Source organism: Methylophilus methylotrophus DSM 46235 = ATCC 53528 (assembly GCF_000378225.1).
GTDB classification, from domain to species: Bacteria; Pseudomonadota; Gammaproteobacteria; order Burkholderiales; family Methylophilaceae; genus Methylophilus; species Methylophilus methylotrophus.
This window is the reverse complement of the sequence record NZ_KB905141.1, coordinates 449,326-506,996: the sequence shown is the minus strand read 5'-3', so window position 1 is coordinate 506,996 and position 57,671 is coordinate 449,326. Positions and strand designations below refer to the sequence as shown.

General features: G+C 50.0%; 55 protein-coding genes and 1 other RNA gene (1 of these 56 running past the window's edge). 43 read left to right on the top strand and 13 right to left on the bottom strand.

What is annotated here, in order from left to right:
- Together rlmN and ndk are read right to left on the bottom strand one after the other, a co-directional pair.
- Positions 1–490 carry the beginning of a dual-specificity RNA methyltransferase RlmN gene (gene rlmN / locus F463_RS0102385; RefSeq protein ID WP_018985447.1) on the bottom strand. 629 nt of this gene lie to the left of the window's left edge, so 490 of the gene's 1,119 nt are visible here — the first part of the coding sequence; it begins with the start codon at positions 488–490; the stop codon falls past the left edge of the window.
- A gap of 53 nt (positions 491–543) precedes the next feature.
- A complete protein-coding gene (gene ndk / locus F463_RS0102380) occupies positions 544–948 on the bottom strand; it encodes a nucleoside-diphosphate kinase (protein WP_018985446.1) in 405 nt (134 codons plus the stop codon).
- Between the two features lie 231 nt (positions 949–1,179).
- On the opposite strand from ndk, the gene F463_RS0102375 reads away from it, so the two are divergent.
- The 5 genes from F463_RS0102375 (at position 1,180) to trhO (ending at position 6,669) form a co-directional block, all read left to right on the top strand.
- A complete protein-coding gene (locus F463_RS0102375) occupies positions 1,180–2,388 on the top strand; it encodes a molybdopterin-binding domain-containing protein (protein WP_026295234.1) in 1,209 nt (402 codons plus the stop codon).
- On the top strand, positions 2,385–4,049 hold the full coding sequence (locus F463_RS0102370) for a formylmethanofuran dehydrogenase subunit A (RefSeq protein WP_018985444.1): 1,665 nt from the start codon (positions 2,385–2,387) through the stop codon (positions 4,047–4,049). The genes F463_RS0102375 and F463_RS0102370 overlap by 4 nt, the downstream gene beginning before the upstream one ends.
- Positions 4,050–4,051: 2 nt before the next feature.
- Complete coding sequence (gene fhcD, locus F463_RS0102365) at positions 4,052–4,978, top strand: formylmethanofuran--tetrahydromethanopterin N-formyltransferase (protein ID WP_018985443.1); 927 nt, start codon at positions 4,052–4,054, stop codon at positions 4,976–4,978.
- A complete protein-coding gene (locus F463_RS0102360) occupies positions 4,975–5,646 on the top strand; it encodes a GltB/FmdC/FwdC-like GXGXG domain-containing protein (RefSeq protein ID WP_018985442.1) in 672 nt (223 codons plus the stop codon). Before fhcD ends, F463_RS0102360 begins: the two co-directional genes overlap by 4 nt.
- A gap of 108 nt (positions 5,647–5,754) precedes the next feature.
- Positions 5,755–6,669 (top strand): oxygen-dependent tRNA uridine(34) hydroxylase TrhO, encoded by a 915-nt coding sequence (trhO, locus tag F463_RS0102355; protein ID WP_018985441.1) that lies wholly within the window; start codon positions 5,755–5,757, stop codon positions 6,667–6,669.
- Positions 6,670–6,781: 112 nt separating this feature from the next.
- Here trhO and F463_RS0102350 read toward each other — a convergent pair whose 3' ends face one another.
- Positions 6,782–7,765 (bottom strand): integron integrase, encoded by a 984-nt coding sequence (locus tag F463_RS0102350; RefSeq protein WP_018985440.1) that lies wholly within the window; start codon positions 7,763–7,765, stop codon positions 6,782–6,784.
- 273 nt (positions 7,766–8,038) lie between these two features.
- Between F463_RS0102350 and F463_RS0102345 the strand changes: the two genes are divergently transcribed.
- The 8 genes from F463_RS0102345 to F463_RS14010 all read left to right on the top strand — a co-directional run bounded on the left by F463_RS0102345 (position 8,039) and on the right by F463_RS14010 (position 13,071).
- Positions 8,039–8,425 carry a VOC family protein gene (locus tag F463_RS0102345; protein ID WP_018985439.1) on the top strand — a complete coding sequence of 129 codons (387 nt, stop codon included), beginning with the start codon at positions 8,039–8,041 and terminating at the stop codon, positions 8,423–8,425.
- Positions 8,426–8,470: 45 nt separating this feature from the next.
- Positions 8,471–8,839 (top strand): VOC family protein, encoded by a 369-nt coding sequence (locus tag F463_RS0102340; RefSeq protein ID WP_018985438.1) that lies wholly within the window; start codon positions 8,471–8,473, stop codon positions 8,837–8,839.
- Positions 8,840–8,910: 71 nt separating this feature from the next.
- Positions 8,911–9,303 carry a DUF2306 domain-containing protein gene (locus F463_RS0102335; RefSeq protein WP_026295232.1) on the top strand — a complete coding sequence of 131 codons (393 nt, stop codon included), beginning with the start codon at positions 8,911–8,913 and terminating at the stop codon, positions 9,301–9,303.
- A 105-nt stretch (positions 9,304–9,408) separates the two neighbouring features.
- Positions 9,409–9,837 carry an EamA family transporter gene (locus F463_RS0102330; RefSeq protein WP_026295231.1) on the top strand — a complete coding sequence of 143 codons (429 nt, stop codon included), beginning with the start codon at positions 9,409–9,411 and terminating at the stop codon, positions 9,835–9,837.
- Between the two features lie 182 nt (positions 9,838–10,019).
- On the top strand, positions 10,020–10,673 hold the full coding sequence (locus F463_RS0102325; RefSeq protein WP_018985435.1) for a hypothetical protein: 654 nt from the start codon (positions 10,020–10,022) through the stop codon (positions 10,671–10,673).
- Positions 10,674–10,999: 326 nt separating this feature from the next.
- On the top strand, positions 11,000–11,233 hold the full coding sequence (locus F463_RS0102320) for a hypothetical protein (protein WP_018985434.1): 234 nt from the start codon (positions 11,000–11,002) through the stop codon (positions 11,231–11,233).
- A gap of 196 nt (positions 11,234–11,429) precedes the next feature.
- A complete protein-coding gene (locus F463_RS0102315) occupies positions 11,430–12,623 on the top strand; it encodes a PQQ-dependent sugar dehydrogenase (protein WP_018985433.1) in 1,194 nt (397 codons plus the stop codon).
- A gap of 82 nt (positions 12,624–12,705) precedes the next feature.
- Complete coding sequence (locus F463_RS14010) at positions 12,706–13,071, top strand: hypothetical protein (RefSeq protein WP_245545106.1); 366 nt, start codon at positions 12,706–12,708, stop codon at positions 13,069–13,071.
- 81 nt (positions 13,072–13,152) lie between these two features.
- On the opposite strand, the gene F463_RS0102305 is transcribed toward F463_RS14010, so the two are convergent.
- Positions 13,153–13,986, bottom strand: a complete 834-nt coding sequence (locus F463_RS0102305; protein ID WP_018985431.1) for an outer membrane protein assembly factor BamD — start codon at positions 13,984–13,986, stop codon at positions 13,153–13,155.
- 47 nt (positions 13,987–14,033) lie between these two features.
- Here F463_RS0102305 and rluD point away from each other — a divergent pair, with 47 nt between their 5' ends.
- From rluD to rimO, 5 genes are all read left to right on the top strand, one after another.
- Positions 14,034–15,140: a 23S rRNA pseudouridine(1911/1915/1917) synthase RluD gene (gene rluD / locus F463_RS0102300; RefSeq protein WP_018985430.1), complete on the top strand. Its 1,107-nt coding sequence runs from the start codon at positions 14,034–14,036 to the stop codon at positions 15,138–15,140.
- 2 nt (positions 15,141–15,142) lie between these two features.
- Positions 15,143–15,871: a peptidoglycan editing factor PgeF gene (pgeF, locus tag F463_RS0102295; RefSeq protein WP_033413112.1), complete on the top strand. Its 729-nt coding sequence runs from the start codon at positions 15,143–15,145 to the stop codon at positions 15,869–15,871.
- 114 nt (positions 15,872–15,985) lie between these two features.
- Complete coding sequence (locus tag F463_RS0102290; protein WP_018985428.1) at positions 15,986–16,633, top strand: HAD family hydrolase; 648 nt, start codon at positions 15,986–15,988, stop codon at positions 16,631–16,633.
- A gap of 228 nt (positions 16,634–16,861) precedes the next feature.
- A complete protein-coding gene (locus F463_RS0102285; protein WP_018985427.1) occupies positions 16,862–17,782 on the top strand; it encodes a ZIP family metal transporter in 921 nt (306 codons plus the stop codon).
- 12 nt (positions 17,783–17,794) lie between these two features.
- A complete protein-coding gene (rimO, locus tag F463_RS0102280) occupies positions 17,795–19,129 on the top strand; it encodes a 30S ribosomal protein S12 methylthiotransferase RimO (RefSeq protein WP_018985426.1) in 1,335 nt (444 codons plus the stop codon).
- A gap of 62 nt (positions 19,130–19,191) precedes the next feature.
- Here rimO and F463_RS14005 read toward each other — a convergent pair whose 3' ends face one another.
- On the bottom strand, positions 19,192–19,530 hold the full coding sequence (locus F463_RS14005) for a hypothetical protein (protein WP_018985425.1): 339 nt from the start codon (positions 19,528–19,530) through the stop codon (positions 19,192–19,194).
- 116 nt (positions 19,531–19,646) lie between these two features.
- Here F463_RS14005 and gltX point away from each other — a divergent pair, with 116 nt between their 5' ends.
- The 16 genes from gltX (at position 19,647) to F463_RS0102195 (ending at position 34,922) form a co-directional block, all read left to right on the top strand.
- Positions 19,647–21,053 (top strand): glutamate--tRNA ligase, encoded by a 1,407-nt coding sequence (gene gltX / locus F463_RS0102270; protein ID WP_018985424.1) that lies wholly within the window; start codon positions 19,647–19,649, stop codon positions 21,051–21,053.
- A gap of 110 nt (positions 21,054–21,163) precedes the next feature.
- Entirely contained in the window at positions 21,164–21,406 is a 243-nt protein-coding gene (gene hfq / locus F463_RS0102265; protein ID WP_018985423.1) for an RNA chaperone Hfq, read from the top strand.
- 3 nt (positions 21,407–21,409) lie between these two features.
- A complete protein-coding gene (gene hflX / locus F463_RS0102260) occupies positions 21,410–22,537 on the top strand; it encodes a GTPase HflX (protein ID WP_018985422.1) in 1,128 nt (375 codons plus the stop codon).
- 48 nt (positions 22,538–22,585) lie between these two features.
- A complete protein-coding gene (gene hflK, locus F463_RS0102255) occupies positions 22,586–23,779 on the top strand; it encodes an FtsH protease activity modulator HflK (RefSeq protein ID WP_018985421.1) in 1,194 nt (397 codons plus the stop codon).
- 21 nt (positions 23,780–23,800) lie between these two features.
- Entirely contained in the window at positions 23,801–24,670 is an 870-nt protein-coding gene (gene hflC, locus F463_RS0102250) for a protease modulator HflC (RefSeq protein WP_018985420.1), read from the top strand.
- Between the two features lie 25 nt (positions 24,671–24,695).
- Positions 24,696–24,875 carry a DUF2065 domain-containing protein gene (locus F463_RS0102245; protein ID WP_018985419.1) on the top strand — a complete coding sequence of 60 codons (180 nt, stop codon included), beginning with the start codon at positions 24,696–24,698 and terminating at the stop codon, positions 24,873–24,875.
- A 124-nt stretch (positions 24,876–24,999) separates the two neighbouring features.
- Positions 25,000–26,154 carry an ATP phosphoribosyltransferase regulatory subunit gene (locus tag F463_RS0102240; RefSeq protein ID WP_018985418.1) on the top strand — a complete coding sequence of 385 codons (1,155 nt, stop codon included), beginning with the start codon at positions 25,000–25,002 and terminating at the stop codon, positions 26,152–26,154.
- Positions 26,155–26,195: 41 nt separating this feature from the next.
- A complete protein-coding gene (locus F463_RS0102235; RefSeq protein ID WP_018985417.1) occupies positions 26,196–27,530 on the top strand; it encodes an adenylosuccinate synthase in 1,335 nt (444 codons plus the stop codon).
- A gap of 12 nt (positions 27,531–27,542) precedes the next feature.
- The gene (locus F463_RS0102230; RefSeq protein WP_018985416.1) at positions 27,543–28,130 is read left to right on the top strand and encodes a flavoprotein; all 588 of its coding nucleotides are present in this window, start codon (positions 27,543–27,545) and stop codon (positions 28,128–28,130) included.
- Positions 28,131–28,134: 4 nt separating this feature from the next.
- The gene (locus tag F463_RS0102225; protein WP_018985415.1) at positions 28,135–29,577 is read left to right on the top strand and encodes a DUF6513 domain-containing protein; all 1,443 of its coding nucleotides are present in this window, start codon (positions 28,135–28,137) and stop codon (positions 29,575–29,577) included.
- 5 nt (positions 29,578–29,582) lie between these two features.
- Entirely contained in the window at positions 29,583–30,158 is a 576-nt protein-coding gene (locus F463_RS0102220; RefSeq protein ID WP_018985414.1) for a DUF447 domain-containing protein, read from the top strand.
- Positions 30,155–30,880 (top strand): (5-formylfuran-3-yl)methyl phosphate synthase, encoded by a 726-nt coding sequence (locus F463_RS0102215; protein WP_018985413.1) that lies wholly within the window; start codon positions 30,155–30,157, stop codon positions 30,878–30,880. The genes F463_RS0102220 and F463_RS0102215 overlap by 4 nt, the downstream gene beginning before the upstream one ends.
- A gap of 134 nt (positions 30,881–31,014) precedes the next feature.
- Positions 31,015–32,112 carry an OmpA family protein gene (locus F463_RS0102210; RefSeq protein WP_018985412.1) on the top strand — a complete coding sequence of 366 codons (1,098 nt, stop codon included), beginning with the start codon at positions 31,015–31,017 and terminating at the stop codon, positions 32,110–32,112.
- A 102-nt stretch (positions 32,113–32,214) separates the two neighbouring features.
- Entirely contained in the window at positions 32,215–33,540 is a 1,326-nt protein-coding gene (locus tag F463_RS0102205; protein ID WP_018985411.1) for a TRZ/ATZ family hydrolase, read from the top strand.
- Positions 33,541–33,567: 27 nt separating this feature from the next.
- The gene (gene ubiG, locus F463_RS0102200; RefSeq protein ID WP_018985410.1) at positions 33,568–34,266 is read left to right on the top strand and encodes a bifunctional 2-polyprenyl-6-hydroxyphenol methylase/3-demethylubiquinol 3-O-methyltransferase UbiG; all 699 of its coding nucleotides are present in this window, start codon (positions 33,568–33,570) and stop codon (positions 34,264–34,266) included.
- Positions 34,267–34,277: 11 nt separating this feature from the next.
- Positions 34,278–34,922 (top strand): HAD family hydrolase, encoded by a 645-nt coding sequence (locus tag F463_RS0102195; RefSeq protein WP_018985409.1) that lies wholly within the window; start codon positions 34,278–34,280, stop codon positions 34,920–34,922.
- Between the two features lie 27 nt (positions 34,923–34,949).
- On the opposite strand, the gene F463_RS0102190 is transcribed toward F463_RS0102195, so the two are convergent.
- The 5 genes from F463_RS0102190 to ffs all read right to left on the bottom strand — a co-directional run bounded on the left by F463_RS0102190 (position 34,950) and on the right by ffs (position 40,551).
- The gene (locus tag F463_RS0102190) at positions 34,950–37,331 is read right to left on the bottom strand and encodes an EAL domain-containing protein (RefSeq protein ID WP_018985408.1); all 2,382 of its coding nucleotides are present in this window, start codon (positions 37,329–37,331) and stop codon (positions 34,950–34,952) included.
- Positions 37,332–37,597: 266 nt separating this feature from the next.
- Positions 37,598–38,197: a recombination mediator RecR gene (gene recR, locus F463_RS0102185; protein WP_018985407.1), complete on the bottom strand. Its 600-nt coding sequence runs from the start codon at positions 38,195–38,197 to the stop codon at positions 37,598–37,600.
- Between the two features lie 14 nt (positions 38,198–38,211).
- On the bottom strand, positions 38,212–38,520 hold the full coding sequence (locus tag F463_RS0102180; RefSeq protein ID WP_018985406.1) for a YbaB/EbfC family nucleoid-associated protein: 309 nt from the start codon (positions 38,518–38,520) through the stop codon (positions 38,212–38,214).
- Between the two features lie 26 nt (positions 38,521–38,546).
- Entirely contained in the window at positions 38,547–40,322 is a 1,776-nt protein-coding gene (gene dnaX, locus F463_RS0102175; RefSeq protein ID WP_018985405.1) for a DNA polymerase III subunit gamma/tau, read from the bottom strand.
- A gap of 132 nt (positions 40,323–40,454) precedes the next feature.
- An RNA gene (ffs, locus tag F463_RS14685) (signal recognition particle sRNA small type) lies at positions 40,455–40,551 on the bottom strand.
- Between the two features lie 178 nt (positions 40,552–40,729).
- Between ffs and F463_RS0102170 the strand changes: the two genes are divergently transcribed.
- From F463_RS0102170 to F463_RS0102160, 3 genes are all read left to right on the top strand, one after another.
- Complete coding sequence (locus F463_RS0102170; RefSeq protein ID WP_245545104.1) at positions 40,730–42,541, top strand: GGDEF domain-containing protein; 1,812 nt, start codon at positions 40,730–40,732, stop codon at positions 42,539–42,541.
- 113 nt (positions 42,542–42,654) lie between these two features.
- Entirely contained in the window at positions 42,655–43,803 is a 1,149-nt protein-coding gene (locus F463_RS0102165) for a PAS domain-containing sensor histidine kinase (protein ID WP_018985403.1), read from the top strand.
- A gap of 71 nt (positions 43,804–43,874) precedes the next feature.
- Entirely contained in the window at positions 43,875–44,513 is a 639-nt protein-coding gene (locus F463_RS0102160; RefSeq protein ID WP_018985402.1) for a response regulator, read from the top strand.
- A 57-nt stretch (positions 44,514–44,570) separates the two neighbouring features.
- Here the strand turns inward: F463_RS0102160 and pgi are convergent, their stop codons facing one another.
- On the bottom strand, positions 44,571–46,223 hold the full coding sequence (gene pgi, locus F463_RS0102155; protein ID WP_018985401.1) for a glucose-6-phosphate isomerase: 1,653 nt from the start codon (positions 46,221–46,223) through the stop codon (positions 44,571–44,573).
- Between the two features lie 125 nt (positions 46,224–46,348).
- Complete coding sequence (gene glgB / locus F463_RS0102150; protein WP_018985400.1) at positions 46,349–48,568, bottom strand: 1,4-alpha-glucan branching protein GlgB; 2,220 nt, start codon at positions 48,566–48,568, stop codon at positions 46,349–46,351.
- Positions 48,569–48,783: 215 nt separating this feature from the next.
- Here glgB and glgC point away from each other — a divergent pair, with 215 nt between their 5' ends.
- The 4 genes from glgC to F463_RS0102130 are packed head-to-tail and all read left to right on the top strand — an operon-like array spanning position 48,784 to position 54,260.
- A complete protein-coding gene (glgC, locus tag F463_RS0102145) occupies positions 48,784–50,106 on the top strand; it encodes a glucose-1-phosphate adenylyltransferase (RefSeq protein WP_018985399.1) in 1,323 nt (440 codons plus the stop codon).
- Positions 50,107–50,145: 39 nt separating this feature from the next.
- Positions 50,146–51,852 carry a glycoside hydrolase family 57 protein gene (locus F463_RS0102140; RefSeq protein ID WP_018985398.1) on the top strand — a complete coding sequence of 569 codons (1,707 nt, stop codon included), beginning with the start codon at positions 50,146–50,148 and terminating at the stop codon, positions 51,850–51,852.
- A gap of 31 nt (positions 51,853–51,883) precedes the next feature.
- Positions 51,884–53,338 carry a 4-alpha-glucanotransferase gene (gene malQ, locus F463_RS0102135; RefSeq protein WP_018985397.1) on the top strand — a complete coding sequence of 485 codons (1,455 nt, stop codon included), beginning with the start codon at positions 51,884–51,886 and terminating at the stop codon, positions 53,336–53,338.
- Positions 53,331–54,260, top strand: coding sequence for an ROK family protein (locus F463_RS0102130; protein WP_018985396.1), 930 nt, complete (start codon positions 53,331–53,333; stop codon positions 54,258–54,260). Before malQ ends, F463_RS0102130 begins: the two co-directional genes overlap by 8 nt.
- Here the strand turns inward: F463_RS0102130 and queG are convergent.
- On the bottom strand, positions 54,257–55,357 hold the full coding sequence (queG, locus tag F463_RS0102125; RefSeq protein WP_018985395.1) for a tRNA epoxyqueuosine(34) reductase QueG: 1,101 nt from the start codon (positions 55,355–55,357) through the stop codon (positions 54,257–54,259). The two genes, F463_RS0102130 and queG, sit on opposite strands and share 4 nt — an antisense overlap.
- On the opposite strand from queG, the gene tsaE reads away from it, so the two are divergent.
- Both tsaE and F463_RS0102115 read left to right on the top strand, forming a co-directional pair.
- On the top strand, positions 55,356–55,814 hold the full coding sequence (tsaE, locus tag F463_RS0102120) for a tRNA (adenosine(37)-N6)-threonylcarbamoyltransferase complex ATPase subunit type 1 TsaE (protein ID WP_018985394.1): 459 nt from the start codon (positions 55,356–55,358) through the stop codon (positions 55,812–55,814). The two genes, queG and tsaE, sit on opposite strands and share 2 nt — an antisense overlap.
- Positions 55,805–57,127 carry an N-acetylmuramoyl-L-alanine amidase gene (locus F463_RS0102115; protein WP_018985393.1) on the top strand — a complete coding sequence of 441 codons (1,323 nt, stop codon included), beginning with the start codon at positions 55,805–55,807 and terminating at the stop codon, positions 57,125–57,127. The genes tsaE and F463_RS0102115 overlap by 10 nt, the downstream gene beginning before the upstream one ends.
- The last annotated feature ends 544 nt before the right edge of the window (positions 57,128–57,671 follow it).

Genomic DNA, 57,671 nt, shown 5'->3' with positions numbered 1-57,671 from the left:
TGCGCTCACCGGGTGGCAGCAAGTCGTAACCGGGGGCTTGGCGCAGAGAGTGGTTGGCAATCCACAATTGTCCGATAATTTCGGAAACGTTTAAGTTACGGTTAAACCCCTGGCGACCGGTGCTGCAAAACGTGCACTCCAAGGCGCAGCCCACTTGGCTGGAAATACACAGCGTACCGCGGTCATCTTCAGGAATAAAGACGGTTTCCACACTATTGGAGGTGCCGTCCTTTAAGTTGTTTGTGCCAATCAGCCACTTACGCGTGCCATCGTCAGACACTTGCTCCAGCTGCACCTCTGGCAAGGTAAATTCGGTTTCCTGGCGCAATTTTTCGCGCAAGGTTTTGGCAATATCAGTCATCTGCTCGAGGTCTAACACCCCGAAGTGATGCATCCAGCGCATCAATTGCTTGGCGCGAAAAGGCTTCTCGCCGAGACTGGAAAAGTACTCGGCGAGTTGCGGTTGGTTGAAATTCAGTAAGTTAACCAAGTAAATTCCTGATTCGGTATCAATTTAAGCGTCTTTAAAGTGACGAAGATTGATTAACCGAAGAAGTATTTGATTTCGATGGCTGCATTTTCCAGTGAGTCGGAACCGTGCACTGCGTTTGCATCAATGCTGTCAGCGAAGTCAGCGCGAATCGTGCCTGGTGCTGCGTCTTTAGGGTTGGTTGCACCCATCAGTTCACGGTTTTTCAACACTGCGTTTTCACCTTCCAGGGCCTGGATCATTACCGGACCGGAGATCATGAACTTCACCAGGTCATTGAAGAAAGGGCGCTCTTTGTGTACTGCGTAGAAGCCTTCAGCTTCAGCTTGGGACAGTTGAACCATTTTAGCGGCAACGATTTTCAAACCGGCATTTTCAAAACGGGTATAGATTTGACCAATCACGTTTTTTGCAACGGCGTCTGGTTTGATAATGCTGAGTGTACGCTCTAAAGCCATGAGAACTCCAAAATAAATGAATTAACAAGAAAAACAAACGACTATTCTACTATTTTTAACGTGATTGATAAACCTTGATAGTCGCTTGATGATGTGATTGGTTTAAATAACAGGCATTCATTGCTTTATTTTTTTTATCTAGAGAGGATAGTTGTTTTATGATGTGATGGTTTGCAACGATCACAAGCGCATACGTACTGAATATGGGTGATTAAAAACGAGAGACAAGCCATGACTAATCAAGAACACATCATGCATACTTGCCCGGCCTGCGGCTTGCTATGTGACGATATCACGGGGGAAGCCATTGCCAAGCAGCAATTTTCCTGTGGCAAAGCCGCAAAATTCTATGCGCGGACCACAAGCGGTGCCCAACCCCAAGTAGGTGGCAAGAATGTTCCGCTAGAGGATGCGGTAAAGGCAGCCGCCGGGTTGCTCAATCAAGCCGAAGCACCGCTGGTTGCAGGGAGTAGTACTGATGTGCACGGAGCACGTGCCCTCGTGAACCTGGCACAGCATACAGGGGCGGCGATGACACATCTGAATGCTAGCAGCACCTTACGCAACATGAAAGTGTTGCAACATCGCGGCTGGCAGACCACCACACTGACTGAGGTGCGGAACCGTGCGGATGTCATCCTCATGATAGGGACGGATGTCGTGACGCATAACGCACGTTTCTTTGAGCGTGTGGTATGGGTCAATGACGCCATGTTTACCGAGCCTGCTGCGCGTAAGGTGATTTATCTGGGCGGTGACAAACTCAATACCAAGCCTGGTGTTGCACCAGATGGACGTGCACCTGAAGTCATTGAATGTGCTTCTGAACATTTGCCAGAAGTGATGGCAACCTTGCGTGCCCTGGTGATGGGAAAACCAGTCACGGCGGACACCGTTGCTGGTGTCGCTGTGAGTCGCTTGAAAGCCGTGGCCGAGACGTTGAAAGCCGCCCAATATGCGACCTTGGTCTGGGTCTCTAAAGATTTGCATTACGACCATGCTGAACTCACCATTGAAAATATTACTGAAACCGTAGTCGCGCTAAACCAGAAAAGCCGTGCCATGGGCTTGTCGCTAGGCGGTAGTGACGGAGATACCAGTGTCAACTATGCGCATACCTGGCTTAATGGCGTGATTATCGACGCGCCAGAATGGGAAAGCCATGATGCGGTGGTGTGGGTCAATAGTTACAGCCCAGATGCCATGCCGCCTGCAGGTACTTCGCCCGTGATTATATTGGGTGCGCCTGATAGCAAGTTTGAAACCGCGCCCGCCGTGTTTATCCCGGTAGCCACGCCAGGGCTGGATGGCAATGGCCAGCAGTTCCGTGTCGATGGTTCGGTAACGCTACCGTTGATTGCCGCCAAACCTTCTGATTTACCTACGCTGACGCAAGTGGTGGCGATGATACAAGCTCAACTACAAGGAGATTTGGCATGATTACGCTACTCAAAAATGCCAAAGTGATAGACCCCGCCCATAACAAGGATGGCGTGGTGCAAGATATTTATATCCGTGATGGCCGCATTATTGCTAAACCTGCCGACAGTGAGAAAATCGGTCAGATATATGACCTCAATGGCAAAATCGTGATGGCCGGTGCGATTGATATGCATAGCCATATTGGTGGCGGTAAAGTGAATATTGCGCGTATGCTGTTGCCGGAATACCAGGCCATGCGCAAGTTGGAGGAGCCAGAAGCTCACATCTGCGGTGCCAATTGCAGCCATCATGCCACACCAAATACTACCGATACGGGTATGCGCTATATCGAGATGGGATATACCGCCGCCTTTGAACCGGCCATCCTTGCTGTCAATGCGCGTCAGGCCCATATGGAAATGGGTGACACGCCCATGATCGACAAAGGCGGCTATGCCATGTTGGGTAATGATGATTACCTGCTACGTTTGCTAAGCCAGAATGCCGACCAGAAAACCATTAATGACTATGTGGCCTGGACACTGCATGCCACGCAGACCATAGGTATCAAGGTAGTGAATCCAGGTGGCATTTCTGCGTTTAAATTCAACGAGCGTCGCCAGGATCTGGATCAACTGCACAGTTACTACAACATCACCCCACGCCGCATTTTGCAGGCATTGAGCCGGGCCGTGAATGAAATTGGGATTGCCAAACCGTTACATGTGCACTGCAACAATCTGGGTGTGGCTGGTAACTTCCAGACCACGCTGGATACCATGGGCGCCAGCGATGGCTTGCCCATGCATTTGACGCATATCCAGTTTCATAGCTACGGCACCGAGGGCGATAAGAAGTTTTCTTCTGCCGCGGCCAATATTGCCGAGGCCATCAACAACAACAAGCATATCACTGCCGATGTCGGCCAGATTCTGTTCGGCCAGACCGTGACAGCTTCGGGCGATAACATGATGCAGCATTTAAATGCCAAAGTCGCCAACCCGAAAAAGTCGGTGATTATGGACATTGAATGTGATGCCGGTTGTGGCGTGGTGCCTTTCAAATACCGCGATGAAAATTACGTCAACGCCTTGCAATGGGCGATTGGCCTGGAAGTGTTCTTGAGTGTAGACGATCCATGGCGCGTGTTCCTGACCACAGACCATCCCAATGGGGCACCATTTACCAGCTATCCGCACCTGATCCGTTTGCTGATGGACAAATCTTTCCGTAATGATGCATTTGATAAATTGAACCTGGATGCGCAGGCCATGAGTAACCTGAAGTCACTGGATCGCGAATACAGCCTGTATGAGATCGTCACCATGACTCGCTCAGCGCCAGCAAAATTGATTGGCTTGCAAGACCGTGGTCACTTAGGTGTAGGCGCAGCTGCAGATATCACCGTTTACACTGATCAGGCTGACAAAGAGGCGATGTTTGCCAAGCCAGACTTGGTGTTTAAAGATGGCGAACTGGTCGTTAAAGAAGGCAAGGTCGTGAAAGTGGTGTGGGGCGCAACCCATACGGCCAAACCTGCCTTTGATAACAGTGTGGAAAAAGACATCAAACAATATTTTGACCGCTACCACACCATGCAAATGCAAAACTTCAAAATCAGCAATGACCATATTGCGGAAGATGGCCGCAATCATGTGATTAATCATGCGCAGGGATAATTATGATTATTAATGGAGTAGAGATCGATGATACCTTTGCCGAAGCATTCAATATGCGCGGCACACGTATCCTGATTACCGCGCAAAACCTGCGCTGGGCGTATAACGCCGCCAATGCCATGACTGGCTTTGCCACCAGCGTAATTGGCTGTGGGGTAGAGGCTGGCATAGAACGTGAGTTGAGCGAGGACGAAACCCCCGATGGCCGTCCAGGCGTCAGTGTGCTGATGTTTGCCATGGGCAGCAAGGTGCTGATGCAGCAGCTTGAAACACGCATGGGCCAATGCATTTTGACGTGCCCCACCGCGGCTGCGTTTGCGGGTATCGAGTCTGAAGACATGATTAGCCTCGGCAAGCATTTGCGATTTTTTGGCGATGGCTACCAGGTGTCCAAGCAAATTCCGGATGCCAACGGCAAACTCAAACGCTACTGGCGTATCCCGGTGATGGATGGTGAATTTTTAACTGAAGAAACCACTGGGATGGTGCGCGCCATTGGTGGCGGTAACTTCCTGGTGCTGGGGGCCAGCCAGGCGCAAGTGCTCACCGCCTGTGAAGCGGCGATCGACGCCATGCGCAAATTGCCCAATGTGATTATGCCTTTCCCGGGCGGGGTGGTGCGTTCCGGCTCCAAGGTTGGCAGCAAGTACCCTAAAATGTTTGCCAGTACCAATGATGCGTTCTGCCCGACCCTAAAAGGGGTCGTGAAAAGCGAACTGGATCCACGCGTGGAAAGCGTGATGGAAATTGTCGTCAACGGACTGACGTTTGAAGATATTGCGGTTTCTATGAAGGCAGGCATCGAAGCGGCTTGTAGCCTGGGTAAAGACAATGGCATCCTGCGCATTTCTGCTGGTAACTACGGCGGCAAGCTGGGCCAGCATCATTTTAAATTACGCCCAATTTTAAGCGGGGAGGTGACCGCATGAGCCATATTGTTTTAACCGCCAAACCAGTCTCTCGCACAGTCGATTGCCGTGCCTTGTTGCCGCTGGCCTTACAGGGTAAGACTGTCGCCGAAATAGCAGCGATCAAATTGGCCGCTAACCTGAGTGTCTCGGATGCATTTGAGGTCAGTCTAGACTCAGCCACAGAGGCACTTAAGCTGACTTTTAAAAACACGACTTCTTCGCACCAATATATCGGTTTCGGCATGACGACTGGTCAGCTGGTGGTGGAAGGGGATGTGGGTGACTTTTTAGGTGCGCAACTGCAAAATGGCGTGCTGATCTGCAAGGGCAACGCCGGTGCGCGAGCGGGCGACCGTATGCGCAGAGGCATGCTACTGATTGAAGGCAATGCAGGTGATTATTGTGGCTCTGACATGATGGCGGGTACGCTGGGTGTGCTAGGCAGCACAGGTGCACACCTGGGTTATGGCATGAAGCGCGGGACGCTATTATTGGCCCAGACACCTGCGCCACAAGCGACCTGGATAGACTGCGGTTTCCACAAACTGCCTTTCCTCAATATTTTGTATAAATCCTTCAAGCTGCTCGATAGCCGCTTTGCGCAGATCAGCAGCCAGCGTGTGCAACGCTGGATGGGCGATATGGGCGGCCTGGGCAAAGCTGAAATCCTGGTCATCCAGTCTTAGCTGCCAGATTTAGCAAGTCGAGATCAACGGGCCTGGTGCCCGTTTTTCTTTTTGCATCAGTAGCTTACAGTGGTAAAATCGCACTTTTGAAATTAAAGCTGTCTTCACATGAGTCAATACCTCACCGCTGCCCTCTACAAATTCGTCACGCTGGATGACTATAAAGAATTGCAACAACCGATTTTAGAGACTTGCCAGAAACATCAGATTAAAGGCACGTTGCTGCTAGCCCATGAAGGCATTAATGGCACCATTGCCGGAAAACCGGAAGATATCCGCGCTGTGCTTGCCTATTTACGTCAGGACCCGCGCCTGGCTGATCTGGAACATAAGGAGTCTTGGGCAGACAGCCACCCGTTTTACCGCATGAAGGTCAAACTCAAAAAAGAGATCGTCACCATGGGTGTGCCTGAGGTCGATCCCAACCTGGTGGTGGGTACTTATGTGAAGCCTGAGGACTGGAACGCTATTATCTCAGACCCGGATGTGATTGTGCTGGATACACGCAATGATTACGAGGTGCATATCGGGACATTTAAAGGCGCGGTAGACCCTAAAACCACGACTTTCCGAGAGTTTCCTCAATATGTCGCGGAAAATCTGGATAAAACCAAACATAAAAAAGTCGCCATGTTCTGTACCGGTGGTATCCGCTGTGAAAAAGCCTCGTCTTACATGAAGCAACAGGGTTTTGAAGAGGTTTACCACCTGCAAGGCGGTATTCTCAAATATCTTGAAACCGTGCCCAAAGAGCAAAGTCTGTGGGAAGGCGATTGTTTTGTGTTTGACCAGCGTGTAGCGGTTAAACATGGCCTCGAAGTGGGGGATCACGACCAATGCTACGCCTGCCGTATGCCACTCACAAAACAGGAAATGCAGAGCGAACAATACGAAGCGGGCATTTCTTGCCCATATTGCTTTGACAAACTCTCAGCCGAGAAAAAAGAATCTCTGCGGGAGCGGCAAAAACAGGTAAAGTTAGCCAGAATGCGGGGTAAACAGCATATCGGTGAACAGAACTAATTCTGAATGTCTAACACGCCGTTACATCATTAAGATCAAAAGCCAATCTAAAAAGATTGGCTTTTTCTTTTCTATGTTCAGTTGATGTTTGACCACACTGAAAAATCCGGGATCAAATCACATCCAGCGGGCTAGCGACACCACGTCCGCCCGTGTTCACCACTTTTGTATACAGTCTGGTTGTACTTTCATTCGCGTGCCCCATTAACTGTTGAACGGTTTTAATCTCTTGCCCGCCTTCCAGTAAATGCGTGGCAAAACTGTCGCGGAAGGCATTCGGCGTCACCATTTTCTTAATACCGGCTTGTGTAACCACCTTTTTAACAGCACGTTGTATGGGTTTTTCGTCGGCATGATGCCTATGCACCAAGCCGGATTGCTGTTCCACCGACAACCTGCTGGATGGAAACACATACTGCCACTGCCAGTCTTTTCCTGCATCTGGATATTTTTTAGCCAGTTCTGGCGGCATCCATACTTTACCAAAGCCTTTGCTCAAATCTTCATTGTGCAAGGCCTGCACGTTTTGCAAATGCATTTTTAATGGTTCAACCAGACTGGCAGGGAGCAGAGTGATACGGTTTTTATGACCATTGGTATCCCGCACAAAAATCTCCAGCCTGGCAAAATCAATATCCACCACACGTAAACGCAAGCACTCCATCACCCTTAAACCGCTGCCATACAACAGGCTTACTATCAGCCATGCAGTGCCATCTAAACTGGAAAGAATTGCCTGCACCTCCTGTTTGCTCAGCACTACAGGTAACTTTTTTTGCACCTTAATTTTGGTCACGTTTTCTAAAGCAGGTAACGCTTGCTCAAGCACCACATCATACAAAAAGAATAACGCGCTCTTTGCCTGGTTCTGCGTGCTGGCCGAGACCTTTTTCTCTACAGCCAAATGGTTTAAAAATGCCTCTACTTCAGTTGCTCCCATTTCACGTGGATGCCGCTTGCTGTGAAATAAAATATAGCGTTTAATCCACTGTATATAAGCCTCTTCGGTACGTTTGCTGTAATGCTTCACCCGCAAACGCTCGACAATCAAAGGAAAAAGCTTTGGAGCAGGTTTTACTTGTGATGTGCTTTCCATAGACAATCCCTTTTTTAGGTGTAATATAAAAACACAAACTATTAATTTATTGATGATAAATCATTTTTACAAATTTATATACTTCATACTTAATAAAATTTTAGGTTCTTTTTTGAGGTCTAATTAATCTTAGGTATTAAGGTGAACTATGACTTTTGACGAAGAGCATGCACTATAAACCTACAAATCATTAATTGGGTTTGGCACTGAGACTTTGAAAGCCATGCAACTCTTAAACGGTGGAGCAATCGTTGCTCTGCTGGCTTATTGGGCGTGGATGATCTTGAACGGTCGTTACAGTTCTATCGTGATGGTTTGGACTTTGAAACCGATGGTATTGTGGGCCAGGCATTTGAACATGGTGCCGTGGTGTTTATCCAGCTCTCTTCTGCTTTAAAACTCGCCCTGTGGCCGCGTGCAAGCATTAGCCATGATACTGGTTTGACATTGGGGCCTGCGAGCGCGACGGAGTTTACCTTGGGGCACAATGTGTCTTCAGCAGCCGAGGTAGACCAGGTGATGTTGCAAGCCCAGTCTGCCGGGGGCAATATTGTAAAGCCAGCCCACGAGACTTTTTGGGGTGGTTATGCAGGCTATTTCCAGGATCCGGATGGACATTTGTGGGAGATGGTCTGGAACCCGGCCTGGGTGGCAGAATAGTGTTGCTCAGCGTGAGCGAAATCATCATTTTCAGGATATCAAACTATGTCTAACCTTAGCGTCACAGAAATCAAGGCCTTTGTGCCCTCCAAGAATTTTGAGGTGTCTAAACAGTTATACAAAGACATGGGTTTTACCATGGCCTCAGAAGGGGGCGGCGTGGCTTATTTCCACTTTGCGCATGTGAGTTTCTTGTTGCAGGATTTTTGTGCAGAAAACCTGGCGGAGAATTTTATGATGCATTTGCTGGTGCAGGATGTAGACGCCTGGTGGGCGCACATTGAGCAAAGTGATCTTGTTCGTCGATATAGCGTCAAAATCTGGCCGATCCAGCTGCAAAGCTGGGGCATGCGTGATTTCTGTATCACCGATCCCTCTGGCGTGTTGTGGCGGATTGGGCAAAATGTCGATTGATGGCAGATTAATCTGGACGAGCACGTTTTCCTGGACACCATGATGGTTTATTAAACTTAAGCGAGTAGAGGATGGCATACCAACAACTTGCATACCTCCATTTGGCCACAATCGTGCCAGCATTTCTAGTCGGAAGTGTGCTGCTTGCTAGCAGAAAAGGCACTTCTGACCATAGGATTCTAGGAAAAATCTATCTATTGCTCATGGTCTTCACCGGATTGATCACTCTTTTGATGCCAGCCCAAGTGGGCCCGCAGGTGTTGGGTCATTTCGGATTCATTCATGCTTTTAGCTTGCTCACGCTTTATTCTGCGCCCGCTGCTTATTTTGCTGCCCGCCATGGCAATATTAAGGCTCATCGTGGTTATATGATAGGCCTGTATATTGGCGGCATTTTAATCGCCGGGGCATTTGCTTTTGCACCGGGGCGAATGCTTCATCATCTGCTGCTCGGCATCGGCTAGAGTAGCAGTTGGCCTTTCGCTGCATCACGGATTGACCGTGTAATGAAAAACGTCCGTCGCCACGGAATGGCAGGTTTGAAAAAAACAAAAGTTAAGGGGAGGGTGATGGCGAATCAATGGTTTTTCTGGGCAATCCTTTCTGCCTGTTTTGCTGCGCTGACGGCTATTTTTGCCAAAGTGGGCGTGCAGGGCGTGGATTCTGATTTTGCCACCTTGATTCGGACAGTGCTTATTTCGCTGGTGCTGGCGCCGTTTGTCTGGCTGGCGGGTAAATGGAGCAATCCATTGAGTTTGCCGCCTCGTTCACTAACGTTTCTTGGCTTGTCTGCATTGGCAACAGGCGCTTCGTGGTTATGCTATTTTCGGGCATTGCAGATGGGGGAGGCCTCGAAAGTGGCGCCAGTGGATAAGTTCAGCCTGGTATTGGTGGCAGTATTTGCCTGGCTGTTTCTTGGCGAGCGTTTGGAGGCGCGCGAATGGTTTGGTTTTGCTTTGGTTGCCACAGGGGTGATGGTGTTGGCAATCAAGCGCTGAGGTAGTCATGTGCATGACTCAAACAGGCTATTGCCAAGCCAATAGTTTGCTTTAAAAATACCTCTGGGTATCTCAAGTAATCAGGCCCCGTCAGGGGCTTTTTTTATGACCTCGAATTTGTCGCATTTGGTGTGGTCGTTACTTAAGTCAAGCCATGACGGCTAAGGTCAGGAAAATTAAGGATGAATAACAGTCACTTTAGCAGGGTGTTTATCGTCGTGATGTCTGTTTGGTTGGCAGGGTGTTGTGGCATTGAGCCAACGACGATTACGCAACAGGTCACGCCACCTGCCACCCCAACCGCTGCGCAGGTCAAATCAGCTTCGGGAGCAGTGTTACATGTGATTGGCGTATACCAGGGTGCCTTGCCTGAAGTAGCCGACAAGCGGCCTTGGTGGGCACAATGCCAGGCTGCGAGGCAGTCAACTGGCAGCACAGAGCCTCTGTCGCCTGCTGAATGCCAGCCATTTATTAATGCGAGTAGGGAGCAACGTACGGTAACGGTGAATGTCAGTGATGATTCTTCACCCATTATTCTGGGCTTAATGGCTTATGAACCGGTGACCTGGCACATTAAAACCACACCAGGCGTCGTTATCCAGAAAGTGATTCTGACGGGATACCATCAGCAAGATATTGTGGGTACCGGTGAGGCACAGGTGGATGTGTATAGTTACAACAACAGTCCTTGTGATCGTTGTGTGCAAAAGGGGCGCTACTTTTACTCTTATGAACGTGTGCCCAGGGAGATGGAACTGGCCGCTGGCGTCCGGGCCAGTTCTTTTCAAGGCAACTATACCGGAGGCACTTACCAGGTTTTCAAGGGCATGCTTTAGGGCCTGTTAACGCTATTTTAGTTGCCGCTGCTGGAGAGCATTTATTCGTTTCGCAAGGCGGAAAGAGTCGCAGGAATAGATTTGGCGCAGCTGGCTACATAAGACAACGTAGCGAAGCGAATCAATGATTCCAGCCCGCAGGGTTACCTCTGTCATCAGCGCTCTCCGCGTTGTTCGGCGCTTGTTGGGAATCACCAAACTGCGCTTCTCTCGCCTTGATAGCACTGATGACAGAGGCAACATCGACAATTGAAATAGCGTTAACAGGCCCTAGCTAGATTAATGGTAAAGTGTGGCCTTGTTGACTATCAAGGTTGGGGCTAAGTGTGCTGCGTGGATTGATTTATGGCTTGAGTATTTTGCATATCGGGCCCGGTTTTTCTTTTGCCGTGGTTGCGTTCGGTTGTGATGGCAATGCGTCTTCGGCTGGATTGGAAAGCATTTGCCAGCAGGATACTTTTGCCGCTTTTATCAAGTTAACTCTGGCGGCATGGGGTGTGATGATCACGCTATTAATGCTGAAAATAATAATTACAAATTACATTAATAAAAATAAATAACCAATTAATTATAATCATATAATTAACAATTAAATTCTTAATTCTAAACTTTTCCCAAATGCGGGACTCGAAAAATAAAAAATAGCTAAGGGAGTTTAATTTGTCTTATCTGAACCAGCGACGTTCTGTCGCGTCGCTTGCCCGTTTTCTCATTCAATCCGTTTTTATCCTTTGTTGTAGTCATGGATTACACAGCGTGGCCTTAGCCGCCAGCGATGATACAACCCCCAGATTGTTGCTCTCTGGTAGTGACGCGGCAGAAGCGGAAAAAGAGGCTAAAAAAGAACCTGAGCCACCGCGAATCACCTCAGTATTCGGCACTCAACCACTTAAAGAATTCAAATTACCTTTTGAAGATCAATATCCGTCAGGTCCCTTCGAGCGTCTGGATAAAAAACTGTTTCTGTTTATTAGTAAATGCGGTGAGGTGTTTTTTGTCCGCCAGAATGAGAGCATGGAATTGGTCAAACCTGGTAAGGCGTTGGCCAAATTTATTCCTGGTGACGAGACCTCGTCTGATGAAAGCAGCAGCAAGCAATTGGTTTACTGCAAGGAATTATCCGGTGTCAAAGACTCGTTGCTGGTAGGTAAAACGCTCTATGTAGCTTATACCACCTGGGATGAAGCCAATAATGGAGTACGACTGGCAGTCAGTGAGTTTGCTGTGGATGTTGAAAATAGCGAAGTCAGTTTTGATCGCGAAATTTATATCAGTCGCCCGGCCATTAAAGAGCCAATCCTGGGACATCAGGTCGGTGGCAAACTGGCGTTGGGAGAGAATGAGCGCACCTTGTACCTGAGTTTGGGCGACTTTTCCAAACCTGACCGGGTGCAGGATAAAACTACCTCTTTAGGCAAGGTGGTACGTATTGATTTGCAGCGCTTAAATGCCGAAGTGTATGCCTCAGGCTTTCGTTCGCCTTCTGGTGGCTTGTTTTATGACCGCGAGAGCAATGAATTATGGCTCACCGACCATGGGCCGCGCGGAGGGGATGAGATTAACCTGATCAAACGTGGAAAAAACTACGGCTGGCCAAATGTCAGTTATGGCACGATTTACGAACGTGACGGCATAGGCGGCTATTATGGCAATAAATTCAATAGCCATGAAGGGTATGAAAAACCGCAAATGACCTTCTTGCCGTCGATAGGCATTGGCCCACTGGTAAAATATCCTTCTACTGGACGCAATGATTTCTGGGATAACGATTTATTTGTCGCTGGCATGGGCAATACCACGTTATACCGCATACGCAAAGAAGGCACCTCGCTTGTGTACGCCGAGCCGGTATTGAACGGATACCGTATCCGTGCCATCCAGATTGACCAGAATGGCACGTTCTATCTCAAAACGGACCATAACCAGTTACTGATTTCGGAACAGGAGTGAACAAAAATGTATTTGAAATGGTTAGCCGTCATCCATGGTGCTTAACTCTTTCTTAAACCACATCTTTCGATATGGTTGGGCGTTGCCCACAACTCTGCTTGGTTTGTTATTCGCGAGCCTGTTATTGCTGACGGGTGCAAGCGCACGGTGGGTTGATGGTGCGATAGAAGTTGCTGGGGGTTGGCTGGCACAAAAATTGGTGCAGACTAGTGGTTTTGCTGCGCTAACACTCGGGCATGTTGTATTGGGCTGCTCGGCTGAGTGCCTACAGCGTTTGCGTACCCATGAGCATGTTCATGTGCGCCAGGCAGAACGTTGGGGCTTGTTGTTTGTGCCTGCCTATTTGCTGGCGGGACTTTGGCAATGGCTGCGGGGGCGGCATGCTTATTATGACAATCCGTTTGAGCAGGAGGCTTTTGCAGCTGAATCGGTCGAATCTGTAAGTTAGCTTTAAAAGCAAGAGTAGCATTAAAAAAACGCCAGTATAAACAGGCGTTTTTGGTAGACATTGAGGCTTGTCTAAAGATGCTTAATACAAGCTTTCCCAGAATTTCCACCAGATTTTTTCATCTTCATTGATCTTGCCGGTGATCATCGGGTTTTCAGGATAATTGGTTTTCAAGATACGCAAAGTATCGTTTTTGAGGTCGGTCAGATCCATGGCGTCATAGGCACTCACCAGTGTGATCAGTGCGTCTTCCACCGAGCTTGAGTTCGGGTAGGTTTCCAGTACATAGCGTGCACGGTTCAGTGCAGCAACATAGGCTTTGCGCTGCATGTAATAACGTGCCACATGCATTTCGTGCATGGCCAGGGTATTCACCAGGTAAATCATGCGCTGGGTGGCGTCTTTGGCATAACGGCTGGTCGGGAAGCGTTCAACCAGTTCTTTAAACGCATTAAACGAGACGCGCAGGGTTTTTGGATCGCGGTCGTTAATTTCCTGCTTGGTGTATTTTTCGATGATGCCGCGCTCGTTAAAGGTTGCCAGGCCTTTGAGGTAGTAAGCGTAGTCGAGGTTGGGGTGATTAGGGTGCAACTTGATAAAACGGTCAATCGCAGATAAGCACAACACCGGTTCGGATTTTTTGTAATAGGCGTAGGCAACTTCGAGTTGTGCTTGAGTCGCATAAACGCCGTGCGGATAACGGGCTTCAAGCTTCTGGAAGTACTCGATCCCTTTATCGTAGTTTTTATCCGCCATCTTTTCCTGGCCCGCCGCGTACAGGCGCTGTTCGCTCCAGCCTTTGGTTTCGTCAAGCGGGTTGGGGTTACCAAAAATGGCACAGCCACTCAAGGCCAGCGCACCGATAAAAATAAAAGCACGCGTGAACAGGGTGTTAAGCGGTAAAATGCGAAGCATGTTGTTTAATGTTGTTTTATCTAAGGAAACTCAGGGCATTATAACTGATGCCGTTTGAAAATATGAAAGAAAGCACCTCCTTACATCTGGTCGTTCCTGGCAATCTCGGCGGGCAGCGTCTTGATCTGGCGTTGCAGCAAATGATGCCGGATCATTCCCGTAGCCGTTTGCAGGTCTGGATCAAAGAGGAACTGGTCTTGCTGGATGGCAATGCAACCACCGCCAAAACCAAGGTCTGGGGCGGTGAGAAACTGGATATCACACCACCTAGAAATGCGCAGGAAAACGCATTCGAACCCGAAGATATCCCTTTGGATGTCGTCTATGAAGATGATGCCCTGATTGTTATCAACAAGCCAGCCGGGCTGGTTGTGCATCCGGCCGCAGGTAACTGGAGCGGGACTTTGCTCAATGCGTTGCTATTTCACTGGCCGACCTTGAAAGATATCCCTCGCGCAGGCATTGTGCACCGGCTGGATAAAGATACCAGCGGCTTGCTGGTGGTGGCCAAAACGCTGGAAGCGCAGACCAGCCTGGTGCGGCAGTTACAAGCGCGCACGGTCAAGCGAGAGTACCGGGCGATTGTCTGGGGGCAATTGTGGCGTAATGGCAAGGTAGACCAACCCATAGGCCGCCATCCGCATCAGCGCGTCAAAATGGCGGTGGTACGCCGCGGCAAGCCAGCCGTGACGCATTATGAAATTCTGGAGCGCTTTGGCACGAATACTTATTTGCGCTGTAACCTGGAAACCGGTCGTACGCACCAGATTCGTGTGCATCTGCAACATCTAAAAGCGCCCATGGTGGGCGATCCGCTCTATGGCATCGGCAATATTATTCCACACAAAATGATGACGCCAGAACTGCGTGAAGTCATCGGTAACTTTAAACGCCAGGCATTGCATGCGATCAAGCTGGGGTTGATACACCCGGTCACCAATGAGCCCATGGAGTGGCAGATTGAACTGGCGGATGATATGCGTGAATTGTTGGAGGCGATGCGTGTTACCGAGCCTCCTGAAGAGGTGCCTCTGGTCGACTTTAATGTCGATGAAAATGGCCTGTTTATGGGTGACGATGATGAAGACTGGGGCGACGATGATGTTGAGGATGACACCGAACTTGACGATGAAGATTGGGAAGATGAGGCTTAATGATGGCTGAGTTGCCATTGATCACACCCGACTGGCCCGCGCCAGCCAATGTCAAAGCCTTGCAGACCACACGCCAAGGTGGCGTGAGCATGGGTGTCTATGCCAGTCTCAATTTGGGTGACCACGTCAAAGATAATCCGCCGCATGTGGCAGCCAACCGGCAATTGCTCAGCGCATACCTGCCCAGTGAGCCCGTATGGCTGAATCAGGTGCACGGTGTGCGTGTGATTGATGCCGCTTTATCCTCATGCCTTGAAAGTGCAGATGCCAGTGTTGCCACCCGTAAACAGGTCGTTTGCGTGACCATGACGGCAGATTGCTTGCCTGTTTTATTATGCGATCATGCTGGCACTGTTGTTGCTGCTGTGCATGCCGGTTGGCGCAGCCTGTGTGACGGCGTGATTGAAGCAACAGTGGCTGCCATGCCAGTGCCCGCAGGTCAGCTCATGGCATGGTTGGGGCCTGCGATTGGCCCGGAGGCATTTGAAGTGGGCAACGAAGTGCGGGCCCAGTTTATGGCCAAGGATGCACAAGCTGAATCCGCGTTCAAAGCCAAAGGCGATAAGTGGCTGGGCGATTTGTATACCATTGCCCGGCAGAGATTGCAGCGACTAGGCGTGACCCAGGTCTATGGGGGCGGGCACTGCACATTTAGTGAGTCTGAAACTTTTTTCAGCTTCCGTCGTGATGGCGATACGGGCCGCATGGGAAGTTTTATATGGCTGGAATAAACACCTGTTCATTTAAGCAATCACTTGGCTGCCGAAAAACGCAAAGCGAATCTTGCAATATGAACGGCGTACCCCTGCGTTTATCCGCGGTAAATAAAAACACACAAAGACGTTATGAAACAGCATTTGATTTTTGACCTGGATGGAACGCTGATTGATTCTGCGCCCAGTATCCTGCATTGCTTTGACCTGGCATTTACTTCAACCAATACGCCACTGATCGTACCGCTGACGCATGATGTGATTGGGCCACCCTTGCTGGAAACGCTGAAGCGGCTTTCTGGCAGTGAGGATGTGACATTGCTGAATAGCTTGGCAGCAGCTTTTAAGCAGCATTACGACACCACGGGTTACCAGCAGTCCGTGGTGTTTGAGGGTATCGCAACCATGTTGCAACAATTGCAGGAGCAAGGTTACAAGCTTTATATAGCGACCAATAAACGCTTTTATCCTACCGAGAAAATCATGACACATCTGGGATGGGACACATTTTTCCGCGGTGTCTATGCGCTTGATTACTTTCAGCCAGCGCTGAAGTCCAAGGCCGAGATGATAGGACAAGTGGTGGCTGAACATGGTCTGTCCGTTGCCGACTGCTTATATATCGGCGACCGTCTTGAAGACGGCCAGTCAGCCGATGCCAATCGGATGGACTTTGTCCTGGTGAGTTGGGGCTATGCTGGAGACGTCGCGCAGTGTAAATCGCAGTGGCATCGTTGCGCTCAGGTAGCGGCATTGCCAGGTCTGGTTGCAACGCTCTAGGACCACCTGATGACCCAAAAACTAAGCGTTCGCCGCCATTCGGCAAAATCAGAGCCTTGGTTAAATGCCACTGTCCCATGTCTGGGTATTGTCAACGGCTAACTTGTGGCGCAGTTGGTTTGATTACTTGTGTCTGGATATAGTCTGTTTTAAAGCATAACTGTTTGTTTATGCTTTGTTTTTTTGAGAACTCACGTATAATGCGCGCCTTTCCGCGATAAACATTGCATGACATCCTTGACCACTTTTTTTTCTGACATGACTCCCTTGACTGGCATGGTGCTGGCCTGCTTGCTCGGCGGTGTCTTAAGTGTGTGTGTGGCTGCCTTGTTTGCGCTGAATTCCCGTAAGCAATGGGTGCCGCTGCTGGTGAGCTATGCAATTGGGGCCTTGCTGGCGGCGGTGTTTCTCGAAATCTTGCCGCATGCCATTGAAACCAGCCCGAACGTTGAAGCCATGACTGCTACCATGCTGTTTGGCGTGTTACTGTTCTTTACATTGGAAAAACTGGTGTTGTGGCGTCATTGCCATGGTGAACACTGTGAAATGCATGCCATGCATGATGAAGCACATTGCCCGGAACTGCACCCAGAACAGCTGGTGACCAAAAAGCCACAGGGAATCATCAAGTTCAAGCTACCGCAAGCCGCACCGACACAGATGCTGGCTCACCATCATCATGCACATGCGCATGATGATGGGCGCAGCGGTCTGATGATTATGATAGGCGATACTTTTCACAATTTCGTCGACGGTATCCTGATTTGCGCTGCGTTTATGGTCGATATGCAAGTAGGGTTGGTGACTGCACTGGCCATCATTGCGCATGAGATTCCGCAAGAGGTTGGGGATTTCCTGATTTTGCTGCACTCTGGCTATAGCAAGCAAAAAGCATTTTTATTCAATATTGCCTCCAGCCTGGCGACATTGGCGGGTGGGTTGCTTGCTTACCTGGCGTTGAATCTGGTGCAGCAATGGGTGCCTTATATCTTGAGCCTGGCAGCGGCGAGTATGCTCTATGTGGCTGTGGCTGATTTGATTCCTGGGTTACATAAACGCACAGCGTTACGCGATACCCTGAGTCAGTTATTGTTAATTATATTGGGCGTCACGTCTGTCGCCCTGACCAAGTGGTTGGTAGAAGGTTAAGAGAGAATCAATATGCAAAGTTCGCCTAAAGTCGGTTTTGTCTCGCTGGGTTGCCCTAAGGCTGGGTCTGACTCCGAGCGTATTTTGACTCAATTGCGCGCTGAAGGCTATGAAATCAGCAATAGTTACGAGCAATCTGACCTGGTGGTGGTGAATACCTGTGGCTTTATTGATTCTGCCGTCCAGGAGTCACTGGATGCCATTGGTGAAGCGCTCAACAAAAATGGCAAGGTGATTGTAACGGGTTGTCTGGGTGCCAAAAAAGACGTCGTGACTGGCGCGCACCCTAGCGTGTTGGCGGTGACTGGTCCGCATGCGCTGGAAGAGGTAATGGGGCACGTGCATACCCATTTGCCCAAGCCACATGATCCTTATACTGATCTTGTTCCACCCCAAGGCATACGTCTGACGCCTAAGCATTATGCCTATCTCAAGATTTCAGAAGGCTGCAATCACCGTTGCAGTTTCTGTATTATCCCTAGCATGCGTGGAGACCTGGTTAGCCGACCGATTGGCGATGTCATGAATGAAGCAGAGAGCCTCGTGAATGCCGGGGTGTCCGAGATACTGGTGATTTCACAAGATACCTCTGCTTATGGCGTGGACATGAAGTTCCGTAAAGGCTTCTGGAACGGCCGCCCAATCAGAACGCATATGACAGAACTCAGTAAATCACTCGGTGAGCTGGGCGTGTGGGTGCGCTTGCATTATGTGTACCCATACCCGCATGTGGATGATGTGATTCCGCTGATGGCAGAAGGCGCGATTTTGCCTTACCTGGATGTGCCGTTGCAGCATGCCAGCCCGCGTATCCTTAAATCAATGAAGCGTCCGGCCAGCAGCGAAAACAATTTGGCGCGTATCAAGGCTTGGCGTGATATCTGCCCTGAAATCGCCATCCGCAGTACCTTTATTGTGGGCTTCCCTGGTGAAACTGAAGATGACTTTAAGATGCTGCTCGACTTTATGGAAGAGGCGCAACTGGATCGCGTGGGTTGCTTTGCCTACTCTGCCGTCGATGGGGCGGTGGCGAATGCACTGCCAGACCAGGTAGCCGAAGAAGTGAAGCAAGAGCGTTTAAGCCGCTTTATGGAAGTGCAAGAACGTATCAGCGCCGCCAAGGTCGCCGCAAAAATTGGCAGCCTGCAGACGGTACTGGTGGATGAACTGACCGAGGACGATGACGGCAACGTGATTGCAATCGCCCGTACTAAAGGCGATGCGCCTGAAATTGACGGGATTGTTTACCTGCAAGATGCTGATGGGTTGAATCCCGGTGATTTTGTGGATGTGCAGATTGTCGACTCACAAGGCCATGACCTGATTGGAGCGCCACCAGAGTTTTAGTGGCTTAGATTATTAAATCATCAGCATGCTATGAAAAAAATGCCGCATTTGCGGCATTTTTTTCAGGCAGCGACCTGTGGTCTTTCGCAGTCTGCACGGTCGGCAAAAATATCTAGCGTGTAAGGACAGCGTTTAAGTTTGCTTGTGGCGTTGTTTTTTCGTTTGGTCGTTTGTGCCAAATTGACATAAGGCGTCTGACTTAGTCGCACATAGCCTGATTGCAACAGCTTACTGGCAGTGGTTTCAAACTGGCTCAGTGGGTTATCCATGTTTTGCAAGGTAATACCGTGCTTGTGTACGGCAACCACATGATAAATCGCACTGGTCTGTCCAGGCGCCGCAGGTTTGCCATAAAGTTCGCCGACATGAATGTCGCTACTGGAAGAGGGGAGTTGCGTCATGAGCGAATCATAGCGCGTTTGCTTAAGCCCTTCAATCTTGGGTGGGCGATTCCGCAGTCAGGCAGGAGCGATGCTGCCATGTTAAAATAGATGGCTTGAGCATTTAGAGAGTCATCATGTCACAAGCTGTTAAAACCCGTTTTGCCCCAAGTCCTACCGGTTATCTACATATTGGCGGTGCGCGCACCGCGCTATTTTCATGGGCCTATGCCAAGCGCCATGGCGGAAAATTTATCTTGCGTATTGAAGATACCGATGTCGCACGTTCGACGCCTGAGGCTGTGCAGGCGATTCTGGATGGCATGGCCTGGTTGCAGCTGGATCATGATGAAGGCCCGTTTTACCAGATGCAGCGTATGGATACCTATAAGAAAATCATCCAGAAAATGCTGGATGAAGGACATGCCTATTATTGCTATTGCAGTAAAGAAGAGCTGGATGCCTTGCGTGAAAGCCAGATGCAACAGGGGATCAAACCGCGATACGATGGCCGCTGGCGTCCTGAGTCAGGCAAGGTGCTGCCTGAGCCACCTAAAAATGTGCCGCCAGTCGTACGCTTCAAGAACCCGACGGATGGCGTGGTGGCGTGGGATGATATGGTCAAAGGCCGTATCGAGATCGCCAACGCCGAGCTGGATGACCTGATTATTGCGCGTGCTGACGGCACGCCGACCTATAACTTCTGTGTCGTGGTCGATGACTGGGAGATGGGCGTGACACAGGTGATTCGTGGTGATGACCATGTCAATAACACGCCGCGCCAGATCAATATGCTCAAAGCCCTGGGGGCACAAGTGCCGCAGTATGCGCATTTGTCCATGATTCTGGGCGACGATGGCCAGAAATTATCCAAGCGCCACGGTGCGGTGAGCGTGATGCAGTATCACGAAGATGGTTATTTGCGAGAAGCGGTGCTCAATTACCTGGCACGTTTGGGCTGGTCGCATGGTGATGATGAGGTGTTCAGCATGGAACAATTCTGTGCGTGGTTCGACCTTGACCATATCACGCCTTCTGCCGCGCAATTTAATACCGAAAAACTCAACTGGCTTAATGCACACTATATTAAAAGCCTGTCGCTCGAACGCATTGCGGATGAAGTGAAACCTCGTCTGGCAGCGTTGGGAGTAGCTGATACACAGGCACCAGACTTGCTGGCAGTGCTAAATTTATATCGTGAGCGGGCCAACAATCTTAATCAGTTGGCCAGGGAAATCGCCTTCTTTTACCAGATGCCTGCGATCAATGAAGCAGATGCTGCCAAGCATATCCAGGAAGAAACCGCGGGTTATATCGAAAATTTCCTGCAAAAGACTCAAGATTCTGACTGGTCTGCCGATAATTTACACGATGCGCTGAATCAGGTCGTGACTGAGCAGCAGATTAAATTCCCCAAACTGGCCATGCCATTACGGGTTGCTTTAATCGGGATTGCGCAGTCGCCAAGTATTGATCAGGTGATGTCAATTCTAGGTAAGGAGGCCTGCTTGCAGCGCATTCGCGCTTTATTTCCAAAAAAATAAGTTGCGGGGATTGAAATTGGAACAAATTAGTACAATCATAGTCACTATGAGGGATTGGTGTTCAAGATAATAAAACTCCAATACGATTAAAACAAAACAAGGAGCAATTGATGAATAACAAAGGCCAGATGCTACAAGACCCTTTTCTGAACGCCCTGAGAAAAGAACATGTACAAGTGTCTATTTACCTCGTTAACGGTATTAAGCTGCAAGGGCAGGTCGATTCTTTTGACCAGTATGTCATTCTGTTAAAAAACACAGTGACGCAAATGGTATATAAACACGCTATTTCAACCATCGTTCCAGCGCGTCCAGTCAGTTTGGGGCCACACGAATCTACGCAAGAATCTTAATGCATGTTTGATAGACCAAGCGGCGGAGATGCCGTCATTCTGGTCAGTGTTAACTTTGGTGATACTGACTACGAAGAAAGTTTGCAAGAGCTCCGCCACCTCGCCGGCACTGCCGGACTGAATATCTCTGCGACGCTGGAAGGCAAGCGTCACGCTCCTGATCCCAAGTACTTTATCGGCTCTGGTAAGGCGGATGAGCTGAAGGCTTTAATGGCGGCCCACGAAAGCAAAGTGGCTGCCTTTAACCATGACTTGAGCCCGTCGCAACAACGTAACCTTGAAAAGCTTCTCGAGGCCCGAGTTGTGGACCGCACCGGCCTGATCCTGGATATTTTTGCCCAGCGTGCGCAATCACACGAAGGTAAATTGCAGGTTGAGCTGGCGCAGCTTGAGCATTTGTCTACGCGCCTGGTGCGAGGCTGGACACACTTGGAGCGTCAAAAAGGTGGTATCGGTGTCCGTGGTGGCCCTGGTGAAACGCAGCTTGAGCTGGACAGGCGTATGCTTCGTGTACGCGTCAAGCAGTTGCGCGAAAAGCTGGCCAAGCTCAAGCAGCAACGTGGCATGCAACGCCGTGCGCGCAAACGTTCAAACCTGATGACGGTGTCGCTGGTTGGATATACCAACGCGGGCAAGTCGACCTTGTTTAACAGGGTGACGCATTCCGGCGTGTATGCCGCCGATCAGCTGTTTGCTACCCTGGATACGACTTCGCGCAAGATGCATTTGCCAGAGGGATATCCTGTGGTGTTATCTGACACGGTTGGGTTTATCAAGCATTTGCCTACTACGCTGATTGAGGCATTCGGTGCCACGCTCGAAGAAGCTGCGCAGGCTGACTTGCTGCTGCATGTAGTTGATGTCGCCAGCCCGAACCGCGATGGACAAATTGAGCAGGTGAATATTGTGCTTAACGAGATTGGGGCTGCGCAAGTCCCGCAAATCCTGGTGCTTAACCAGATCGACCGCATGGGCATGGCGCCGGGAATCGACCGCGACGAGTATGGTAATATCCGTACTGTTCGCGTCTCAGCCAAAGATGGCATTGGTATGGACGACTTGCGCCAGGCACTGCTGGAGCATCAGCAATATTTGAAGAAACTGAGCACGGAAGAAAGTGCTTATGTCTAAGGCGGGCTGGATCATTGCCTGACAAATCAAAAAATACGGAGTACACGCATGAAGAAATTTCCAGGCTTTTGGAATAAAAACAATGAGGGTCCGCCCGATCTGGACGAGGTATTCAAGGATTTGAATCAAAAGCTGAATCGGTTATTTGGTAACAATAAGGGTGGTCAAGGTGGTCCCAGAGGTACCCCGCCTGTGCCACAATCGTTACCGGTGATGCCTATCCTGGGTCTCGTGGCATTGATTTGGCTGGGGTCCGGATTTTATATAGTTGACCAGGGTTCACGTGGTGTGGTGCTGCGTTTTGGCAAGCATGTGGAAACCACCATGCCTGGTCCACGCTGGCATTTGCCATTCCCGATTGAAACAGTCGAAAACGTCAACCTTGAACAGGTGCGCACCATAGAAATGGGTTATCGTTCATTTGATAGCGAATCCGGCCGTAGCAAAGAGCTGCGCGAATCGCTGATGCTGACCGATGATGAAAACATTATCGATCTGCAGGTGGCCGTGCAATATAACCTGAAGTCTGTTGAGGACTACCAGTTCAGCAACCGGTCTACAGAAGAAAGCGTGCGAGGCGTGGCTGAGACGGCCATTCGTGAAATCGTCGGTAAAAGCAAAATGGACTTTGTGCTCTATGAAGGTCGCGATGATGTGGCAGCCAAAGCCAAAAAACTCATGCAGGATATGATGGACCGGTATAAATCCGGTATCAATATTGTGAACGTCACCATGCAGAATGCCCAGCCGCCCGAGCAGGTGCAGGCTGCTTTTGACGATGCAGTAAAAGCCAAGCAGGATCTGGAACGGCAGAAAAACGAAGGCCAGGCATATGCCAATGATGTCATTCCTAAAGCGCGCGGTACTGCTGCCCGTTTGGCTGAAGAGGCGGCGGGTTACAAGTTGCGTGTTGAAAACGAGGCTAAGGGTAATGCCGATCGTTTCGAGCAGATTTTGGCACAATACAATAAGGCGCCTGAAGTGACGCGCCAGCGTTTGTATCTGGACGCGCAGGAGCATGTATTGTCGAATACCAGCAAGGTATTGGTGGACCAGAAAGGCGGTAACAGCCTGCTATACCTGCCACTGGATAAGCTGATGACCATGAGCGGGGCGGGTGGTAGTGCAGCTTCTGCACCTGCCACGGCAACTGACAAACCAGCGCAGGAGCCACAAGCAGACTCAAGTGTACTGGATCGTTCTCGCGATGCCATGAGAAACCGTGATCGCGAATATCGCTAGTCTGCCGAAGGAAAATACATTATGAGAAATATTGGAAGTCTGTTAATCGGGGTTTTTGTCCTGCTGGTGATCATTACCTCTTCGGCTTATACCGTAGACCAGCGTGAATACGCGCTGGTATTCCGCCTCGGTGAGATTGTGTCGGTCAAAAGCGAACCTGGCCTCTATTTCAAGATGCCTATGGTTGAAAATATCCGCTACTACGACAAGCGTATCCTGACGCTGAACTGGGAAGAGCCTGACCGCTTTATCACCAGCGAGAAGAAAAACGTGCTGGTGGATTCATTTGTGAAATGGCGCATTATTGATCCGTCTAAATACTATGTGTCCGTTCGTGGTGATGAAGTACAGGCCGAGCGTCGTTTGTCACAGATGGTCAATGACGGTTTGCGTGCCGAGTTTGGTAAGCGCACCATTCATGACGTGGTGTCGGGTGAGCGTTCCGAGATCATGGAAATCTTGCGCCAGCGCGCTGACAAGGAAAGCCGCCAGATGGGTATCCAGATTCTGGATGTCCGTCTGCGCCGTGTCGACTTGCCTAAAGAAGTCAGCGAGTCTGTCTATCAGCGTATGGAGGCCGAACGTAAGTCAGTGGCGAACGAGTTACGTTCACAAGGTGCAGCAGCGGCTGAAAAAATCCGCGCCGATGCTGACAGGCAGCGTGAAGTGATTATTGCTGAAGCTTACCGCGATGCGCAAAAGGTTAAAGGTGAGGGTGATGCCAAAGCGTCTGAAGTGTATGCGCAGGCTTTTGGCAAAAATCCTGAGTTCTATGCTTTCTACCGCAGCCAAGAAGCTTATAAAAACAGCTTCAAGAGCAAGTCTGATGTGATGGTGATAGACCAAAGCTCAGACTTCTTCAAATACATGCGTAGCAGCGGCAAGAAGTAGTTTTACGTTTTAAACGGGTGCCTGTATGAACTGGTGGTGGGTGATTGGTGGGGTGTTGCTCGTTGAGGGCCTAATGCCTTTGTTCTTCACCCCGGCCTGGCGCCAGACCTTTGAAAAGTTATTGCAGCTCCGGGATGGTCAAATCCGGTTTATCGGGTTTGCTTCTGCGTTGATTGGGTTGCTGCTGATGTGGCTTAACCGCTGAGTGCAACACGGGTATAAAAGGGCACAGCTTTGCGTGTGCTTTTTTATTTTTAGAGCCATGCCATCCAAGCATCACAATTGCTAAACCCGTGCCTTAGGTGGGGGTTTGCGGGTATAATGGCGGGATGCATAATTGGTTACTTCCAGAATATATTGAAGATGTATTGCCTGCAGAAGCGGCACGTCTTGAATCTTATCGCCGGCAATTACTGGACTTGTTTCGTGTCCATGGCTATCAATATATCGTTCCTCCCATGATGGAATATGTTGAATCCTTGTTGACAGGGACTGGACATGATCTTGATATTGCCACATTTAAGGTGGTCGATCAGCTGACTGGCCGTTTGATGGGCTTGCGTGCAGACACGACACCGCAAGCGGCACGTATTGATGCGCACATGCTGAACCATCAGGGGGTTTGCCGCCTGTGTTATGCCGGCACGGTGTTGCGTACCAAACCGGATGGGTTAGCACGTACACGAGAGCCTTTGCAGCTAGGGGCAGAGTTATACGGCCATGCAGGGATAGAAAGCGATATTGAAGTACAGCGCCTGATGGTGAAGGCTTTGCAGCTGCTGGGTATGCGTACCTTGTTCGTTGATTTAAGTCATGCGGCTATTTTTGCTAGCTTGTCCCATATGGCGCAGCTGGGTGTGCAGCAAGAACAGGAGCTTCAGGCGGCCCTGCAGGCAAAGGATATTACCCTGGTCGAAGAGCTGGTTGCGAACCTGCCCGAGAAGTCGCGTCGTCATTTTGTAGCCCTGACACAATTAAATGGTGGGATAGAAGTCTTGGAACAGGCGCGTGACTTATTGCCAGCTTCTGAGGCGATGGAGCAGGCACTGCTTGAACTGGAAACTGTGGCTAAGGCCTTGAGTAGTGCAGATGTCACCGTCACCATAGATTTAAGCGAGTTGCGCGGTTACCACTACCACAGTGGTATGGTGTTTGCTGCCTATGCCAAAGGGTATGCGGGTCCAATTGCCTTAGGCGGCCGTTATGACGAGGTCGGTGCTGCATTTGGCCGCGCTCGTCCTGCGACCGGCTTCAGCCTGGATTTACGCGGGGCTTTGCAAGCCTTGGGCCCTGCGGCACTACACAAAGGCATTCTGGCACCTGTGGCGACAGACGCAGAGTTGCTGTTACTGATTGATACCTTGCGTTCCCAGGGGCAAGTCGTGGTGGAAGCCTTGCCCGATATGCCGGTGAACTATTCTGAATTAGCTTGTGACCGTACCTTGCAAAAGGTAGATGGTCGCTGGCAGGTGGTGGCTGTTTAAGTCAGCGCCCCATTTTTGTTTTTACAAGATATTTATTGAACATGACACAATCCAAGCAAGCAAAAAACGTCGTTGTGATTGGTACCCAATGGGGCGACGAAGGTAAAGGTAAAATCGTAGACTGGCTCACAGACCATGCCCAAGGTGTGGTTCGCTTCCAGGGAGGCCACAATGCCGGGCATACACTGGTTGTCGGGCAGGGGACTGAACAAAAGGTGTACAAACTTAACCTGGTGCCTTCTGGTATTGTGCGCGAAGGTGTCAATTGCTACATCGGCAATGGCGTTGTGCTGGATACAACCCACTTGCTCAACGAAATTTCCACGCTGGAGCAAGGCGGTCTCGATGTCAAAAACCGTCTGAAAGTAAGCCCTGGCTGCCCTCTGATTTTGTCCCATCATGTAGCCGTTGACCTGGCCCGTGAAGCCAAGCGTAGCGCAGATAAGAAAATCGGCACAACTGGTAAAGGCATTGGTCCAGCTTATGAAGATAAAGTGGCGCGTCGTGCCTTGCGTGTGTATGACTTGTTCTATCCAGAGCGCTTTGCAGAAAAACTGCGCGAAGTGATGGATTATCACAATTTTGTGTTAACCAATTATCTCGGCGCTGCGGCCGTGGATTTCCAGCAGCAATATGATGCCAGCATGCAACATGCAGTGGTTCTGAAACCCATGGTGGCAGATATTTCAGCGGCCTTGTATGAGGCCAATGCCCGCGGTGAGCATTTGTTGTTTGAAGGCGCACAAGGCACGTTACTTGACGTAGACCATGGCACCTATCCTTATGTCACTTCCAGTAACTGTATCGCAGGTCAAGCTTCAGCCGGTACTGGTGTGGGTGCGAATATGCTGCACTATGTCCTGGGTATTACCAAGGCTTACACCACCCGTGTCGGTGGTGGCCCTTTCCCGAGTGAGCTGGATATTGAAACCGAAGGCGCTCCTGGTTACCAGATGTCTAATAAAGGCCAGGAAATTGGCACGGTGACCCGTCGCAAACGCCGTTGTGGCTGGTTTGATGCCGCAGCGTTGCGCCGCTCCGCACGTATCAATGGCTTGACGGGTTTATGTATTACCAAACTGGACGTGCTGGATGGTATTGAGTCACTGGATATCTGTACCGGTTATAAGCTGGATGGCAAAGTGGTTGATATGCTGCCTGTAGGCGCGGATGACGTGGCCCGTTGTGAGCCTATTTATGAAACCGTGCCAGGCTGGAGTGAAACCACTTTTGGCGTGAAAGCCTGGGATGCCTTGCCCAAGAATGCGCAGCATTACCTCAAACGCTTGGAAGCCGTCTGTGGCGTGCCGATCGCCATTGTGTCTACGGGCCCTGAGCGTGACGAAACGATTGTCCTGCAACATCCATTTGCCTAAGGTGTGCCTGAGATGCCTGCACAACGATTAGCTTGGGCAATTACTGGTTCCGGGCACTATTTGCGCGAATCACTGGCGATTCTGCAAACCTTGCATGAGGTGGACATTTACCTGAGCCGGGCTGCCGCAGAAATCATTCAGCAGTATGGTTTCCAGCCTGCATTGGAAGCCACTGGCCACAAGGTATACCAGGACAAAACTGCCAGTAGCGTGCCGGTTGAGCGTTTTTATGAAGGCGTTTACCACACCTTGGTGGTCTCCCCGGCCACTTCTAACACCATCGCGAAAATGGCGTATGGTTTTTCGGATAGCCTGGTGACCAACCTGTTTGCGCAGGCAGGGAAAACGCGTGTGCATAGTATTGTTTTTGCTTGTGATACGGCGCCAGAACTGGAGTCAGAGGCTCCCCGGGATAATGTGGTGAAAGTGTATCCACGCCAGATTGATCTCGATAACGTTGCTAAACTGAAGCTGTTTGCAGATACCAGTGTGGTCGAAGATATGGCTGCATTGCAAGACACCATCATGCAGCGGTTGGCGGCATTACATGATCTTAGCTTGCATGACGGCATACAGGTGCTAGATCAGCTAACTGAGTAACTCCATGAATCGACTGCTGTTTCTTACCGGAAAACTGGCAGAACACAGTCTGCATCAAATCTTGCAGTCTATTCAGGCTGACAGTAAACAGGCTCCGTTTGAATATGAAGTGAAACAAATCGGTGTTTCCGTCGCAGCCTTGATGACGCCACCGTTGATTGCACGACGTTTGCCTCAAGTCAACAATATAGATAAGGTGATTTTGCCCGGCTTGTGCCAGGGGGATTTAGCGCCACTTGAGGCGCAGTGGGGAGTGCCGGTGGAGCGTGGGCCAAAAGACCTGAAGGATTTGCCGCAATACTTCGGACAGCGGGGCAAAGCGCCCGACCTGACACAGCATAGTGTCACCATATTTGCTGAAATAGTGGATGCTCCTGACCTTAGCGTTGAACAAATCATTGCCAAAGCTAACCGTTTCAGGCAGCAGGGCGCAGATGTGATTGACCTCGGTTGTCTGCCTGGTAAAGCCTTTACGCACATGATCGCGGCTGTGCAGGCGCTCAAGGCTGAAGGTTTCCAGGTCAGTGTAGACTCCATGCGGGAGGAGGATTTACTGGCAGCTGGCAAGGCCGGTGCAGACTATTTATTGAGTTTGCACGAAAAAAGCCTGTGGATTGCAGAAGAAGTCTCCTCCACCCCCATCCTGATTCCCGCCAAGCCAGGTAGCCTCGCTAGTTTGCAACGTGCCATAGAGCACTGTCTGAAACGTGGCAGGGCTTTTATTGCCGATCCGATTCTCGATCCCATCCATTTTGGCTTGACCGATTCTATTGTGCGCTATCACAAGCTGCGCAAAAAATACCCTGAGATTGCCATCATGATGGGCGTCGGTAACCTCACCGAGTTGACAGATGCAGACACCACCGGCGTCAATGCCATGCTATTTGGTATGATCAGTGAGTTGAATATTAATGCTGTGCTGGCAACCTCGGTCAGCCCCCATGCCAGTGAAGCAGTCGCAGAGGCGGATGTTGCGCGCCGAATAATGTATAGAGCCCAGCAGGATAAGCGCTTGCCCCGTGGTTACTCCAATGGCTTACTTGGGCTGCATGACCGCAAGCCATTCCCGTATAGTGCAAAAGAAATTATGGAGATGGCAAGCCAGATCAAGGATCCCAGCTTCAGGATCATGGTCAGTGAAGAGGGTGTGCATGTTTATAATCGCGAAGGTATTCAGCACGACACTGATCCCTACCGATTTTATGCAGGGCTGAATGTACAGGACGATGCTTCCCATGCCTTTTATCTAGGGGTTGAATTGGCGCGGGCACAAATTGCCTGGCAACTTAAGAAGCGTTATGTGCAGGATGAACTACTGGAATGGGGGGTGGCTTCAGCACAACAAAACACGCAAGCCAAGGTTGCCCATCGCGAAGCATCCATCAAAGAGCGTCTTGAAAAGGCACTTAGTGATAAAGATGGCAATTCAACCACGGAGACGGAATAACGTTGATGATTTACGAAACAATCGTGACCACCTGTTCACCTGACGGTGAAGCGCACATCGCGCCATTCGGGATTCAATGGCATGATGACAAGGTATTGATCATGCCTTTCAAACCCTCTACAACCTTACAAAATGTTCTGCAGACCGGGTTTGCTGTCTTGAACCTGACGGATGATGTACGCGTTTTTGCCGCTGCTATTGCCAAGAAAACGGCATTTGCAACGGAATCGGTTGTGGACGGGAAAGGTGTCAGGCTCAAAGAATGTTTGGCACATCATGTGCTCACGCTGGAACATGTCGAAGACGATGGCACTCGTCCGAAATTATGGATGCGGGTTTTGCACAGCGAGTCTCATGCACCATTTATGGGTTTTAACCGTGCCCAGGCGGCCGTCATTGAGTTGGCCGTACTGGTGAGCCGTTTGCAACGATTGCCCATTGATAAAATCACGCAAGAAATGCAATACCTGCAAATTGCCATCGACAAGACCGCAGGCCCGCGTGAGCAAGAAGCCTGGCAATGGTTAGTCGATTGCGTTAATAACCATCTGGCACAACAAAGCGGAATGCAGCAGGCATGAGTCAGCAGATGCAAGTGTTAATGAGCGTGAATTCCGCCACCGAAGCGCAACTGGTGTTGTCAGCAGGCGTGCCACTGATTGATTTGAAAGATACCAGCCATGGCGCATTAGCGGCCCTCGATATAGAAACTTCAAAAGTTATTGCCGATATTGTGCATGCACATCGGCAGCAATTTGAGACCTCAGGCATTGTCGTCAGTGCCACAATAGGCGACAACTGCGCTACTGCAGCCGATTTGATTACATTAATTGAACGTCGCTTAGAAGTTGGTGTAGAGGTGATTAAGTTGCCAGAATCCATCTGGGCCGATCCCGCTTACCAGGTCATTATTGATGGTTTTTTGGCCCAGGGCACCCGGCTGATTGCCGTACTGCTGCCAACCAGTTTGGCTGACTCAAGCCTGGATAAACGATTGCACTCGCTGGCCATGCAGGGCTATTGGGGCGTGATGGTCGATACTGTGCAGAAATCCAGTGCTTTGGTGGATATGGTTGCCATGCCTGTGCTTACCAAGTTTATAAGCACTGCAAAGTCACTTCATTTGATAGTTGGTATTGCTGGTGGGCTTGCGTTGACACATGTGGAAATGCTTTCAACGCTCAATCCTGATTATCTTGGATTTCGCAGTGGTCTCTGCGAGGATGGATTGCGATCGCAGAGTTTGTCAGCTGAGCGTGTTTATCAGTTGATGTCCAAAGTATCCGGAAAATTTGTTGGATAATTGGTCTAAAACCCAATAAATGCTTATATGAGGGGGTGCATAGACTTGCACCCGTCCAGCGCTTTGCGTATAGTTCAACATGTAAGTATTTTCAAAGATGTGGCGAAAATGCCCAATAACAAAGGAGTCAATGAATGAAAAAAAGTTTTTTAGGCTTGGCAATTGCTTCTGCATTTGTATTTGCATCGCAAGTTGCGCAGGCTGAAGACATGTACCGTGGTGCCTGGTACGTTGTTCCTGGTGCAACTTACATGAACACTGACAATGATCTCGAAGCTGACAATGGCCGTGGTGGGTTCCTGTCCATTGGTAAAGAGCTGAGCGAGCACTGGGACATTCAAGGTCGCTTGGGCTATAACCGTGCTGATGAAGATACCGGCATTACTGGTGCTAGCGGCAAATACAAGCAAACTGCTTTAGGTTTGGATGCACTGTATATGTTTAGCCGTGACAAGTTCCGTCCATTCCTATTAGCTGGTATTGGCGCAGCGCGTAATAATGTTGATTATTCAATCCCAGGCTTTGATATCGATGGTAAAAAAACTTCATGGATGGCAAACGTTGGTTTGGGCGCTCAATATCTGTTTAATGATAAGTTTGGTATTCAAGCCGATGTACGTCACCAATGGAGCCGTGCGAAAATTGATATTGCTGCTGTAGGTAGTGATACAGAAACAATCGGAAATACTTTAGTGAACTTGGGTGGTATCTTCCGTTTCGGTGCGCCAGCACCAGTGGTTGAAGAGCCAACACCAGAACCAGCACCAGTGGCTGCAGCTGAACCAGCCCCAGAGCCAGCTCCAGCTCCAGCACCTGCTCCAGCTCCAGTATGTAAGCCACAAAATGAAACAGTCACAGTGAGCGCTGAGAAGCTGTTTGGTTTTGATAAGGCTAACCTGCGTGAAGAAGGCCGTAAGGTTCTGGAAGAAACTGCAGCCAAGATCAAGGCTAACCCAGAAATTAACGCTGTGATCGTGACAGGTCACACAGACCGTATCGGTTCCGATGCATACAACCAGAAACTGTCCGAGCGTCGTGCGAAGATGGTGGCTGATTACCTGATTGCACAGGGTGTAGATAGCAATATCATCACTTCTGAAGGCAAAGGTAAATCTGAGCCAGTGGTTGAGTGCGAAGGTAAGAAAGTAACGAAAAAACTGATTTCTTGCTTGCAACCTAACCGTCGCGTTGATATCCGCGCTGAAGGCACTAAACAAATTGGTTGCCAATAATCAGATTGATGTCTGAATAAAAAGCCACGCGAATGCGTGGCTTTTTTTATGGCTATTGCCCTGAGTCAGGATTTTGCATAATGCCTCAGTTATAATCGCGCTATGGTTGACACACAATACATCATTAAAGCGCGTTGGCTGGTTACTGTAGACACGCAGCATACATTATTGGAGCAGCATGCAGTATTGGTTAAGGGTGGAGAGATTGTAGCGATAGTACCCAAGACTGAAATCCCCGAATGGGCAAGCGGTTGGCCAGTAATAGATTGTTCCCAGCATGCATTAATCCCCGGGTTGATTAATCTGCATGCGCACAGCAGCATGAACTTGCTGAAAGGGTATGCGGATGATTTGGCCTTGATGCCGTGGCTTAATGAACATATCTGGCCTGTAGAAAGAAAATGGGTATCCACTTCTTTTGTACATGATGGCAGCTTATTAGCTTGCGCGGAAATGTTGAGTGGTGGAATGACGACCTTCAATGATATGTATTTCTTCCCGCAAGCGACTATTGAAGCCCTCAAACGCCTAGGCATGCGCGCTAACATTGGGCTGACGGTGATGGAATTTCCCACCAATTACGCCGCAACAGCCAGTGATTACATCAGGTTAGGCACCGAAGTGCGTGACCAGTATAAATCCGATAAAAATATCAGTTTCTCATTCGCGCCACATGCACCTTATACAGTGAGCAATCAAACCTTTGAGCAGATTGCGACCCTGTCTGAGCAATTAAACCTGGGTATTCACACCCATTTGCATGAAACACAAGCAGAGATACAGCAAAGTCTGGAGCAGTTTGGGGTACGTCCATTGCAACGTTTACTGGCGTTGGGAGTGATTGGTCCAAATAGTGTGCTGGCACATGGCGTTCATCTAGACGAAAATGAACTGGAAACGCTCTCAATACAAGGGGCGCATCTTGCACACTGTCCCTGTTCCAATTTAAAGCTGGCGAGCGGGATAGCTCCGGTAGCCGCGGCATTACGCGCGGGCATCAATGTCGGGTTGGGCACAGATGGCGCAGCCAGTAATAACCGGGTAGACCTTTGGCAGGAAATGCGTACAGCAGCTTTATTGTCCAAAGTGGCAGATCAGAATGCAGAGTCCTTGCCGGCATACCAGGCATTGGAAATGGCCACCATGCGTGGTGCCCGCGCACTGGGGTTGCAGGACAAGCTAGGCAGCATTGAAGTAGGGAAGCAGGCCGACTTGGTCGCCGTCAAGCTCAATGACCTCAATAGTCTGCCTTGTTTTGATCCTGTTTCACATTTGGTCTATGTTGCCAGCCGTGAGCAAGTGACACATACCTGGGTCGATGGCCGCTTGTGTTATCAGCGTCAGGATGATGGGCAGGCAACATTTGCTGGCATAGAAACGGAAGAATTACGGTCTATTGCATTGCAGTGGCAACTTAAATTGCAATAGACCCTTGAAAATAGAAGGAACAACGATATGGCGAATGTAGAAGCAGCAGAAGTGAATAAGTTTGCCGAATTGGCACATCAGTGGTGGGATACGCAAGGCGTCTTTAAGCCATTGCATCAATTAAATCCCTTGCGCCTGAATTATATTGATAGTCGGGCACAGCTTTCGGGTAAACAAGTGCTGGATGTTGGTTGTGGTGGCGGCATTTTAAGTGAGTCCATGGCACAACGCGGCGCGCAGGTAACTGGCATAGACCTGGCAGAAAAGTCTCTCCAAGTGGCCCAGTTACATGCGCTGGAGGCGAATTTGCAACTGGATTACCGTTGCGTGACAGTTGAAGCATTGGCACAGGAAAAGCCACAGACATTTGATGTTGTGACCTGTATGGAAATGCTGGAACATGTGCCTGACCCTGCCAGCGTGGTACGCGCCTGTGCAGCGTTGGTCAAACCAGGAGGGCATGTCTTTTTTTCAACCCTGAACCGTAATGCCAAAGCCTATCTCATGGCGGTCGTCGGTGCTGAGTATGTACTTAACCTGTTGCCCAGGGGCACGCATGATTACAGTAAATTTATCAAACCTTCAGAACTGGCAGCGTGGATGCGCCAGGCGGGATTGGAGTTGCAGCACCAGACCGGTGTGACTTATAACCCGCTGAACAAGCAATACTCATTGACCACGGATACCAGTGTGAATTACATGCTGCATGCCATCAAGGAAGCCTGACAGGAAGTGACATGCAAGCTGTTTTGTTTGATCTGGATGGGACGCTGGTTGATACCGCCCCTGATTTAGGCTATGCCTTGAATTTGCAACGTGAGCGGCACGGCCTGGATTTTTTGCCTGAAGAAACTATCCGACCGTACGCTTCACATGGTTCGCGTGGTTTGCTAGAGGTGGGGTTTGGCGTGTTGCCTACCGATACCCGTTTTGAGGCCATGCGCACTGAGTACCTGGACTTGTATACACAGGTAATGACACGTCAGCCTCTCCTGTTTGAGGGCATGGAAGAAACCCTGCAGGCCATTGAGCAGCGTGGCTTGCGTTGGGGAATTGTCACCAATAAGCCACGTCGCTTTACCCAGCCAATGGTTGCGCATATGGGGTTGGATATCCGTGCGGCGGCGGTGATTAGTGGCGATGATGCGCCTCAACCTAAACCTTCGCCACAAACCTTGTTACTGGCCTGCGAACGTATGGCAATAAATCCGCAAACCGTATTGTATATCGGCGATGCAGAACGCGACGTACAAGCCGGTAATGCTGCAGGCATGAAAACACTGGTAGCATTATTTGGTTATCTGTCTGTCACGGACAAACCGGAACAGTGGGGCGCTTATGCTTGCATAGCGCATCCACAGGACTTGCTTGGCTATTTGTAACGATTGCTCATGGATTGGGCGCATCCTTTAATTGCGCGTGCTGCTCAGGACGGCCATGGCCGCAATATTGATGTCGGCAACGAGAATGCTTTTCAGGGAGCCATCGTCATTAAGGATAGGCAATGATACCGTGAGGCAGAAATCTTCCGTTGCTGTAGACAGGTAAATCGTTGAAATGTAAGGCGCATGTGTTTCTGCGACCTTTTGATAGTAGGCTTGCTGACTGCGGTCTATCCCTGCGCCGCCCGCCTTGATTTTGCCGTACATGTTTGGGTTGATCCAGTTGGCATAACGCTGGATGCCGTTGGGCTCCAGTTCAAAAATCACTTCAAAATAAGGGAATTCGGAAAAACAGCTATCCAGATCGTGCGAGCCCGTTGAACGCTGGATATTCAGTAGCGATTGCAAGGCGGATAAGGCTTTTTGTTGCCAGCCGGAATAGAATTCTTTTTTAGGTAATATTGGTTGTGGTGGCGTATCTTCCACAACGATAATACTGCCGATATTGGCTTTGCCAATTTTCTTGAGAACAGCGGCCCGTTCTGCAGCCATGACGCTATTTTCCAATGTGCCTTGTGTGCCGTTGACTACTGCGATAGAAACACTGGCAACCGGATGGTCTTTACCATCTTCAGTCGTGAAAAATCCACGCTCCAAGTCACTGGTATCATACAGATGTACCGCCAAGGCCTGAAACTGGCTAATGATATGCAGCAGCGTCTCCGTGAGCTTGGGCGCTTTGTGATCATAAATAAGCACAAAATCATCGCCGCCAATATGGCCTACCATCACACCGGATTTATCCTGGTACTCCTGACGGATAATTTCTGATAACAAGCGGATCATGGCATCACCACGGATGAAGCCGTAGCGATCGTTGTAGGCCTTGAAGTGATCCAGATCAATATACACGAGTTGGGTATTCGGGTTATTACGCAAGCTGTTGTCCAGTGTTTGCCTCAGGGTAGGGCCTGTCGTCAGATGGCTCAAGGGATGTAAGTTACCCGTTGTGGCTTTGCGGCTGATCAACTGGGCCATGATTTCCATGGGTTGCAAGATGCCGACATAGGCACCTTCTTCATTAACCGCGATCCATATATCCGTATTGCTGCGTTCTAGGTAAAAAATACGCGCCAGGGTGGAAGAAGGCATGAGATGGTTAATGACTTTAGGCAATGGGTCACAGCAGGCGCCCAGGCCGGAGACTTTCTTTGAAAACACTTTGCCACGTCGTAGAACACCTAATGGTGTCTGTCCATCCAATACCACCGCGATGGCAACATCGGCATGCGCATTGAATAAGTTTCTTGCCTCGGCGAGGGTGCCGCTTACATCAATTGTCAGGCCATGGCTAATATATTCACCGATATGAAAATCATCGGGAATGTGAGAACGATGAGATTCATCACGTGGAGGCAATGCGGTCACTTTTTCGCTGGGCGTGCTTTGCGGATGGGCGAAATAATGGCCTTGTGCGTAATGCAAGCCTAAATCCTGGCAATAAGTGATATCTTCAACGCGTTCCAGACCTTCGGCAATGATGGTGCAGCCTAAACGCTGTGCCATCGAGATAATGGCTTCCAGTAACACGGTTCTCACACGGCTGCCTTGCGCTTCATGGACAATTGCACGGTCAATTTTAATAAAGTCTGCGCGGACCTCCGCCAATATGCGCAGGCCATTAAAGCCAGACCCCATGTCGTCGAGCGCGATGCGTAAGCCGTGCATGCGGATTGCATCACAATTTCGCGCCAGTACTTCCGGATTGGTTTTCTCACTTTCGACAATCTCTATCACTACGTCGCGTTTATCAATATTGTGTTGCGCCAGGATTTTTAAAATGAAATCCAGCCAGCCCGGGCTCATGATGGTTTGCGGTAATACATTGATAAAAATAGGTTTATCAGCAGAAACAGATTGGGACTTGCCTATTAGAGCCAGGTGTTGGCAGGCGAGATCCAGTTCGTGTGTGCGCTTCACTTCGGCGGCCAGCGCAAAAGCTTCCATTCCGTTAAGCCAGTTGCCTTCAGGTGTTTTCAGGCGGCAAAGCGCTTCAAACCCAAAAACCTTGCCACTTTGACCAAAATCTACGATGGGCTGGTAATGCATTTGCACATGAGGCTCAAGATCAGACAGTAGCCAGGGGTATTTGTGACGCGCATAGAATGTATTGAACGGCATGGTTGCCTGTAACGCCTCCATGGGGCTGACAGGTTGGTTATCCTCGGAAACAAGCACCCAGGTATCCTTAAGAGTATGTACTGATTCCTGTGCAATCATCTGGTCGAGTATCTGCAACAACTCAGCTTCGGTCTGATAGCTAAATGAGGTTTGATTGACCCCTGAAAAACGCGGATTTTCCCGGTTGGCATGCAGGTTGGCGTCGAAAGTATGCAGAAATAGTTCCATGAAGAGTCACTTTGCTTTTGTTAGATTGTTACAGCTTGCTTATTCTTTGGCTTAGCCAGAACCAGGCAGGCAAATATTCTGCTGATTCTCTGCTAAGTCCGCATGATGACTATAACGAAAGCAAAGGGGATTTATTTATATGATGAGCGGGCATAAAAGCCACGAAACGATCTAATTGCCTGCATCAAATTGGTGCGGAACGTGCACGTTTATACGTCAGTGGAGATGAAGTGCTCTTGCTGGGCTGTTGAAAATGGTGTTACTCACTAAGTTAAAACCTTGCGTTCCAGCAGGGCTGTCGAGAGGGTGCCGCTGTCGACGTACTCAATTTCTCCACCCATAGGTAAGCCGCGGGCAATCCGGCTCACACGGATGCCACGTGATTTGAGCATCTGTCCTATATAGTGGGCTGTGGCTTCGCCCTCGGAGGTGAAATTGGTGGCCAGGATGACTTCATGAATGGCGGTATCTTGCGCGCGCTTGAGCAGTTTATCGAGATGAATATCTTTGGGTCCTATACCATCCATGGGCGATAGTTTGCCCATCAGTACAAAATATTGACCTTGGTAACTGCGGGTGTTTTCCAGCATCATGAGGTCGGTAGGCATTTCGACCACGCATAGCGTTGATTTGTCACGGCTGGTTTCCAGGCACACACTACATACCTGGTGTTCGCTGAAGTTATTGCAATAATCACAATGAGCGAGCTTGTCCAGCGCCTGCTGCAAACTCGCAGCCAGTTTTTGCGCACCTTCTCTGTCCCGCTGCAGGAGGTGATAAGCCATGCGTGTGGACGACTTGGGACCCACACCCGGTAGGCAGCGAAGTGCGCTGATCAGCTGTTCGAGAACGGCAGGATTGTTCAAGCTTCAAATCCTGTTTAGAAAGGCAGTTTGAAGCCTGCAGGCATTACGCTGCCCATTTTGGCCGAGCTGGTCGCTTCCGCTTTGGTTCTGGCATCTTTAAGGGCAATGAGTATCAGATCTTCCAGTGTTTCTTTGTCATCCATGGCAGCGTCATCAATTTGCACGCGTTTGACGTCATTGCTACAGGTCATGGTGACTTTCACCATGCCGTTGCTGGCAATGCCTTCAACTTCAGTTGTCGCCAATTCTGCCTGCACTTTCTGCATATTGGCTTGCATCATCTGGGCCTGTTTCATCATATTGCCCATGCCACCTTTCATCATTTGTCTGCTCCTAAAAGTGATTGTGGTTAATGTAATGGTTTAATGGAGTTGGGCACGATGGTCGCACCCATTTCTTGCATCAGGCCCTGGACAAAACGGTCACTCATAATAGCTTGCGTTGCCTGGTCCTGGAGTTCTGCCTTTTCAACTGCTAATTGCCTGGCTGGCGTATTGGCCTCCTGGCCTGCTGTGATATTCAGTTTTAACCGACGGCCAAAATGGTTATTCAATGCCGTGTTAAGCTTGTCCAGGTAATTGGCACTGGCAAGATGTTTGTGCGCTTCACTGATACGTAAGGTCATTTCATCGCCATCAAAGTTCACCAGCTCACAGTTTTGTGCCAATGCCCGTACCAGGCCAAGCTTGCTCAAGTGATTCTCCACCAGAGCCCGCCAATTGCCATCCCAGGCTAATGGGGGATTATCAGCGGACATCACAGGCGATGAAAATGCCTGCTGCGGAATATGTTCAATTTCAGGAATCACCGGCACAGTAATGGCTGGTGCTGGGTCTGTGGGAGGGGGCACCGTTCTGTTTACTTCTGCTGGCGTAGGTTCTGCGGAAGCTGTTGCCAGGATGGGGGCTGCCCCTGATGTTGGGGGGCTCACTTGGCGGTTTTGCGCGAGTGCAGCCCTAGCGCCACCGCCAGCATTGCCACGGGAAGAAGGTCCTTCCTGTGGAGTGCTGCTGCCAGCTGCTGGCACTGCAGGCGTCATAGCATCTGCTTTAAACGCCAGCATACGCAACAAAGTCATGGTGAACCCGGCATAGGCATCCGGCGCCAATCCGATGTCACGGTGGCCAAGAATACAAATCTGATAATACAGTTGTAGCATGTCTGCTGTCAGGGTCGCCGCCAGATCCAGCAGCGTTTGACGTTCTGGATGGTCGTCTGCAATGGCTTGCGGGCTATGTTGTGCGACTGCCAGCAAATGTAACAACGCCGCCAAGTCATTGAGGGCACTTTCAAAACCAATGCTGCGCGACTCCATTTGCTGCGCAATGTTAAGTAAAGTGACGGCATCATTGGCTATCAATGCGCGCAATAACTCATATAAATAGCTCTGGTCAATCGCTCCCAGCATGCTACGAACGTCGCCTTCTCGTACAGACTGGTTGCCATAGGCAATGGCCTGGTCGGTGAGTGATAGCGCATCGCGCATACTGCCGTTGGCTGCACGTGCAATAAGTTGCAGTGCAGCTGGCTCGAACGGTATCTGCTCCTGGCCCAGAATATCTTGCAGGTGCGCAGTGATGGTGCTGCTGGCCATCTGGCGCAGGTTGAACTGCAAACAGCGTGAGAGGATGGTGACCGGGACCTTTTGCGGGTCTGTGGTCGCCAGGATAAATTTGACATGGGCCGGCGGTTCTTCCAGCGTTTTCAGCATGGCATTAAACGCTTCTTTGGTCAGCATGTGCACTTCGTCTATCATGTAGACCTTGAAGCGCCCAGAGGATGGCGCATAAATCGCCTGTTCCAGCAGGCTGACCATGTCAGCAATGCCGCGATTAGAAGCGGCATCCATTTCAACATAATCGACATAACGGCCAATATCAATGGCCAGGCAGGCTTCGCACTCACCACAAGGATTGGCTGTAATGCCAGTGGCGCAGTTAAGGGATTTGGCCAGGATACGTGACAGTGTGGTTTTACCGACGCCACGCGTTCCGGTAAACAAATAGGCATGGTGCAGACGCTGTTGGCTCAGGGCATTACTTAGGGCCTGAACGACATGGTCTTGGCCGACCAAACTGCCAAAGGATTTTGGGCGCCATTTACGCGCCAATACTTGGTAAGACATCGCGCACTCTACTGATTAAATGCTATGGGCAAACCCGTACTTTAGCCTAAATTGCCTGCTCATGCTTGCGAACGTAAAATTAATGTGCCGTTAATTTTTTGGTAAGTCTGACAAACAAGAGGCAAGAGAGAAAGGGGCGAGCCCAACCCCCGGCACTTGCTTGATAGTTGTGGCTGCTTGCTTCCGCACCTGACCAGATTGGCTACCTTACAATGCGGGGAGGCCCGCGGACACTATTGTAACGCAAAAAACCTTTTTTACCGGCTTATTTTTTCACCAGGCTGGTTTTCTAAGGCGGATGACAAGCATGAGAAATGACCAATAATCTACCTTCTTATAATGACATAAAGTCTTATTTTTTCCCGGCATAATCATCCCTATTTTCAACCAATACTGTGGTAATCATTATGGCAGCTAACGGACCCATGACCGCCTCTGAAATTGCCCGCGAAACCATTAAGCAAATGGCTGCGCGGCGCGTGGAGCCGACGCCGGACAATTACACGCAAATTTATTTTGAGGTGGCGGGTAAGCCGGCAAAAGAAGATGCTGCAAGTGCACTGCGCAAGGCACTTAAACAGTTGCCACATGATTCATTAGAGCAGACAAACTGGATCAACCGCTGGGAGAAATTACTCAAGCAGGACAACTGGCAGGGGCTTGGCGAATTATTGACCGAGTCTATGCAGTCTCAGTTGAACCATTCGACCAAATGGCCCAAGGCAATACGTACCTTGCTGCAAGGCTGGGATGACAAGCGCAGCGGTGTGGATGTTGCTAGAAAGCGTGAAACATTAGAACGTGTGCTGATCAACTTTGGTAACGATGAGACCTTGGCAGACAAGCTGATTGGCATGGCTAATCACTGGTTGCCTGCAGATGCGCGGGTTGAGGGCGTTCCGTTGACCAATGTTGCCGATTTACCTGCTACAGAAGGGGCGATCGTTGAAACCTCCAGTGATACAGTTAGTCTGCCTAATGAAGTACAACAGTTTCATGGTGCTTTCACCATCCTGCAAACGCTCTTGAAACAAACCTTACAATTAGGATTGATTCCTCGCCTGGAAGGCTATCCTGATTTGCAAGCTGAGGCCGTGGCCCTGCAAGAAAGTACTGAGCGTGCCAAAAAACTCAAGGAATGGGAAGCGCTGGCTAAATCCCTTAAAGCCTTGTTGTTACGCGTGGAAGTGATAGGTGCCAAAGAAGATGATGTCCGTGGTGATATTATTGATCTCTTACATTTGCTACTTTCCAATATTGGAGAACTGGTGGCAGAGGATGGCTGGCTCAGTGGCCAGGTATACGCCGTGCAGTCCATTATCAGCGGTCCGCTAGATAGAACCAAACTCAAGCAGGCAGAAAAAAGCCTCAAAGAAGTGATTTATAAACAAAGCCTGGTCAAACATAGCCTGATCGAAGCACGTAATTCGTTTAAAGCCATGATCAGTACGTTTATTGACAAGCTGAAATACATGGGAGATGCGAGTGAACTATATGGTGGCAAGATCGAAAGTTACGCTCAAGAGCTTTCAAAAACGGATGACCTGATTAAAATCAATGAGTTGGTAAATCATTTGATGCGTGATACTTCCGTGATGCAGACGGATATCATGCGTTCGCGTGATGATTTGCTGAATCAGCAGCGTGTGGCGAGTGATACCCAGTTGCGCATGCAAAAGTTGCAAGAAGAGTTGCAGCAATTGAGTGAAGTTGTTCGGATTGATCAACTGACAGGGGTACTCAACCGGCGCGGCATGGATGAAGCATTCAATACCGAAATCGCCCGCCACCGTCGTAGTGGCGAGTCACTTAGTGTGGCCTTGCTTGATATTGATAATTTTAAAATACTTAATGACCAGCATGGGCATGCTGCAGGCGATTCTGCACTCAAGCATCTGGCAAGCGTGATCAAGCGTGCAGTCAGGCCAACCGATATTGTGACCAGGATGGGTGGCGAAGAGTTTGTGGTCATACTGCCCAATACCAACCTGAACGAAGCGGTAGTGACCATGACGCGCTTGCAGCGCTCGCTGACCAAGGAGTACTTCCTGGGCAATAACCAGAAACTACTGATTACTTTCAGTGCTGGTGTGGCGCTGTTTAAGGTTGAGGATGACGTGGCAACGATTTTGCTGCGGGCCGACCAAGCGATGTACCTGGCTAAAAAGAGTGGCAAAAACCGAGTGATGACCGAAGTCGACCTGGAGGCCAACACATAATTATTTTGGACATGCACCACGGTATTCAAGCGCTTTCCTCATAAAACGGTGGCAGGCATACCCAGCCACGCTTTGGCATGATATGCTAATTGGCATCTTGATTGAGGTGCGAATTGTCCACTCCTTTTATCCATCCATCTGCCGTCAGTTCCTCTCTCGGCAACGTTCCTGTCGATAGTGTCAAGGATGCCTTGCATGAAAGCGAGCGCAGGTTTTCCGCGATTGTTTCCAGCATCCCCGGTCTGGTATTTCAAATGCACATGGCCGAAGATGGTCAAGTGGTGTTTACCTACCTGAGTGAAGGCTGCGAGGCACTGTTAGGCATTCCTGCTGCGGCTTTGCTTAAGGACGCGCAAACCTTGTTTCAGGCTATGGAAGAGCATTCTGCCAGCCAGTTCAAGCAGAAATTGCAAAAGTCGGCTAGACATCATAAACGCTTGGACTGGGAAGGGCGGATATGGATTGCTGACTGGCAAGACATGAAATGGGTCAATATCCGGGCGACTGTACGCGATTTGGGGCAGGGTGCTGTGCAATGGGATGGCATCATGCTCAATATCAGCCAAAGTAAACACGAAAAGCAAGAGATTGAGCAGGCCAGGCGTGATTTGCAGGCACTGACTGCGCATATTCACCAGGTCAAGGAGCAGGAGCGCGTCAGTATCGCGCGTGAGATTCACGATGATCTTGGTGGCAATCTTACCGCGATGAAATTGGGTCTTTCCACCATCATCCAGCAAATCGAAGAGGGCCAGCCTGTCAACCTGGAACAGGCGAACATGTTGCAAGCGATTATTGATCAAACCTTTGATGCTGTCCACAGAATTTCAGGCAACTTGCGCCCGAATATTCTCGATCTCGGTTTGGTAGATGCGCTGGATTGGCAAGTGAGCCAATTCAAAAAACAATTAAGCATTTCTGCGATGTTTGTGACTGACTGCCGTGATCTGGAGTGTGATCCGGATCAGTCTATGGCATTGTTCCGCATCTGCCAGGAGGCGCTTTCAAATATTGCGAAATACTCACAGGCCGATCAGGTTTCAGTCGAGCTCTCTTTGGTTGAGCAGATCTTGGTGATGAAAGTTTCCGATAACGGTGTGGGGATTGCCCCTGCCGATAAAATCAAGCCCAACTCATTTGGTTTGCGTGGTATGCAAGAACGCGCAGCAGCATTGGGAGGCGAATGCCAGATTGTGCCTAATGCGCAGGGTTCAGGCACCTGCATCCAGGTACGAGTCCCGCTGATTGCCATCGCATCGTGACAGAATGGCCGTAGCGTTTTACAATAAATTTAGAAGACCAATTTTACATTGGCAAATATTGAGGAAACAGCTTGGATACTAAAATTAGAGTCATTATTGTTGATGACCATGCCATTTTACGTTCTGGGATCAAACAAATATTGATCGCCAGTGGTGATATTGAAGTGGTAGGCGAGGCGGAAAATGTGGCGCAGGCAATCAGGTGCGTGCGAGAGTTGAGCGCTGATGTCATGTTGCTGGATATCTCCTTGCCTGATAAAACCGGCATTGAGGCACTCAAACTGATTAAACGCGAAAATGCTGCGCTCAATATCCTGATGTTATCCATGTATATGGAGGAGCAATATGCCGTGCGCTCTATCCGTTCCGGGGCATCAGGCTATTTATGCAAACATACCGCGTCAGAAGAGTTGCTGACAGCGATTCATACCTTGGCGAAAGGCAAGAAATACATCACACCTAACGTCGCAGAAATTTTGGCAGAACAGGTGGGGACGGACCACAATATTGCCCCACATGAGATATTGTCAGATCGGGAGTTTCAGGTCATGCGAATGATCGCTTCTGGCCTGTCTGTGAGTGAAATAGCCGATAAGCTTGCTTTATCAGTCAAAACAGTCAGTATGTACCGTACGCGTCTGCTTGAAAAGATGCATCTCAAACACAATGCGGATATCACGCATTATGCGATCAAGAATCAACTGGTTTAACCATCAGCGGAAAAATAAAAAAGCCTCAATAGAGGCTTTTTATTTTAAATCAATTTCTTACGATATTTTCTTCGCGTAATTGATTAAGCCGTTGGTTGAGCTGTCAAACCCTGTCACCGCTTCTGGTGTATTCAATTGTGGCAAGATTTGGCTGGCGATTTGCTTGCCGTATTCCACACCCCATTGGTCGTAACTGTTGATGTCCCAGATAATACCCTGCACAAAAATCTTGTGCTCATACAGGGCAATCAGCTTGCCCAGGGTATAAGGGGTCAGCTGTTTGAACAGGATGGAGGTCGTAGGACGGTTACCTTCGAATACTTTGTGCGGTAACAAGTCTTCCAGTGCTTCGCCACTCAGTCCCTGTTTTTCGAGTTCTGCACGCGCTTCTTCACGGGTCTTACCCAGCATCAATGCCTGTGTTTGAGCCAGGAAATTGGCCAGCAGGATTTTGTGGTGCTGGTCATCCGGGCTACCTACTTTGTAATGGCTATTAGCTGGCATCAGGAAATCAGCGGGCACCATTTGCGTACCCTGATGTATCAGCTGATAGAATGCGTGCTGACCGTTGGTGCCAGCTTCACCCCAGATGACTGGTCCAGTTTTATAGCTGACGCGGCTGCCGTCACGGCAAATGAATTTACCGTTACTTTCCATATCGGCTTGCTGCAAATAAGCTGCAAAACGAGACATCCCCTGGTCGTAAGGCAAGATCGCGTGAGTATCCACATGGAAGAAGTTGTTATACCAGATGCCGAGCAATGCCATGATAACAGGCATGTTCTGTTCCAACGGCGCAGTCTGGAAGTGCTGGTCCATGGCGTGTCCACCAGCCAACATTTGTTCAAAGTTGTCCATGCCCACATACAATGCGATCGATAAACCGATGGCTGACCACAAGGAGTAACGGCCACCCACCCAGTCCCAGAAAGCAAACATGTTGTTGGTATCTATGCCGAATGCCTGTACCGCTTTGGCATTGGTGGATAAAGCCACAAAATGTTTGGCCACATGTTGGTCTTGCTGGGCTGCGTTTAGGAACCAGCGGCGCGCGGAGTGGGCGTTGGTCATGGTTTCCTGCGTGGTGAATGTTTTCGACGCCACAATAAACAGGGTAGTTTCCGGATGACAGGTTTCCAGTACACGCATCAGGTGCGCACCATCAATGTTGGAAACAAAATGCGCTTTTAAATCCGGACTGGCGTAAGGTTTCAAGGCATCGCAAGCCATGACAGGCCCCAAATCGGAGCCGCCGATACCAATATTCACGATATCGGTAATTCGCTTGCCAGTGTAACCAGTCCACTGACCGCTACGCACCTGCTCAGTAAAGCTACGCATTTGTGCGAGAACCGCATTCACTTCTGGCATCACATCCTTGCCATCGACATACACAGGTGTGTTGCTACGGTTGCGTAGTGCGGTATGCAGTACGGCGCGATTTTCGGTGATATTGATTTTTTCACCGCTGAACATGCGGCTGCGCCAGTGCTCAATATTGGAGTCACGCGCCAGTTGAAACAGGTGTGCTAAGGTTTCTTTTGTAATGCGGTGTTTGGAGTAGTCAAGCAGGACATCTTCTACGGTGAGGCTGAACTCTTCAAATCGTTTCGGGTTTTGTTTGAACAGGTCGCGCATTTGAACATTGCGCATTTCAATTTGATGCTGGTTCAGCGCGTGCCAGCTCGGGTGTGTGGTTAATTTTGCCATGTTATGTTGTTGCTATCGTTTTTCAAGTCAATTAATTTTTGGGGGCTTGCAAGCACATGGTCCGGCCATGTCTTGCATAGCAATATCTTTACTACCAGTTTACATGCCGCATACAGTGTAACCAGTTATTGTAACTGAAGTATGACACCTGCCAGTGGGGGCAAATCCAGGCTGATGGAGACAGGATTGTTCATCCAGGGAATAGCGTCGCTCTGACAGCCGTGACCATTGCCTAGATCGCTGCCACCATAACAAGCGGCGTCACTGTTAAACACTTCTTTGTAGTAACCCGGTTGCGGTACGCCCAAACGATATTGATGGCGCGGTACTGGTGTGAAATTCAACACTATTATAACAAAACTATGCTCATTGCCGCGTCTGATGTAGCTCAATATTGACTGCCCGGCATCTTCACAGTCTATCCACTGGAAGCCTCGAATGTCAAAATCATGCACATGCAGCGCAGGCTGCTGGCGGTAAAGCCGATTGAGGTCGCGGCTGAGCGATTGAATCCCTCTGTGTAATGCATGCTCTGGGTTTGTTTCTTCCAGCAGGTGCCAGTCCAGGCTTTGGTTGACGCTCCATTCACGGTGCTGGCCAAATTCGTTACCCATAAAATTGAGTTTTTTGCCTGGCATGGTCATCTGCATGGTCTGTAGCAGACGCAGGTTGGAAAACTTTTGCCAGATATCCCCTGGCATTTTGTCCAGTAATGACCGTTTTCCGTGTACGACTTCATCATGAGAGAAGGGTAATACAAAGTTTTCGGAATACGCATACATCTGCCCAAACGTCAGGCGATTATGATGGTATTGGCGGTAAATCGGATCCAGTTGCATATAGGTAAGGACATCATTCATCCAGCCCATGTTCCATTTCATGCTGAAACCGAGTCCGCCCGCATACACTGGACGGGAGACGGCCGGCCAGGCCGTGGACTCTTCCGCAATGGTGAGTGCGCCAGGAAAGCGCTCACCGACCATTAGATTGAGCTGTTTGAGGAATTCGATTACATCCAGATTCTCACGTCCACCGTAAGCATTGGGCAGCCATTCACCGTCTTTGCGGGAGTAGTCAAGGTAAAGCATGGATGCGACCGCGTCCACGCGTAGTCCGTCAATATGGAATTCTTTGAGCCAGTAGTAAGCGTTGCTTAATAAGAAATTACGGACTTCATTGCGGCCATAGTTGAAAATATAAGTGCCCCAGTCCATATGCTCACCCAATCTGGGATCTGCATGCTCATACAAAGCGGTGCCATCGAACCGTGCCAGAGCCCAGTCATCTTTGGGGAAATGGCCAGGCACCCAGTCCAGAATCACACCGATATTGGCGGCATGGCAACGATCAATAAAATACTTCAAGTCATCAGGGCTGCCATAGCGCTGGGTAGGTGCAAAGTAGCCTGTGACCTGGTATCCCCAGGATTCATTGAGTGGGTGTTCGGACACGGGCAACAACTCTATATGGGTATAGCCCATATCGACCAAATGCGGAATCAAGACGTCAGCCATCGTCCGGTAATCCAGAAAATGTCCGTTCTGGTCGCGTTGCCAGCTGCCCAAATGCACTTCATAACAATTGAATGGTGCATGTAGCCAATCATGTTGTTGACGTTGTTGCAACCAGGATTCATCTTGCCAGACATGGCGACTCTGACAGATGCGGTTGGCCGTTCCGGGCCTGGCTTCAAAGGCTTTGCCATACGGGTCGGCCTTGAGCATGATGTGACCGTGCTCGCGGTTGCGTATCTCAAATTTGTATAGATCGTGTTCGGTCAACTGCGGTATAAACAGCTCCCACACGCCGCTACTGCCCAGCACGCGCATGGCATGTACTCGTCCATCCCATTGGTTAAAACTACCAACCACGCTGACACGCTCTGCATTAGGTGCCCAGACGGCAAAGCGCACGCCAGCAACACCATTGATGGTCATCGGGATTGCGCCCAGTGTGTTATAGGCTTCGTATAAGCGACCTTCGCCAAACAAATGCAGGTCGTCCTTAGATAAGGTGCTGCCAAAGCTGTAGGCGTCGAATGTCTCGTAGCTGGTTTTTTGACCTCGCAGGCGAATTTTCAAGGCCATCGGACCAGTTAAAGGCATTACCGAAGTATAAAGAAACAGTCCCTGCTGATGTGCCAAGGTCATTTCTTGCCAGTCCTGATCAGCCTTCACGTAGATACTTTCGGCGTGTGGCAAGAAGACGCGGACGTGCCATGGCCCTTGCTGGCTTTCTGTATGCACGCCCAAATACTCGAAAGGATTGTGGTGGGTGGCGTCCAAAATACGTTGCAGGTGCAGGGTGTCTGTAGGGGAGGTGACGACTGTAGGTTTGGCTGTCATGCGAGCAATGTCCTTTTGACTAGCCTCAATCCTATCAAAAAAAGTTAAGAGTTACGTCATTTGTGTTTGAAATTTCGTTGTCTTTACCCGAATTATCATGCAGACTGTGAGTGCCAGACCTGCTGCTCTCCAGCGTTGTACCTTCTCTGCTTCACCTACATCGCTAGTCTGACTGCGGGCTGATTTTCAGGATCAGTAAAACAGGAAATAGCATCATGTCCCAAGCTGCAGAGTTTGTCGAACGTCGAAAAGTTAACCGGCGACAAGAACGTCCTTCGGACCGGTTTATCAGTAACCTGACTAAGAATACCGTGGCCATTATCCTGGCCGGTGGCCGTGGTAGCCGCTTGAAGAACCTGACAGACTGGCGTGCGAAGCCGGCTGTACAGTTTGGCGGTAAATTCCGCATTATCGATTTTCCATTATCTAATTGCATTAACTCCGGTATCCGCCGTATTAATGTTGCGACGCAATACAAGGCCCAGAGCCTGATCCAGCACGTACAACGAGGCTGGGGGTTTTTGCGTGGTGAGTTCAATGAGTATGTCAACATCATCCCGGCACAGCAGCGTTTGGGCGAAGAATGGTACAAAGGTACGGCAGATGCCGTATACCAGAATATAGACCTGTTGCGCGAGAATGGCGGTGAATACATTCTAGTGCTGGCAGGCGACCATATTTATAAAATGGACTACGGGAAAATGCTGGCGACGCATGCCCGCAGCAATGCCGATATGACGATTGCCTGCATCAATGTGCCGCTGGAAGATGCAAAAGGGTTTGGTGTCCTTGAGGTGGATGGGACTGACCGCGTCATCGCTTTTGACGAAAAACCGGCACAGCCTAAGCCCACGCCCAACAATCCTGAGGTGGCTTTTGCCAGCATGGGCATTTATGTATTCAATGCCAAGTTTTTGTATGAGCAACTGATCCGGGATGCCTATGATCGCAAGTCCAACCACGATTTTGGCCAGGACATTATTCCCTACATCATCAAGAAATACCGCGTACAAGCCCATCGCTTTACCGATAGTTGCGTAGGTGCACAAAGTGATAACTATTACTGGCGCGATGTTGGCACCATAGATGCATACTGGGAGGCCAATATGGAGCTCACCAAAGTCATCCCCGAGCTGAACCTGTATGACAGTGAGTGGCCGATCTGGACTTACCAGGAGCAACTTCCGCCAGCCAAGTTTGTCTTTAAGGATGAAGGCCGTACCGGTAAAGCCACAGACTCGTTAGTGTCTGGCGGCTGCCTGATCAGTGGTTCTTGCGTGTCTAACTCTGTCTTGTTTTCTGGAGTGCATGTCGCAGACTACTCTGACCTGGATGGCGCCGTGGTCCTGCCTAAAGTCAGGATCAATGAAGGGGTAGTCATGCGGAATGCAGTCATCGACCGTGGTTGCGAAATACCTGCTGGCATGCAGATTGGCGTAGACCTCGACAGAGACAGGAAGCGTTTTTATGTGTCTGAAAAAGGCATCGTACTGGTGACGCCAGATATGCTGGGACAGGATTTGTATCGTGTGAAATAACATCAACATGAATAGGTAATATGGAAAAGAGGTTGAGGAATGTCCGATAAAAAATTGTTGTTAAACCTGTATTGGCACATGCATCAACCTGATTACCGCGATCTTGTGACCGGGGATTATGTATTGCCCTGGACCTATCTGCATGCGCTCAAGGATTATAGCGACATGGCCTATCACCTGGAGCAGATTTCTGCCGCCAGGGTGACGTTCAACTTTGTCCCAATTCTGGTTGAACAATTGCATGATTATGCTGAACAGGCGCGCAGCGGTGTGTGGCGCGATCCTTTGCTCCACTTGCTGGGCAACCCTGATCTTGATCATATTTCCGATACTGAGTGCCAGCTCATCGTCGATAGCTGCTTCAAGGCGCATCATGAAAAAATGCTGAGCCCGTTTCCGCATTACCAGCGTTTGTTGAAGTTGTATGAGCTGATTGCACCGCTGATGCAAAATGGCCAGTTTCATTACCTTTCTGCCCAATACAAGGCCGATTTACTGGTTTGGTATCACCTGGCCTGGACGGGCGAAGGCTTGCGGCGCAAGAATAAAACCGTGCAGGCTCTGATGCAAAAAGGGGTTTTATTTACGTTTGAAGACCGGCTGGCATTGCTGGGGGTGATCAGTGAAACCTTGCAGGGTATTTTGCCGCGCTACCAGGCATTGCTGTCAAAAGGCCAGATCGAAATGTCGACGACCCCCTATTATCATCCGATACTGCCACTGTTAATAGACTTGAAAAGTGCGCAGGATGCGACGCCTAAAGCGCCTCTTCCTCAGGCAGCGACCTACCCGGATGGCTACACACGCGCCATTTCGCATGTGGAAGCAGCCCAGCTTTACCATGAAAAAGTATTTGGTCAAAAGGCTACCGGGATGTGGCCAGCTGAAGGCGCAGTCTCGCATGCTGCGCTTTCTCTACTCGCCGAACAGGGTATTGCGTGGGCTGCGACGGGGCAGGGTGTACTAGCCAACAGCTTGCGCAAGCTAGCCCTGCCGCATGAGCACGCTCAACAATATCTCTACCAACCTTACAAAATTACCAATGGCCAACAGGATATCGTCTGCTTTTTCCGTGATGACCAGTTATCAGACAAAATTGGCTTTGAATACTCCAAGCAATACGCCAGTGAGGCCGTGAATGATTTCGTGCAGTCGCTGGAAACCATCCTGGCCAATAGTGAGGATAAAACGCCAGTTGTGAGCGTGATTCTGGATGGCGAAAATGCCTGGGAATATTATCCTTACAACGGCTATTACTTCCTGCAGGAACTTTATCAGGCGCTCGCCCATCATCCTAATATCCAGATGACAACGTTTAGTGACATTCTGACCATGCAGCACACACAGCAATTGCCTGAGCCAACACTGTTAAATGACATCTGTGCCGGTAGCTGGGTCTATGGCACGTTTAGCACCTGGATAGGTGAACCAGCAAAAAACCGCGCCTGGGATTTGTTATGTGAAGCCAAGCGCCAATATGACCAGCATGTGCATGAGTTGTCTGCCGATGCCAAGGAAAAATGCCAGCAACAGTTAGCCTTGTGCGAAGGTTCAGACTGGTTTTGGTGGTTTGGCGATTACAACAATGCGCAGAGTGTCCAAAGTTTTGACCAGTTATACCGTCGTAACCTGAGCAATCTCTATCATTTGCTCGGGTTGACGCCGCCCAATCACCTGTCTCAGCCCATTAGCTTGGGTGGCGGTGATGCCGAAAACGCAGGCACCATGCGCCGTGGGCAATCCTGACCAGTTTTAATTTTATCTGAATGCCAATCACATGACACAAGCTAGACAAGCGGGTGTGTTGATGCACATCACCTCATTACCCGAGGGCAATCTTGGACCGGATGCCTATCGTTTTGTAGACACATTGGTCGAGATGGGCGTGTCTGTTTGGCAAACCTTGCCAGTCAATCAGCCGCATGATGACCAGTCGCCTTACCAAAGTGTCTCCGCACATGCTGGCCATAGCGGCATGATCAGTGCCAGGCAACTCCTCAAGGATGGCTTGTGTCTGCCGAATGAAGTCACGATGCCATTGCCGTCGCTGATGACAAAAGTCATGTTTCGCGTACAGTCTGGCGGCGGGCTGCCTGCCAATTTAGATGGTCTTACATGGCCCGGCTTCGCCCGTTTTTGCCAGACGCAACAATACTGGCTGGAAGACTTTGCTTTGTTCCTATGCCTGCGAGAACAACATGACCATCAAAGCTGGCATAGCTGGCCACAGGCCTATCGCATGCATGACCATCAGGCATTGCAAGCCTATAGCGTGGCCAATCAGGAAAAATTGACCTTGATTAAGTTCACCCAATATGTGTTTTTCCAGCAATGGGCGCAACTTAAAGTGTATGCCAACCAGCGGGGCATTCAGTTGTTTGGTGATATCCCGATTTTTGTGGCTTATGATAGTGCCGATGTATGGGCGCATCCTGACTGGTTTAAACTGGATGCTGACCTGAATATGACCGTCGTCGCAGGCGTACCGCCAGACTACTTTTCCGAAACAGGCCAGCGCTGGGGAAACCCGCACTATGACTGGCAAGCCATGCAGGCGGATGGATTTTCATGGTGGCTGGGCCGTATCGATATCCAGTCGCAGCTATTTGATGTATTGCGCATAGACCATTTCCGTGGCTTGCAAGCAGCCTGGGAAATCCCCGCCCATGAACCGACAGCCATGAGCGGCGCCTGGCAAGAAGCGCCTGGTCACGCATTATTACAGGCTATCAGACAAGCCTACCCACAACTCAGCCTGGTCGCTGAAGATTTGGGTATTATTACTGCCGATGTGGATGCGTTACGTCATGCCTTTGATTTACCCGGCATGAAAATTCTGCAATTTGCCTTTGGCGGTGGTGAAGATAATCCCTACCTGCCAGAGAATATCGAAGAAAACAGTGTGGCTTATACTGGTACCCATGATAACGATACAACGCTGGGTTGGTATCAGGCTGCGCCGGAACATGTGCGCAACCATCTGCATTACTATTTAAAACAAGAACATCCTGATATGCCTAACGCATTAATACAACTCACATTCAATAGTATTGCCCGGCTGGCGATCGTCCCTATACAGGACATTTTGGCGCTTGATAGCCAGTCACGCATGAATATGCCTGGTACCACTGAGGGTAACTGGCGTTGGCGCATGCAGTGGTCTCAACTGACCGATGAAAAAAAGCAATCTTTCCGGCACCTGGTAGAAGAAAGCGGCCGTCTCCATGTCTGAAGCAAGCGCGGTATATCGCCTGGGGCTGGATGTCGGCGGCACCAATCTGCGTCTTGGCGTTTTTTCTGGCCTTACCTTGGTTGAAGAAACGCGTTTTCGGGCTAACTACTCTGCCATTTGCAAGGAGTTTGCGCCAGCATTGGCATGGCAAACCATTTTGCAGGTCACGGCTGATGCTATCCGGCCGTTGCTGGATAAATATGCCGGCATTCAGGCAATCGGCATAGGCTTTCCGGGATTTATAGATCCACACACAGGCGTGTTGGCACAGTCGCCCAACTTGCCAGGTCTGCGGGATGTCAATCTGGGTCATGATCTCGGTAAGTTGCTTGGTTTGCCTGTACGAGTAGAAAATGATGCCAATGCAGCTGCCTATGGAGAATTCTGCCAGTTGTCGCAACCTGTTGGCGGCTTGCTGTATGTCGGCCTGGGGACTGGTGTGGGAGCGGGGCTGGTGGTGAATGGTAGCGTCTGGGCCGGGCAGCATGGTTATGCACTGGAAGCAGGGCATATTATTGTGGTGCCTGATGGCCGTTTATGCGGCTGCGGGAATCAGGGCTGCGTAGAACAGTATGCTTCCGCGACCGGCATCAGCCGGGCGTATGCTGACCTCACAGGCCAAACAATGACTGCGCTGGATATCGCGCGGGCTGCCGAAAGTGGTGATCGGCATGCACAGGCAGTCTATGCAGATGCGGGCAGTAAGCTGGCGCAAATGCTGGCGAGCGTACTCAAAGTGATTGATATCGAAAATGTGTTGATTGGCGGCGGTGTAGTGGCTGCATGGCCATTATTACAGGCTGCATTTGAGCAACGGCTGGAACACGATTTGATTCCGGTACTTCGTGGCAAAATCAAGGTGCATGTATCAAGCACGGGCGATATCGCCGGCATGCTGGGTGCTGCGTTGCTAGCTGCTTAAGCACGGTGTTGCTGATGCTGGGCCAATGCCCAGGCAACATGCTCACGCACCAGTTCGTTATCATCGTCTTGCCGCGCGGTTAAGGCGGCAATCACGGCTGGCGAGCTAGGGGCATTACCTAGCCCCACCGCCACATTGCGCAACCACTGGTAATAACCAATCCGGTAAATGGCGCTACCGGCCATGCGTTGCTGAAACTCTGCTTCTGTCCAGGCGAAACAATCTACCAGGTCGTTGCTATCCAGGCCATGCCTGACGGCAAAATCATTTTCCTGGGTTTTGACAGCAAATTTGTTCCAAGGGCAGATCAGCTGGCAATCATCGCAACCATAGACACGATTACCAATCAATGGCCGTAATTCCAGAGGAATACTGCTTTTGTGTTCTATGGTCAGGTAGGAAATACAGCGCCTGGCGTCCAGTTCGTATGGCGCGACAATCGCGCGGGTAGGGCAGATGTCTATACAGGCCGAACAGCTGCCACAATGCGCCGTGGTGGGGGAGTCTACAGGCAGCGGCAGGTTGGTGTAAATCTCCCCCAGAAAAAACCATGATCCCTGCTGGCGGTTAAGCAATAACGTATGCTTGCCTCGCCAGCCTACGCCTGCTTTGGTTGCCAGCGCAACTTCGAGCACAGGGGCGCTATCGGCAAATACCCGGTATTCAAACTGACCAAATTTCTCAGTAATACGGGTACACAGTTGCTGCAGTTTTTGCCGCATGACCTTGTGGTAGTCTCGCCCCAGGGCATAGCGGGCCACATAGGCCTTGTCCGGGTTTTCCAGCACCTGCCAGCCATCAGCCGCATTGTCAGGCAAATAATTCAGGTTCACCGAGATGACCCGCAAGGTCCCGGGCACCAATTCTGCCGGGCGGCTTCGCTTGGTACCATGTTTTGCCATATAATCCATGTCGCCGTGGTATTGTTTGGCGAGCCATTCTAAAAATTCCGGCTCGGCGGCAGAAAGGTCGGTATCGGTAATACCTATGCTGCCAAACCCCAATTCCCGCGCCCAGTTTTTGATGGTTGCTGCCATATGTGCAGCAACTGTCTGGTCTGGTAACTGGATAGGGGCGGGATGTGATTGATGTGACATGACAGAAACGTATTCTACACAGATTTTAAAAGACGAAGCAGCGACTGTGCATGCAGCAGAGGTATTGGCGACTCAATTGAAACCAGGCCAGGTGATTTACCTGCATGGCGATCTGGGCGCTGGCAAAACCACGTTGGTGCGTGGCATTCTGCATGCGCTAGGGCATGTTGGCAAGGTTAAAAGCCCAACCTATACCATCGTTGAGCCTTACATCCTGCCTCTTGCTTCATGTTACCATTTTGACCTTTACCGGTTTCAGGATGCCGAGGAATGGGAAGCTGCCGGTTTCAGGGATTACTTTAATTCAAACAGTATCTGCCTGGTAGAGTGGCCAGAACGCGCCGAACAGGTGTTGCCTCACGCAGATATCGAAATCCGGTTTGATATTTTGCCGCACGGACGCGTGCTGCATATCACTAGTCAGCATCCGCTGGCGTTGGAAGAACTATGCCAGTAACTCGAGAGATTTTTAAGGTGTGGCTGCTGACAGCCTTGCTATCCATAAGCAGTTTTGCAGAAGCCGCAGAAGTGATTCTGGCCAATCTGCAACAGCACGGCAATCAGGTGCAACTGGAGTTGCTGGTTGACCAGTCTATTAAATACCGCGTGTTTACGCTGGATAATCCATTCCGTGTGGTCATAGACATGGACGATGTTGCCATCAGTCCCACACTGAAGGCCCTGCCACCGCAATTGGATGCCCAGCATCCCTACCTGTCCAAAATCCGCATTGCGCCGTTTACCGAGCATACCACCCGTGTGGTGTTCGATATCAAGTCTGAGATCAAACCTCTGGTCACAGACATGAACGCAGGCAGCTCGCAACAACGGCTGGCAATCACGATTGCGCCAGCCATAGGCAATACAGATCCTGCAGTTGCTAACCCCGTATTGATGCCTTCGAAACAGTTGCAGGATGTGCCTACAGTCAACAGTGACGAAAAGCCTGAAGCGGCCTCGGTGGCGAACAAAGATTCTGCAACAGAGGCGCCAGCGGCCAATACGGGTGCCGAAAAAACCGTTGACAAACCGGCCGTTGTGGATAAACCCAAACAGGCCAGGCCAGGCCAGAAAATCATTACCATTGCGGTGGACGCTGGACATGGCGGCGAAGACCCAGGCGCAAGAGGCTCAAAAGGCAGTCATGAAAAAAATATCACCTTGGCGATTGCACGCAAACTCAAGCAGCAGATTGATGCTGAAGACAATATGCAGGCCATCCTGATTCGCGATGGGGATTATTTTGTGCCGCTGGGTGACCGTGTGAAAAAAGCCCGTGCCGCCAAGGCTGACCTGTTTATTTCGATTCACGCTGACTCGTTCGTCAACAGCACCGCCAAGGGTTCCTCAGTGTTTGCCTTGTCTGAACGCGGTGCCACCAGCGCCAGTGCCCGTTACCTGGCGAAAAAGGAAAACGCGGTGGACTTGATTGGCGGCGTGGCGATTGATACACGCGATATGGACCTGGCGCGTACGTTGCTGGACTTATCGCAAACGGCGACGATTCATGACAGTATCCGCATGGGTAAAGCCGTGCTGGGGCGCATTGCCAAGATTAATACGCTACATTCCAAGTATGTGGAACAGGCGGCGTTTGCTGTGTTGAAATCACCGGATATTCCATCAATCCTGGTAGAAACAGCGTTTATCAGTAATCCTGAGGAAGAAGCCAGGTTGAATGATGATGCTTACCAGGATAAATTGGTGAATGCGATTCTGTCGGGGGTGAAGTCGTATGTAGCGACAAATCCTTCGTTTGCTAAAAAGTAGTTTTTTAAGACTGCTCTAGAAACATAATTCTTTTGGTTAAAGCAGCTTGTTTAGTCCTTAGGTATTTTCTTTTTCGCCCTTAGGCGAGTTACTTTCTGTTGCTTGCCCCACAGAAAGTAACCAAAGAAGAGGGCTCCCAGCCATCAAGGCCTTCGGCTCCCTTGCGTTGCTCAACAAAATAAGTCGGTCACGAAACTCAACCTGGCAGCTCACATAAAACGCGAGCTGCTGCGGGATTCAAACAGTCGCTCCCTTCTCCCTTACTTTGTTTCCGCTACTCAGCGTGATGGAATGGGATTTGTCTCGCCAAACTACGAGCGTAGAAGTTTGGACCGTTCAAAAAATAATTCTTTTATTCAATACGCCAACGGTGGCGCTCATGGGTTTTCGGGCCCCTATCTGCCGCGCCGAGTAGCGCAGTCGGCGTGGGAGGTGTCGGCCAGCGGCTGTCCGAGATCCGCGGTGGCTTGCGCAGTGTGCAAGCCACTAGGGCGAGTTTCGTTGGCCGCCCACGCTGACGAGCAACGCAGGAAACAAGCGGAAG

What these genes read in the sequence shown, in the direction of transcription:
- ndk (WP_018985446.1), bottom strand. Translation starts at nt 948, where the DNA reads ATGGCTTTAGAGCGTACACTCAGCATTATCAAACCAGACGCCGTTGCA.
- F463_RS0102375 (WP_026295234.1), top strand. Translation starts at nt 1,180, where the DNA reads ATGACTAATCAAGAACACATCATGCATACTTGCCCGGCCTGCGGCTTG.
- F463_RS0102370 (WP_018985444.1), top strand. Translation starts at nt 2,385, where the DNA reads ATGATTACGCTACTCAAAAATGCCAAAGTGATAGACCCCGCCCATAAC.
- fhcD (WP_018985443.1), top strand. Translation starts at nt 4,052, where the DNA reads ATGATTATTAATGGAGTAGAGATCGATGATACCTTTGCCGAAGCATTC.
- F463_RS0102360 (WP_018985442.1), top strand. Translation starts at nt 4,975, where the DNA reads ATGAGCCATATTGTTTTAACCGCCAAACCAGTCTCTCGCACAGTCGAT.
- trhO (WP_018985441.1), top strand. Translation starts at nt 5,755, where the DNA reads ATGAGTCAATACCTCACCGCTGCCCTCTACAAATTCGTCACGCTGGAT.
- F463_RS0102350 (WP_018985440.1), bottom strand. Translation starts at nt 7,765, where the DNA reads ATGGAAAGCACATCACAAGTAAAACCTGCTCCAAAGCTTTTTCCTTTG.
- F463_RS0102340 (WP_018985438.1), top strand. Translation starts at nt 8,471, where the DNA reads ATGTCTAACCTTAGCGTCACAGAAATCAAGGCCTTTGTGCCCTCCAAG.
- F463_RS0102335 (WP_026295232.1), top strand. Translation starts at nt 8,911, where the DNA reads ATGGCATACCAACAACTTGCATACCTCCATTTGGCCACAATCGTGCCA.
- F463_RS0102330 (WP_026295231.1), top strand. Translation starts at nt 9,409, where the DNA reads ATGGCGAATCAATGGTTTTTCTGGGCAATCCTTTCTGCCTGTTTTGCT.
- F463_RS0102325 (WP_018985435.1), top strand. Translation starts at nt 10,020, where the DNA reads ATGAATAACAGTCACTTTAGCAGGGTGTTTATCGTCGTGATGTCTGTT.
- F463_RS0102305 (WP_018985431.1), bottom strand. Translation starts at nt 13,986, where the DNA reads ATGCTTCGCATTTTACCGCTTAACACCCTGTTCACGCGTGCTTTTATT.
- rluD (WP_018985430.1), top strand. Translation starts at nt 14,034, where the DNA reads ATGCCGTTTGAAAATATGAAAGAAAGCACCTCCTTACATCTGGTCGTT.
- pgeF (WP_033413112.1), top strand. Translation starts at nt 15,143, where the DNA reads ATGGCTGAGTTGCCATTGATCACACCCGACTGGCCCGCGCCAGCCAAT.
- F463_RS0102290 (WP_018985428.1), top strand. Translation starts at nt 15,986, where the DNA reads ATGAAACAGCATTTGATTTTTGACCTGGATGGAACGCTGATTGATTCT.
- F463_RS0102285 (WP_018985427.1), top strand. Translation starts at nt 16,862, where the DNA reads ATGACATCCTTGACCACTTTTTTTTCTGACATGACTCCCTTGACTGGC.
- rimO (WP_018985426.1), top strand. Translation starts at nt 17,795, where the DNA reads ATGCAAAGTTCGCCTAAAGTCGGTTTTGTCTCGCTGGGTTGCCCTAAG.
- F463_RS14005 (WP_018985425.1), bottom strand. Translation starts at nt 19,530, where the DNA reads ATGACGCAACTCCCCTCTTCCAGTAGCGACATTCATGTCGGCGAACTT.
- gltX (WP_018985424.1), top strand. Translation starts at nt 19,647, where the DNA reads ATGTCACAAGCTGTTAAAACCCGTTTTGCCCCAAGTCCTACCGGTTAT.
- hfq (WP_018985423.1), top strand. Translation starts at nt 21,164, where the DNA reads ATGAATAACAAAGGCCAGATGCTACAAGACCCTTTTCTGAACGCCCTG.
- hflX (WP_018985422.1), top strand. Translation starts at nt 21,410, where the DNA reads ATGTTTGATAGACCAAGCGGCGGAGATGCCGTCATTCTGGTCAGTGTT.
- hflK (WP_018985421.1), top strand. Translation starts at nt 22,586, where the DNA reads ATGAAGAAATTTCCAGGCTTTTGGAATAAAAACAATGAGGGTCCGCCC.
- hflC (WP_018985420.1), top strand. Translation starts at nt 23,801, where the DNA reads ATGAGAAATATTGGAAGTCTGTTAATCGGGGTTTTTGTCCTGCTGGTG.
- F463_RS0102245 (WP_018985419.1), top strand. Translation starts at nt 24,696, where the DNA reads ATGAACTGGTGGTGGGTGATTGGTGGGGTGTTGCTCGTTGAGGGCCTA.
- F463_RS0102240 (WP_018985418.1), top strand. Translation starts at nt 25,000, where the DNA reads ATGCATAATTGGTTACTTCCAGAATATATTGAAGATGTATTGCCTGCA.
- F463_RS0102235 (WP_018985417.1), top strand. Translation starts at nt 26,196, where the DNA reads ATGACACAATCCAAGCAAGCAAAAAACGTCGTTGTGATTGGTACCCAA.
- F463_RS0102230 (WP_018985416.1), top strand. Translation starts at nt 27,543, where the DNA reads ATGCCTGCACAACGATTAGCTTGGGCAATTACTGGTTCCGGGCACTAT.
- F463_RS0102225 (WP_018985415.1), top strand. Translation starts at nt 28,135, where the DNA reads ATGAATCGACTGCTGTTTCTTACCGGAAAACTGGCAGAACACAGTCTG.
- F463_RS0102220 (WP_018985414.1), top strand. Translation starts at nt 29,583, where the DNA reads ATGATTTACGAAACAATCGTGACCACCTGTTCACCTGACGGTGAAGCG.
- F463_RS0102215 (WP_018985413.1), top strand. Translation starts at nt 30,155, where the DNA reads ATGAGTCAGCAGATGCAAGTGTTAATGAGCGTGAATTCCGCCACCGAA.
- F463_RS0102210 (WP_018985412.1), top strand. Translation starts at nt 31,015, where the DNA reads ATGAAAAAAAGTTTTTTAGGCTTGGCAATTGCTTCTGCATTTGTATTT.
- F463_RS0102205 (WP_018985411.1), top strand. Translation starts at nt 32,215, where the DNA reads ATGGTTGACACACAATACATCATTAAAGCGCGTTGGCTGGTTACTGTA.
- ubiG (WP_018985410.1), top strand. Translation starts at nt 33,568, where the DNA reads ATGGCGAATGTAGAAGCAGCAGAAGTGAATAAGTTTGCCGAATTGGCA.
- F463_RS0102195 (WP_018985409.1), top strand. Translation starts at nt 34,278, where the DNA reads ATGCAAGCTGTTTTGTTTGATCTGGATGGGACGCTGGTTGATACCGCC.
- F463_RS0102190 (WP_018985408.1), bottom strand. Translation starts at nt 37,331, where the DNA reads ATGGAACTATTTCTGCATACTTTCGACGCCAACCTGCATGCCAACCGG.
- F463_RS0102180 (WP_018985406.1), bottom strand. Translation starts at nt 38,520, where the DNA reads ATGATGAAAGGTGGCATGGGCAATATGATGAAACAGGCCCAGATGATG.
- dnaX (WP_018985405.1), bottom strand. Translation starts at nt 40,322, where the DNA reads ATGTCTTACCAAGTATTGGCGCGTAAATGGCGCCCAAAATCCTTTGGC.
- F463_RS0102170 (WP_245545104.1), top strand. Translation starts at nt 40,730, where the DNA reads ATGGCAGCTAACGGACCCATGACCGCCTCTGAAATTGCCCGCGAAACC.
- pgi (WP_018985401.1), bottom strand. Translation starts at nt 46,223, where the DNA reads ATGGCAAAATTAACCACACACCCGAGCTGGCACGCGCTGAACCAGCAT.
- glgB (WP_018985400.1), bottom strand. Translation starts at nt 48,568, where the DNA reads ATGACAGCCAAACCTACAGTCGTCACCTCCCCTACAGACACCCTGCAC.
- glgC (WP_018985399.1), top strand. Translation starts at nt 48,784, where the DNA reads ATGTCCCAAGCTGCAGAGTTTGTCGAACGTCGAAAAGTTAACCGGCGA.
- F463_RS0102140 (WP_018985398.1), top strand. Translation starts at nt 50,146, where the DNA reads ATGTCCGATAAAAAATTGTTGTTAAACCTGTATTGGCACATGCATCAA.
- malQ (WP_018985397.1), top strand. Translation starts at nt 51,884, where the DNA reads ATGACACAAGCTAGACAAGCGGGTGTGTTGATGCACATCACCTCATTA.
- F463_RS0102130 (WP_018985396.1), top strand. Translation starts at nt 53,331, where the DNA reads ATGTCTGAAGCAAGCGCGGTATATCGCCTGGGGCTGGATGTCGGCGGC.
- tsaE (WP_018985394.1), top strand. Translation starts at nt 55,356, where the DNA reads ATGACAGAAACGTATTCTACACAGATTTTAAAAGACGAAGCAGCGACT.
- queG (WP_018985395.1), bottom strand. Translation starts at nt 55,357, where the DNA reads ATGTCACATCAATCACATCCCGCCCCTATCCAGTTACCAGACCAGACA.
- F463_RS0102115 (WP_018985393.1), top strand. Translation starts at nt 55,805, where the DNA reads ATGCCAGTAACTCGAGAGATTTTTAAGGTGTGGCTGCTGACAGCCTTG.